This window comes from Clostridium sp. D43t1_170807_H7, assembly GCF_015555905.1.
GTDB lineage: Bacteria > Bacillota > Clostridia > Clostridiales > Clostridiaceae > Clostridium.
Map to the genome: position 1 here is coordinate 1 of NZ_JADNLK010000006.1, position 57671 is coordinate 57671.

Annotated in this window: 47 protein-coding genes and 6 pseudogenes (1 of these 53 running past the window's edge); 40 read left to right on the plus strand and 13 right to left on the minus strand. The window is 27.1% G+C overall.

Annotated features, from left to right (window positions below; genetic code table 11):
- Positions 1-129: 129 nt before the first annotated feature.
- Positions 130-264, minus strand: a pseudogene (locus I2E98_RS05025) (IS1595 family transposase); the annotation flags it as partial.
- Positions 265-443: 179 nt separating this feature from the next.
- Between I2E98_RS05025 and I2E98_RS05030 the strand changes: the two are divergent.
- From I2E98_RS05030 to I2E98_RS05065, 8 genes are read left to right on the plus strand one after another with little or no spacing between them, the layout of a single operon-like run.
- Positions 444-2837: a hypothetical protein gene (locus tag I2E98_RS05030; RefSeq protein WP_195467876.1), complete on the plus strand. Its 2394-nt coding sequence runs from the start codon at positions 444-446 to the stop codon at positions 2835-2837.
- Positions 2837-3772 carry an ABC transporter ATP-binding protein gene (locus tag I2E98_RS05035; protein ID WP_195467877.1) on the plus strand — a complete coding sequence of 312 codons (936 nt, stop codon included), beginning with the start codon at positions 2837-2839 and terminating at the stop codon, positions 3770-3772. Before I2E98_RS05030 ends, I2E98_RS05035 begins: the two co-directional genes overlap by 1 nt.
- A 2-nt stretch (positions 3773-3774) precedes the next feature.
- On the plus strand, positions 3775-4659 hold the full coding sequence (locus tag I2E98_RS05040; RefSeq protein ID WP_195467878.1) for an ABC transporter permease subunit: 885 nt from the start codon (positions 3775-3777) through the stop codon (positions 4657-4659).
- Between the two features lie 4 nt (positions 4660-4663).
- Positions 4664-6247, plus strand: a complete 1584-nt coding sequence (locus I2E98_RS05045) for a pectinesterase (protein WP_195467879.1) — start codon at positions 4664-4666, stop codon at positions 6245-6247.
- Positions 6248-6293: 46 nt separating this feature from the next.
- A complete protein-coding gene (locus I2E98_RS05050; protein WP_195467880.1) occupies positions 6294-7277 on the plus strand; it encodes a MoxR family ATPase in 984 nt (327 codons plus the stop codon).
- Between the two features lie 4 nt (positions 7278-7281).
- Positions 7282-8166 carry a DUF58 domain-containing protein gene (locus tag I2E98_RS05055; protein ID WP_195467881.1) on the plus strand — a complete coding sequence of 295 codons (885 nt, stop codon included), beginning with the start codon at positions 7282-7284 and terminating at the stop codon, positions 8164-8166.
- Between the two features lie 11 nt (positions 8167-8177).
- Entirely contained in the window at positions 8178-9968 is a 1791-nt protein-coding gene (locus I2E98_RS05060) for a BatA and WFA domain-containing protein (RefSeq protein ID WP_195467882.1), read from the plus strand.
- Positions 9969-9981: 13 nt separating this feature from the next.
- Positions 9982-12780 (plus strand): VWA domain-containing protein, encoded by a 2799-nt coding sequence (locus I2E98_RS05065; protein WP_195467883.1) that lies wholly within the window; start codon positions 9982-9984, stop codon positions 12778-12780.
- A 75-nt stretch (positions 12781-12855) separates the two neighbouring features.
- On the opposite strand, the gene I2E98_RS05070 is transcribed toward I2E98_RS05065, so the two are convergent.
- A complete protein-coding gene (locus I2E98_RS05070; protein WP_195467884.1) occupies positions 12856-13083 on the minus strand; it encodes a hypothetical protein in 228 nt (75 codons plus the stop codon).
- A gap of 421 nt (positions 13084-13504) precedes the next feature.
- Between I2E98_RS05070 and I2E98_RS05075 the strand changes: the two genes are divergently transcribed.
- The 3 genes from I2E98_RS05075 (at position 13505) to I2E98_RS05085 (ending at position 17291) form a co-directional block, all read left to right on the plus strand.
- Positions 13505-14131: a hypothetical protein gene (locus I2E98_RS05075; protein WP_195467885.1), complete on the plus strand. Its 627-nt coding sequence runs from the start codon at positions 13505-13507 to the stop codon at positions 14129-14131.
- Positions 14132-14273: 142 nt separating this feature from the next.
- Positions 14274-15431, plus strand: a complete 1158-nt coding sequence (gene fliB / locus I2E98_RS05080) for a flagellin lysine-N-methylase (protein ID WP_195467886.1) — start codon at positions 14274-14276, stop codon at positions 15429-15431.
- Positions 15432-15722: 291 nt separating this feature from the next.
- The gene (locus tag I2E98_RS05085) at positions 15723-17291 is read left to right on the plus strand and encodes an AbgT family transporter (protein ID WP_195467887.1); all 1569 of its coding nucleotides are present in this window, start codon (positions 15723-15725) and stop codon (positions 17289-17291) included.
- 52 nt (positions 17292-17343) lie between these two features.
- Here the strand turns inward: I2E98_RS05085 and I2E98_RS05090 are convergent, their stop codons facing one another.
- The 4 genes from I2E98_RS05090 to I2E98_RS05105 form a co-directional block, all read right to left on the minus strand.
- Complete coding sequence (locus I2E98_RS05090; protein ID WP_195467888.1) at positions 17344-17859, minus strand: ECF transporter S component; 516 nt, start codon at positions 17857-17859, stop codon at positions 17344-17346.
- A gap of 103 nt (positions 17860-17962) precedes the next feature.
- Positions 17963-18616, minus strand: a complete 654-nt coding sequence (locus I2E98_RS05095) for an ABC-2 transporter permease (RefSeq protein WP_195467889.1) — start codon at positions 18614-18616, stop codon at positions 17963-17965.
- 4 nt (positions 18617-18620) lie between these two features.
- Positions 18621-19472 carry an ABC transporter ATP-binding protein gene (locus I2E98_RS05100; RefSeq protein ID WP_195467890.1) on the minus strand — a complete coding sequence of 284 codons (852 nt, stop codon included), beginning with the start codon at positions 19470-19472 and terminating at the stop codon, positions 18621-18623.
- Between the two features lie 12 nt (positions 19473-19484).
- A complete protein-coding gene (locus tag I2E98_RS05105) occupies positions 19485-19859 on the minus strand; it encodes a GntR family transcriptional regulator (RefSeq protein ID WP_195467891.1) in 375 nt (124 codons plus the stop codon).
- 229 nt (positions 19860-20088) lie between these two features.
- Here I2E98_RS05105 and I2E98_RS05110 point away from each other — a divergent pair, with 229 nt between their 5' ends.
- From I2E98_RS05110 to I2E98_RS05120, 3 genes are all read left to right on the plus strand, one after another.
- On the plus strand, positions 20089-20250 hold the full coding sequence (locus I2E98_RS05110; protein ID WP_195467892.1) for a hypothetical protein: 162 nt from the start codon (positions 20089-20091) through the stop codon (positions 20248-20250).
- 231 nt (positions 20251-20481) lie between these two features.
- Positions 20482-22209, plus strand: coding sequence for an ABC transporter ATP-binding protein (locus I2E98_RS05115; protein ID WP_195467893.1), 1728 nt, complete (start codon positions 20482-20484; stop codon positions 22207-22209).
- The gene (locus I2E98_RS05120; protein ID WP_195467894.1) at positions 22209-23981 is read left to right on the plus strand and encodes an ABC transporter ATP-binding protein; all 1773 of its coding nucleotides are present in this window, start codon (positions 22209-22211) and stop codon (positions 23979-23981) included. Before I2E98_RS05115 ends, I2E98_RS05120 begins: the two co-directional genes overlap by 1 nt.
- A gap of 76 nt (positions 23982-24057) precedes the next feature.
- On the opposite strand, the pseudogene I2E98_RS05125 reads toward I2E98_RS05120, so the two are convergent.
- Positions 24058-24402: pseudogene (locus I2E98_RS05125) on the minus strand (nitroreductase family protein); the annotation flags it as partial.
- Positions 24402-24575, minus strand: a pseudogene (locus tag I2E98_RS05130) (nitroreductase family protein); the annotation flags it as partial. The pseudogenes I2E98_RS05130 and I2E98_RS05125, both read right to left, overlap by 1 nt.
- A gap of 79 nt (positions 24576-24654) precedes the next feature.
- Here I2E98_RS05130 and I2E98_RS05135 point away from each other — a divergent pair.
- Positions 24655-25306, plus strand: a pseudogene (locus tag I2E98_RS05135) (LysR family transcriptional regulator).
- An 82-nt stretch (positions 25307-25388) separates the two neighbouring features.
- Positions 25389-25607: pseudogene (locus I2E98_RS05140) on the plus strand (arsenate reductase ArsC); the annotation flags it as partial.
- Positions 25608-25687: 80 nt separating this feature from the next.
- On the opposite strand, the gene feoB reads toward I2E98_RS05140, so the two are convergent.
- Positions 25688-28051 (minus strand): ferrous iron transport protein B, encoded by a 2364-nt coding sequence (feoB, locus tag I2E98_RS05145; RefSeq protein ID WP_195467896.1) that lies wholly within the window; start codon positions 28049-28051, stop codon positions 25688-25690.
- 221 nt (positions 28052-28272) lie between these two features.
- Between feoB and I2E98_RS05150 the strand changes: the two genes are divergently transcribed.
- Together I2E98_RS05150 and I2E98_RS05155 are read left to right on the plus strand one after the other, a co-directional pair.
- Entirely contained in the window at positions 28273-29199 is a 927-nt protein-coding gene (locus I2E98_RS05150) for a hypothetical protein (protein ID WP_195467897.1), read from the plus strand.
- A gap of 260 nt (positions 29200-29459) precedes the next feature.
- Positions 29460-30230: an HD domain-containing protein gene (locus I2E98_RS05155; RefSeq protein ID WP_195467898.1), complete on the plus strand. Its 771-nt coding sequence runs from the start codon at positions 29460-29462 to the stop codon at positions 30228-30230.
- Positions 30231-30341: 111 nt separating this feature from the next.
- Here I2E98_RS05155 and I2E98_RS05160 read toward each other — a convergent pair whose 3' ends face one another.
- Entirely contained in the window at positions 30342-31487 is a 1146-nt protein-coding gene (locus tag I2E98_RS05160; RefSeq protein WP_195467899.1) for an Mbeg1-like protein, read from the minus strand.
- 297 nt (positions 31488-31784) lie between these two features.
- Here I2E98_RS05160 and I2E98_RS05165 point away from each other — a divergent pair, with 297 nt between their 5' ends.
- The 9 genes and pseudogenes from I2E98_RS05165 (at position 31785) to I2E98_RS05210 (ending at position 42636) form a co-directional block, all read left to right on the plus strand.
- Complete coding sequence (locus tag I2E98_RS05165; protein ID WP_195467900.1) at positions 31785-32423, plus strand: nitroreductase family protein; 639 nt, start codon at positions 31785-31787, stop codon at positions 32421-32423.
- A 305-nt stretch (positions 32424-32728) separates the two neighbouring features.
- Positions 32729-34120 (plus strand): annotated as a pseudogene (locus I2E98_RS05175) (alkaline phosphatase).
- Positions 34120-35244 (plus strand): alkaline phosphatase, encoded by a 1125-nt coding sequence (locus I2E98_RS05180; RefSeq protein ID WP_195467903.1) that lies wholly within the window; start codon positions 34120-34122, stop codon positions 35242-35244. The pseudogene I2E98_RS05175 and the gene I2E98_RS05180 overlap by 1 nt, the downstream one beginning before the upstream one ends.
- Complete coding sequence (locus I2E98_RS05185) at positions 35204-35347, plus strand: LPXTG cell wall anchor domain-containing protein (protein ID WP_195467904.1); 144 nt, start codon at positions 35204-35206, stop codon at positions 35345-35347. The genes I2E98_RS05180 and I2E98_RS05185 overlap by 41 nt, the downstream gene beginning before the upstream one ends.
- 223 nt (positions 35348-35570) lie before the next feature.
- Positions 35571-36167, plus strand: coding sequence for a hypothetical protein (locus I2E98_RS05190; RefSeq protein WP_195467905.1), 597 nt, complete (start codon positions 35571-35573; stop codon positions 36165-36167).
- 202 nt (positions 36168-36369) lie between these two features.
- On the plus strand, positions 36370-38721 hold the full coding sequence (locus I2E98_RS05195) for a metallophosphoesterase (protein ID WP_195467906.1): 2352 nt from the start codon (positions 36370-36372) through the stop codon (positions 38719-38721).
- Between the two features lie 204 nt (positions 38722-38925).
- Positions 38926-39555 (plus strand): hypothetical protein, encoded by a 630-nt coding sequence (locus I2E98_RS05200; RefSeq protein WP_195467907.1) that lies wholly within the window; start codon positions 38926-38928, stop codon positions 39553-39555.
- A gap of 71 nt (positions 39556-39626) precedes the next feature.
- Complete coding sequence (locus tag I2E98_RS05205) at positions 39627-40844, plus strand: YibE/F family protein (protein ID WP_195467908.1); 1218 nt, start codon at positions 39627-39629, stop codon at positions 40842-40844.
- 112 nt (positions 40845-40956) lie between these two features.
- On the plus strand, positions 40957-42636 hold the full coding sequence (locus I2E98_RS05210; RefSeq protein WP_195467909.1) for a UvrD-helicase domain-containing protein: 1680 nt from the start codon (positions 40957-40959) through the stop codon (positions 42634-42636).
- A gap of 101 nt (positions 42637-42737) precedes the next feature.
- On the opposite strand, the gene I2E98_RS05215 is transcribed toward I2E98_RS05210, so the two are convergent.
- Positions 42738-43217 (minus strand): Uma2 family endonuclease, encoded by a 480-nt coding sequence (locus I2E98_RS05215; RefSeq protein ID WP_195467910.1) that lies wholly within the window; start codon positions 43215-43217, stop codon positions 42738-42740.
- Between the two features lie 168 nt (positions 43218-43385).
- On the opposite strand from I2E98_RS05215, the gene I2E98_RS05220 reads away from it, so the two are divergent.
- From I2E98_RS05220 to I2E98_RS05230, 3 genes are all read left to right on the plus strand, one after another.
- Complete coding sequence (locus tag I2E98_RS05220) at positions 43386-46133, plus strand: DEAD/DEAH box helicase (protein WP_195467911.1); 2748 nt, start codon at positions 43386-43388, stop codon at positions 46131-46133.
- A 143-nt stretch (positions 46134-46276) separates the two neighbouring features.
- The gene (locus I2E98_RS05225) at positions 46277-46549 is read left to right on the plus strand and encodes a hypothetical protein (RefSeq protein ID WP_195467912.1); all 273 of its coding nucleotides are present in this window, start codon (positions 46277-46279) and stop codon (positions 46547-46549) included.
- Positions 46550-46675: 126 nt separating this feature from the next.
- Complete coding sequence (locus I2E98_RS05230; protein ID WP_195467913.1) at positions 46676-47092, plus strand: hypothetical protein; 417 nt, start codon at positions 46676-46678, stop codon at positions 47090-47092.
- Positions 47093-47108: 16 nt separating this feature from the next.
- On the opposite strand, the gene I2E98_RS05235 is transcribed toward I2E98_RS05230, so the two are convergent.
- The gene (locus I2E98_RS05235) at positions 47109-47447 is read right to left on the minus strand and encodes an alpha/beta hydrolase (protein ID WP_195467914.1); all 339 of its coding nucleotides are present in this window, start codon (positions 47445-47447) and stop codon (positions 47109-47111) included.
- Between the two features lie 192 nt (positions 47448-47639).
- On the opposite strand from I2E98_RS05235, the gene I2E98_RS05240 reads away from it, so the two are divergent.
- Entirely contained in the window at positions 47640-48188 is a 549-nt protein-coding gene (locus tag I2E98_RS05240; protein WP_195467915.1) for a Uma2 family endonuclease, read from the plus strand.
- Between the two features lie 52 nt (positions 48189-48240).
- On the opposite strand, the gene I2E98_RS05245 is transcribed toward I2E98_RS05240, so the two are convergent.
- Positions 48241-48987, minus strand: a complete 747-nt coding sequence (locus tag I2E98_RS05245) for an alpha/beta hydrolase (protein WP_195467916.1) — start codon at positions 48985-48987, stop codon at positions 48241-48243.
- 454 nt (positions 48988-49441) lie between these two features.
- Here I2E98_RS05245 and I2E98_RS05250 point away from each other — a divergent pair, with 454 nt between their 5' ends.
- The 9 genes from I2E98_RS05250 to I2E98_RS05290 form a co-directional block, all read left to right on the plus strand.
- A complete protein-coding gene (locus tag I2E98_RS05250) occupies positions 49442-49675 on the plus strand; it encodes a hypothetical protein (RefSeq protein ID WP_195467917.1) in 234 nt (77 codons plus the stop codon).
- Positions 49676-50090: 415 nt separating this feature from the next.
- Positions 50091-50324, plus strand: a complete 234-nt coding sequence (locus I2E98_RS05255; protein WP_195467918.1) for a hypothetical protein — start codon at positions 50091-50093, stop codon at positions 50322-50324.
- A 174-nt stretch (positions 50325-50498) separates the two neighbouring features.
- Positions 50499-51380 carry a hypothetical protein gene (locus I2E98_RS05260; protein WP_195467919.1) on the plus strand — a complete coding sequence of 294 codons (882 nt, stop codon included), beginning with the start codon at positions 50499-50501 and terminating at the stop codon, positions 51378-51380.
- 270 nt (positions 51381-51650) lie between these two features.
- A complete protein-coding gene (locus tag I2E98_RS05265) occupies positions 51651-52727 on the plus strand; it encodes a winged helix-turn-helix domain-containing protein (RefSeq protein ID WP_195467920.1) in 1077 nt (358 codons plus the stop codon).
- A gap of 18 nt (positions 52728-52745) precedes the next feature.
- Complete coding sequence (locus I2E98_RS05270) at positions 52746-53636, plus strand: ABC transporter ATP-binding protein (protein WP_195467921.1); 891 nt, start codon at positions 52746-52748, stop codon at positions 53634-53636.
- Between the two features lie 228 nt (positions 53637-53864).
- Positions 53865-54704, plus strand: a complete 840-nt coding sequence (locus tag I2E98_RS05275; protein WP_195467922.1) for a transglutaminase-like domain-containing protein — start codon at positions 53865-53867, stop codon at positions 54702-54704.
- 294 nt (positions 54705-54998) lie between these two features.
- Positions 54999-56498, plus strand: coding sequence for a TIGR02677 family protein (locus I2E98_RS05280; protein ID WP_195467923.1), 1500 nt, complete (start codon positions 54999-55001; stop codon positions 56496-56498).
- 3 nt (positions 56499-56501) lie between these two features.
- Positions 56502-57635: a TIGR02678 family protein gene (locus tag I2E98_RS05285; protein WP_195467924.1), complete on the plus strand. Its 1134-nt coding sequence runs from the start codon at positions 56502-56504 to the stop codon at positions 57633-57635.
- Positions 57628-57671, plus strand: the 5' end (the start) of a protein-coding gene (locus I2E98_RS05290; RefSeq protein ID WP_195467925.1) for a TIGR02680 family protein. Its footprint extends 4030 nt past the window's final position; the window shows 44 of its 4074 coding nt (coding positions 1-44); it begins with the start codon at positions 57628-57630; the stop codon falls past the right edge of the window. The genes I2E98_RS05285 and I2E98_RS05290 overlap by 8 nt, the downstream gene beginning before the upstream one ends.

Genomic DNA, 57671 nt, shown 5'->3' on the forward strand with positions numbered 1-57671 from the left:
TACTTACTTTATTCATATTTCATCTCCTAGCATAATTTTATTATTTACATTGTATTATAATACAATTGTTCATCAATTATTATATTAATTGTACACTAAAAATAGTAAGATTAAAACAAATTTTACCTTTTATACATATATTAGTCTTCTAATCTTAAAATCCTTTATTAAAGATAAAGAATGTGTTGAGTTAGCATAAATAAAAAATTTCTTAGGCTTATTTCTTTCCACTTCTGTTTTAAATAATTGGGTCCATTTATAAAAATTTAATATGGTAAATAATTTTATGTAATTCAGTTATAAGTTTATTTTTATACAATATAAAATACTTAAGAAATTTGTAAGAAATTATTAAGGTAAAATATAAGAAATTTGAGAATAAATAGTATAAAATATGATAGTATAGTATATAGGGAAAATAATGTAAAATAGGGGGAAGATTAATGAAAAAAATAATGAATAAAAAAATATTTACTGTAATTTTAAGTATTTTTATTTTGATTTTAGTTATACCAAATATAAAAGTAAATGCAAGTAAAAATGATGCTGAGTATGACTTAACTATAAGTTATGGTATAGATGGTAAGTATAAAGCTCAAAAATATATACCAGTTACTGCACAAATCAATAATTTAGAAAAAGATTTTAATGGAGAAGTAGAAGTAAGGGTTCCAAGTGATTTTATTGGTGGTTATGATGCTTATTCAAAGGAAGTAAGTGCAAGTGCTGGAGAAAACATAAGTGTAACTATACCAGTAAAATTTTTAGAAGGAAATAATACGGGGACTGTTTGTATAATAGAAAATGGAAAAGTATTATGTGAAGAAAAATTACTGATTTCTTCAGGAAGAATTAGTGATGGGAATGCCTTTACTGGTTTATTAAGCGATGATCCTACCGCATTAGGATACCTAGGAAATATAACATATTTTGATTCTAATTATTCAAATACAGGAAAAATGACATGTGTTAATTTAACTGAAGGATTATTAGGTGAAAATGGTCTAAATATAGATGGCTTAGATGTAATAATAATCAATAATTATAACATGGCAAATTTAAGTGATAATCAATATAATTCATTAAACAATTGGGTTAATTCTGGTGGAACATTATTAATAGGTGCAGGTGGTAATGAAAGTAAAACAATTAATAATATAAATAAAAGTTTTTTAAATATAACTTCAAATGGAACTAGTGAGCAAAATGTTAAAACTGGTTCAGAAAGTTTAAATTTAATATTATCACAAATTACTTTAGAGGATTCAGTAGTTACAGTTAATAGTAATGAAAATGAATTAGTATATTCTTTAGATAGAGGAACAGGGAAAATTCTAATAACTACCTTTGATTTAGGGTTGGAGCCATTTATTTCATCTAATGATGCAGTCATTATGCTACAAAATATGTTATTAGAAACTTTTGATAAAATATACGAACAAAATTATCAAGGTGGATATTACTCAGGGAACTATGAAATAAATAATATATTAGATAATATTCCAGTAGAGAATACTGTAGGAACATTAACTTTAGGAATAATACTTGGAATTTATGCAATTTTAGTTGGAATAGTTTTATATCTTATATTAAAGAAAATGAAAAAAAGAGATTTAACATGGGTGCTTATACCTACAACTGCAGTTGTGTTTACAATATTGATTTATGTATTAGGAAGTAGAATGAAAATAAAAGATGTTGTAGTAAATAGTGCAAATATTATATCTGTTGATGAAGATGGAAGAGGTCAAATAAATAGCTATATAGGTGTAGCAAGCAAAAATAAAGGAAATATAAAAATAGAAAAAGAAGAAGATTTAAAAATGCAATATATGTCTGATGATTACTACTATTATGGTGATACAGATTACAACGCTAAAACTTTAAGAGTTAAAACAACATATACAAATGATAATTCTTATTTTACAGTTGCTAATAATAATGTGGCAGAAGTGAATAAATTTGAAGTATCAGGAAAAGAAATTGTAATGCCTAAATTAGAAAATACTTTAAAAATTAAGAATGGAAATTTAGAAGGTACTATTAAAAATAACCTAGATGCAGATATTAAAAAACTTGTAATAGTTTCAGGAAAAACAGTTTGGGATTTAGGACAAGTAGCTAAAGGTGAAGAGATTTCAATTAATGATTTAGAAAGTAAGGGCTCTTTTGGAATTCAAGGTTATGCAGGCTTATTAAATGATGAATATTATCAATCAAGATGGGATGATGAAATAGATTCAAAAGATCCTAAGTTTAAAAATATACAAAGATATACATCTTTGCTTACTTTATTAGGAGATACAGATTATTTAGGAACTACAACAAAAATTATTGCAATTACAGATTTGCCAGTAGATTATAGTTTGAATTTAGAAAGCAAATCAATTTCAAATTATAATTTAACAGCAGTAATACAAGAAGCAAATATAGATTTTAAAGATGAAAGTGGAAATATTAGTTTCCCAGAAGGATATTTTAGCTATACAGTAAGTGAATTAGACAATAGAGTAGATTACGACTATTATGATGGTTATATTTATGGTGAAGGTGAAATTGTATTAGATTATAAAATTGATGATAATGTAGATGTAAAAGAAATAACCATTAATGTTTATACAGATAGATGGGGTTATCAATATGGACTTAATGGAGAGTACTATATTTACAATTATAATACTAATGAATATGAAGAATTTAAATTAACATCAGGAAGCTATAAAGTAATAAATGATGGAAGTTATAGTCTAAACAACATAATAAAAATAAAAGTTGTAGCTAGCGAAAATAGAGATACTGCAGCTCCAAAATTAGTTATAAAAGGGGTGGAGAAATAATGTTAGTTATAAAAAATCTTGAAAAATCATATGGAAATTTTAAAGCGGTAAAGGGATTAAATTTAGAAATAAAAAAAGGTGAAATATTTGGATTTATAGGTCCAAATGGTGCCGGAAAAAGTACAACAATGAAAATTATTTCTGGACTTTTATCACCAGATAGTGGAGAAGTTTATGTAGATGGAATAGATGCTATAAAAAATAATAGGGCATTAAAAGATAAAATTGGATATATGCCAGACTTCTTTGGTGTTTATGATAACTTAAAAGCAATTGAATATTTAGAATTTTATGCTTCTATATATGGAATTGTAGGAAAAGAAGCTAGAGATTTATCTATGGATTTACTTAGATTAGTTAATTTAGAAGACAAATATGATGCATATGTTGATGGTTTATCAAGGGGGATGAAACAAAGATTATGTTTAGCAAGATGTCTAGTTCATAATCCGGATCTTTTAATTTTAGATGAGCCAGCTTCAGGAATGGACCCTAGAGCTAGATATGAGATGAAGGGAATACTAAGAAACTTAAAAGAAATGGGAAAAACAATTATAGTTTCTTCACATATATTACCTGAGCTTGGAGAAGTATGTACTAATATAGGAATTATTAAAAATGGAGTAGTTGTGTGCCAAGGAACTGTAGAGGAAATAATGACAAGGGCTGCAGGGGCATCACCTATAGTATTTACAGTATTAACAAAGGAAGAAGAAGCAATTAAATTGTTAAAAGAATTACCATATGTAGATAATATAAAAATTGATGGAAATAAAATTACAGCTAATGTTATAGGTAATGATGAGGATGTAGCCAATCTTTTAAAATATTTAGTATTAAAAGATATTCCAGTATTAAATTACAGCAGGGCAGTTGGAAACTTAGAAGATGTATTTATTCAAATTACAGCAGATAGTGATGAAGAGGAGGCGTAAAAATGAGAGTGAATCCAGTTTTAAGAAATGAAAGCAAGATAGCAGTTAGAAGTATTAAATTTACTTTAATGATATTTGCTTATATAGCAGTTTTATCAATAGCAGTAATGATTTACTATAGTTCAGTAAATCAACAAGTCTTTTCCAATGGATTATATTTACAATCATCAAAATTATTTTATGTTGTAATGGCAATAGGTCAAGCGGTATTATTGCTTTTCATAGTTCCAGCATTAAGTTCAACGTCAATATGCTCAGAAAGAGAAAAGCAAACTTTAGATATATTATTATCATCAAAGTTAACTCCCCTTCAAATAATTATAGGAAAAGTTTCCGCTTCATCACTTAGAGTAATTATACTTATAATTTCCACAATGCCTCTTTATGCAATTGGATCTTTAACTGGTGTAATTAAGATAAGTAATATTTTAGAACTTATAGTATTTTTCATTGTTAACACAATATTTGTAAGCTCTATAGGTGTTTTTATATCAACATGTGCTAAAACTTCAAAAGTATCAACTACACTTTCTTATGCATTAGTACTAGCTATTTATATGGGTATAATTGTTATTACCTGGGTAATTCTTATTATAACTATTTATAACAAAGATATGAGTGGTACTGCCTTAACAACAATGCCTAAGGCATTACCTATAGTTTACTTAAGTCCAGTAGTAGGGTTTGTAAGCTTATTATTAAATCAAGTTGGGTTAGGTTCAGAGTTTAGTGGTATATTTTCAGAGTTTGGAATAAGCATGTATTCTGAATATATTTCAATAGTAGTACAATTAGTGCTTTCAGGATTATTTATATATTTAGCTTCAGTCAAACTTAATCCATTAAATAAGAAAAGTAGGTTTAAATCTAAAAAGGTAAAGGAGTAGAGAGATGAATTCTTTAGATAAAGCTATATTAATATTTTTAAATAAAGCTTCTAAAAGAATTAAGGCAAACTTCTTATTAAATTTAAGCATAGTAGGATTAAAGCTTCTGCTATGCTTAATATTTAGTTTGCTATTAATATCACTTTTTATAACAATTCCTTATATTGAGGAAGTTTGTATAGGAATATTAGTAATAGGATTAATAATTATTTTAATTTATGGTTTTATAAAAGCTCCTAAAAAAGATAAAGTTGCTCTTATGGTAGATTCTAAAGGTTTAGATGAAAGGCTTATTACATCATTAGAACTTATAGGATGTGAGGATAATATATCAATAGCTCAAAAGAAAGATACAGTAGAACGTATTAAAAGTTTTGATGTTAAAAAGATTAAAATTAATATAGATAAGAGGCAAAGTTTATTATCTTTAGGTTTAATAATAATGTGTATTTTAATAATGTTTGTACCTAGTGCAGCAAGAAAAGAAGCACAAAAAATAAGAGAATTTGATAAATATCAAAAATCAGTAATAGAACAGGTTCAAAAAGAAAAGAAGGAAATAGAAAAGTCAGAAGATTTATCAGATGATGAAAAGGAAGAAGTTAAAAAGCTTTTAGAAGATGCAGTAAAAGAGTTAAAGGAAAGTGAAAAAAAATCTGAAATAAATAAAACTTTAGAGCGTTTAGAAAAAAAGTTAGAGGACAAAAAGGAAAAGTTATCATCAGAGAAATCTAAAGAAGCATTAGAAAAATCTAAAAAGAAATTATTAGATGACTTTAATAAAGAAAAAGAAGCTGCTGCTAAAAAGGATGTAAATAAGTTAGTAAATGAGTTAATGAAGAAGGAAGAAAGTAAACCTTTAGCAGAAGCTATGTTAAGTGGAGATCAAGAAGTTATAAACAAAGAGTTATCAGAGATTCAAAATAAGTTAGGAAGTATGAGTAGCTCAGAATTAAGTGAGTTATCAGAAGCCTTAAAGAATGCTGCTTTAGAAATGAGTGATGAAGAATTAGCAGAAGCCTTAAAAAATGCATCAAATTCAGTATTAGATAAAAAACTTGATGCTGCAAGCTTATCATCAGCAATTTCAAAATCAGTAAATACTAGCAATGGACAAAATACTAGTAGTTCAAGTCAACAATCATCAGGTTCTGGACAAAGCCAAAGCCAGGGACAAGGTAATGGACAAGGTTCTGGTAGTGGACAGGGTTCTGGTTCTGGAAGTGGTCAAGGGCAAGGAGGTTCAGGTGGAACAGGAGGATCAGGTTCAGGTTCTGGTTCAGGAGCTGGATGGAATACTGGTAGCACTGTAGGTAAAGAAAATGATTTAGAAAATTCTCCAGGGGAACCAATATATATTCCAGGAAGAAATGAAGGTACTGATGGAAATCTTACTGGTAATAAAAATGATAATGGAAATTCACAAGAAATAGAAAGTCAAAATGGACTTAACATAGGTGGAGAAAAGGTAGATTATGATAAGGTAATTGGAGATTATAGCAATAGTGCATTAGAAGGTGCTAATAATAGCAATTTACCACAAAGTTTAAAAGATCTTATAAAAAACTATTTTGAAGGATTAAATTAAAAAAAGCATTGAAGAAATTACTGAAAAAAATTATGAGGTGATAAAGATGGAAATTAATGAACAATCAATTATAGAAGTTTCAAAGAAGATAAAAAGATGTGAAGAAGAAATAAGCAAAGGCATAATTGGTCAAAAAGATACAATTAGAAATGTTTTAATAGCTATTTTTGCAGAAGGAAACGTACTTTTAGAAGGTATGCCAGGTATGGGGAAAACTCAATTAGTTAAAACAATAGGAAAGGTATTAGATTTAAATTTTTCTAGAATTCAATTTACTCCTGATTTAATGCCTGCAGATGTTGTAGGAACTAATATTGTAGTAAAGGAAAATGATAATACAGTATTTAAATTTGAAAAAGGACCTGTATTTACAAATCTTTTATTAGCAGATGAAATTAATAGAGCTACTCCAAAAACGCAATCTGCACTTTTAGAAGCAATGGGAGAGAAAACAGTAACTGTAGGTAAAACAACATATGAAATGCCAAAGCCATTTATGGTACTAGCAACTCAAAACCCTATAGAACAAGAAGGAACATATCCATTACCAGAAGCACAACTTGATAGATTTCTATTTAAGCTTAATGTAGAATTTCCTACTTTAGATGAATTAAAAGAAATCATGGATTTAACATTAACTAATAAAAGTCTTGAGCTTACTAATGTTTTAGAAGGAAATGAAATATTAGAACTTAGAAATATTATTAAGGAAATTAAAATTGCAGAACCAGTAAAAGAATATGCCTTAAAGTTAATACTTGCAACACATCCAGAACTAGAAAATGGAGCAGATATTGCTAAAAGGTATGTAGAAGCAGGAGCAGGTCCAAGAGCTGCACAAGGTATTATTGCTGGGGCAAAGGTAAGAGCAGTTATGGAAGGAAGATTAAATGTATCTTTTGAAGATATAAAAGAGCTTGCATACCCAGTATTAAGACATAGAATTATTTTAAACTTTGATGCTATAACTGAAGGATTAAATGAAGAAGCTATAATTTCTAAAATTTTAGAAGACTTAAAGGTAGTGTAAAAAAATGAGTGAAAAGATGTTTAATGAGGATTTCTTTAAAAAGCTAAATAAAATTAATATGTATATAAATTTTAAGCTTACTGGAGGAACTCAAGGAGGAAGAAAATCAAAAGCAAAAGGTGTATCAGTAGAGTTCTCAGACTATAGAGAATATGCACCAGGTGATGATTTTAGAAGAATAGATTGGAATGCCTATGGAAGATTCGATAAATTTTTTATAAAAGTATTTATGGAAGAAAGAGAAGGTGTATTTAACTTTTTTATTGATAAAAGCAAATCTATGGATTATGGAAAAGATAATAAAAAAGATACAGCTTTAAAAATAGTAGCAGCTTTAAGTTATATTGCTTTAAATAATTTAGATAGAGTAAATATAAGTACAATGAATAATGGAGTAATAGAAAATTTAAAGACTGGTACTGGTAATAGGGGCTTTCAAAAAATATTAAGAGATTTAGAAAATATAACTTTTGATGGAACAACTGATTTAAGTGAAAGTATAAAGAAAAGACCTTTAAATTTAAGAGGAATATCTATTGTAGTATCAGATTTTTTAAATAATTCAGGATTAGAAAGTTTAGAAGCTGGGTTAAAATATTTGGCTTATAAAAAGCAAGAAATAATTTTAGTACAAGTATTATGTGAAGAGGAAATAAATCCAGAGTTTAATAATGAAATAACTTTAATTGATAGTGAAACTGGGGAAAATATAAAGCTTAGTGTTACACCATCATTAATAAAAGATTATAAAGAAACATTAAAAAAATATAATGACAGTATTGAAGTTTTAGCAAGAAAGTATGGTGGAAAGCTTATAACTGTTAATTCATCTATGAATATAGAAGAAATAATATTAAATGAATTTAGTAAAAGAAAAGTATTGTATTAGGGGGAAAGAATATGGGCTTTACTAATTTATGGCCGTTATTTTTACTATTAACTATTCCTCCAGTAATAATGCTTTACATATTAAAGCGTAAATATAAAGAAGAAGTTATATCTTCATCTTTATTATGGAAGGAAGTATATAAAAATACTAGAGCCAATACACCGTGGGAAAAGTTTAAAAAGAATATAATGCTGTTACTACAGATTATAATTATTTTAAGTGTTATTTTAGCTCTTATGAGTCCTTTTATTAGCATGGGAGGAAAGAGTTATAAAAATATAATAATGGTAATAGATAATACAGCTAGTATGAATACTATATATGATGGTAGCAATAGTAGATTAGAGCAAGGGAAAGCACTTGCTAAAGAGTATTTAAATAGTACTAAGGAAGGTACGAACACTTATATTATTTCTTATGATGGAACTTCAAATTTACTTTTAAATGGAGATTTTAATAAGTCTAATGCAGCCTCTATTATTGATAAAATAAGTACAAGTTATGGTAGTGGTGATATAAGTGATGTAGTGTCATTTGTTAAAGCTATAGGTGATGGAATTGGAGAAGAGTATGAAGCATTAATTTTTACAGATAAACAAGCTGCTATTTCAGATATAAATGGAAGAATAGTTTATTTAGGTAATAGTGGATTAAATGGTTCTGTAGATAATGTTTCTCATAAATTTGTAGATGATAAAGTTAAAGTTATAGCTAATGTAACTAATAATGGAGATAGCTTATATGAAGGAGATTTTTCTTTATATAATGGTGAGGAATTAGTAGCAGTAGAAGGATTAACACTACAAGTTGGAGAAAGTAAAACTTTATCTTTTGAATTAGATTCTTTAAATTCTGATTATTTAAAAGGTGAATTATCAAGAAAAGATATATTAATGGAAGATAATACTTATTATCATGTTGTTAACGAAAATAAAGTAAAGAAAATATTATTAGTTACAGATGAAAATATATTTTTAGAAAAGGCTTTTGGAAGTATTGAAAATACAGAAGTTTATAAAACTAATGATGTATCTAATATAACAGATAATGATGATTATGATCTTTATGTATTTGATAATAAAATGCCAGAAGTTATGCCAAGAAAGGGTAATATATTATTTATAAATCCTAATTCAAATGAATTTTTTAATGTATTGCAAGGGGGAGAAATAGGTCAGGCTACAGCTGTTAAAGGATCAGTTTCTAGTTATTTAGAAAATACTCAATTTACATTATCAGAATATAACATAATAGAAACTCCATACTATGGTACTAATATACTTACTATAGATGATAATTCTATTGGATTTAAAGGTGAAATAAATGATAGAAAAATAGCAGCATTATCTTTTGATTTACATGCAACTGATTTTGCGCTTAAAAAGGAGTTCCCAATTCTTATATATGAACTTGGGGAAGAATTAATTTCTACTGGAATGGTATATAGTAATAACTTTAAAGCTGGAGAAAAAATAGTAGTTAAATCTTCAGACTTTGAAAGTGAAATAAATGTAACTTATCCTAATGGAGATATTAAAGATTTAAAATCAGGTGAAGAAGTAAAAGGGGAATTAGCTTTAGGTATATATAAAATAAATCAAAATGATAATAATGAAAGTTTTTCGGTAAACTTCCCAACTTCAAGTGAAAGTGATACTTCAGTAGAAACAATTGGAGAAAATGATAATATAGTTCATGGTAAAAGCAATTTAAAAAGTGGATTTAATTTAACACCAATATTTATATTATTAGCTATGTTAGTAGTTGCTTTTGAATGGATATTATACAAGAAAGGTAATTAGGAGGAGATAATAAATGAAATTAGATATAGGAAATTTATACTTTTTAATATTAATTCCAATACTTATCTTCTTTATTTACTATAGTGTGAAAAAGTTTAGAAGTAACAGTAAAAATGATACTTTAATATTAATAAATAGAATAGTGATTTTTACCTTATTATTACTATCATTTGCAAATATAACAATAAGTATTAAGGGAAAAAATATTTCAACAGTATTTTTATTAGATGTATCAGAAAGTATTAGTTCTTTTAAAGATAGTGGGGAAAGTTTTATAAATAGTGCATTAGAGATAATGCCTAAAGGAAATAAAGCTGGAGTAATATTATTTGGTGATAATGCAAAAGTAGATAAAATTATAGATAACAAAGCTTCCTATAAGAGCTTAAATTCAAGTCCAGTTTCTACGGCAACCAATATTCAGAGTGCAGTAGAAACAGCAATAACATTATTTGAGGATGGTACATCTAAAAGGATAGTTCTTATAACTGATGGAGAAGAAAATAAAGGTGATATATTAAAATCAATTCCATTAATTAATGCAGAAAATATAGATTTAAAAGTATATAAGGTTAGTGGAGAAAGTGGTAATGAAATTTATGTAGACAATGTAACTATTCCAGATAATATTGCCATTGGAGAAGAGTTCTCTGTACAAATAGATTTACAATCTAATTATTCTACATCAGCAAAACTTACTCTTTTTAGTGGAAGAGAAAAGGTTGGAGAACAATTAGTTGAAGTAAAGAAAGGTAGCAATTCATTTGTATTTAGAGATGTTCAAAATAGCGGAGGTTTTAAAAGTTATAGAGTTACAGTAGAATCAGAAGATGATACTAATAAGGTAAATAACGAATATAGTGCTTATACTAATGTAGTTGATAAACCTAATATTTTAATAATAAATGGAGTAAAAGGTGATGCAACAGCTCTAGAAGAAATATTAAAAAATGGTGGAGCTAATATAAAAACTATTTCTCCAAATTCATCACCAAGTACATTAAATGAACTTTTAGAATATAAAGCAATAGTTTTAAATAATGTTTATAAAGATGATTTAACTAATGGATTTATGGACAATATAGAAAGTTATGTTAAAGACTATGGTGGTGGAGTTGTAACCTTTGGGGGAGAAGATTCTTATGCTCTTGGAGGATATAAAGATACAGCATTAGAAACTATACTTCCTGTAAATATGGATAAGAAGGGCAAAAATGAAGTACCTTCTATAAGTATTAATTTAATTATAGATAAGTCTGGAAGTATGAGTGCAGAAGGTGGAGGGGTTAGTAAATTAACTCTTGCAAAGGAAGCTGCAATGAAGGCTATAGATAATTTAAGAGAAATAGATTATATATCTGTAATAGCTTTTGATGATACTTTTGATGTTGTAGTTCCAACCCAAAAGGTTACTGATAAGGATTATATAAAGGAACTTATATCAGGAATACAAATAAGAGGTGGAACATCAATATATCCAGCACTGGAAAAAGGATATAATCTTCAATTAGAAAGTGATGCAAAAATAAAGCATACTATTTTACTAACTGATGGACAGGATTCAATTCCTTATTCAACATATGAAGAACTTTTAAGTAAATTTAATAATGAAAATATAACATTATCAACAGTTGCAGTAGGAAATGATTCTAATTCAAATCTTTTAAGTGACTTAGCAACAGCTGGAAATGGTAGAAGCTATTATACTGATATTTATACAGATATTCCAAGAATATTTGCTCAAGAAGTTTTAATGTCTGTAGGAACTTATATAATAAACGAAGAATTTACTCCAAGTATAGTAAGTAATCATGAAATATTATCAGGGGTACAAACTTCAGCAGGAATTCCATCATTGCTTGGATATATAGGGACATCTTTAAAGGATGATGCAATTGAAATATTAAGTTCTAATAGAGATGAGCCAATACTTGCAGTAAGACAATATGGAATAGGGAAAACTGTAAGCTTTACAAGTGATATTGATGGAAGCTTTAGTAAAAATTATTTAATTTGGGAATATGGACCTCAATTAATTAAAAATATAGTTTATTATGCAATACCATCTTATGGTGAAGAGGGACATTTATCTATAACTCAGGATGGAAATGAAGCCAAGGTTGAGTACTATAATGATAATGTTGATTCTAACACTAAAGTAACAGGTATTTATAATGGAGAGGATGGTACACAAGGAGAGTTTACATTAACTCAAAGTGAACCAGGGAAATTTGAAGCTAATATTCCATTAGGTGAGCTAGGATTTTATAATTTTAACATTAGACAACAAGATGGAGAAAATATAACTAGTACTTATAAAGGGGCCTTTGCACTTAAATATTCTGATGAATATAAGTTTAATACTAATTCAGTTAAGTTAGATTCTCTTGTAAGTGAAACTGATGGATCTTTTATAAATAAGCCTGAAGAAGTTTTTGAAGGAAAACTTGAAAAGGAATATAAGAAGATTAATTTAACTAATTTACTTCTTATATTAGCATTAATATTATTCTTATTTGATATAGCTTATAGAAGATTGAATTTAGATTTTTCTAAGTATATTAAGATTGGTATTAGAAATAAGAAAAAGAAAACTAATGAAAAGAATTTTGTGAAGAAAGAATTAGCAGTAGAAAAAGAAGTTGATAATGCAAGAACTACTGAGAAATCTAGCGATTCTTTAAAAGGTGAAGTTAAGAAAAAAGAGAAAAAGCGTAAGCTTAAAAAAGAGAAGAGGGTAGAGAAATCAAGATCTCAAACTCTTGACACTAATGCATTGCTTAAAAAGAAAAAGGATAGAAATGGGATATAGAAAACTGCCGCAAATTTTTATTATTTGCGGCAGTTCTTTTATTGATTTATTATTTATGCTTTGCATGATTTTTTATTAGCTAACTTTTTTGTGAGCAGCTTTAGCAGCTTCTTCTCTATGCTTTCTAGAATACCAATCTTCACAAATATTATCAAATTCTTCTTCACTTAAATCAGGTTTAGAAAGCATTGAAGTATAAGGTGCATATTTTTTAGTAGTATCATAATATTTATCAACTAAGACATGATCCTTTTTATATTCAAATTTATAGTCCTCATGTTTATCATAATTATAGATTGTCATAAAATCACTCTCTTTCATTAATTAAAAATTTAATATAATAAATTATTTTAATTATTATAAGGACTTACTGCTTTTAACTAGTATGAGTAGTGAGTTCTTTTTATTTCTTGTACATCTCTTATCTCTTTGTACAAGTACATTATAAAACTATAATCAGATAAGGTCAAAAAAGTATGAGTGATAATAAAGCCATGAGAGTGAGAAAATGGAAGTGGTATTTTATCATTAATTAAATTTGAAAAAGTTTTACAATATTTAAGAAAAGATAGGAGTGTTCAATAAAATTTATATAAAAAAACATTTGTAAGTATTTATTTGAAAATATAATTATATTTTTTATAAAATTCAATAGCTAAAAATAAGTGGAATAGAGTGATAAAAAATCATAGGATAATATAAAGCGATTATGGAGGAAAATTGAATGAAGAAAAAAAGAAAGAAGAAATGTAAAAATAACTGTAATTGCAATCCTTTAGAAGATTTTGAACTTCCTCCATGTGCTGAATTTTTAGGAAGCCATAATCCATTAATAAGAGATGGTGAAATTATATATATGAATCTTAATAGATTATATTTCTTTTTAAGCTATAACTATGTAAGATTTAACAACCAAAATTATAACCCTATAAATCCAGCAACCTTTAATGTAAATACAAATGCAAATTTACAAATAGATTTATACTGTTTTATTATAGGATTATATATTAATGAAGTAGAAAAAGGAAATATAAAGTTTGACAGTAGTGTAAAGATTCATGATGATGAAAATGCAGATGAGTTTATAAAAAAAGTTATGGGCAATAATTATAATTTAGATAGTTCCTTTGTTCCATCTTTAACGTATATAATTTCAAATTCTAATGCAGTAATTCCATTTTTTACAGGAATTATAGATATAAGTATTACTAATTTTTATATTATTCTTATGCTTAGTAGATTTAATACTGATTATGGATTATTATTTTCTGATAATTCTTATGTTACAAATGATTTTATTAATAGAACTCTTGCAAATATTTATGTGGAATTTAATAAATGTAGAAAATAAATATATAAATTAATTATTAGTTAGGCATCTATAGCAATGTAGGTGTCTTTTTTTTATAGAAAACTTGATACTGAGATTAATAAATATTAAAATGAAATCTGAAAGCTATTTAGGTTTAATAACGCAAGATGTGAGGTAGAAAATGAAAATAAGAGTACCAGAATATTTTAAAGACTTTAAATGTATAGCATCAGAATGTGAAGATACATGTTGTGCAGGTTGGGGAATAGTAATCGATGATGAAACTTATGATAAGTATCAAAAGGTAGATGGAGCATTTGGTGATAGATTAAAAAGTGAAATAGTAAATGATGCTGGAGAAAATATATTTGTACTAAAAGGAAATGATTGTCCATTTCTAAATGAGAATAAGTTATGTGATATATATAATGAGCTTGGAGAAGGTGGACTTTGTTATACATGTAGGCAATATCCAAGATATTTAGAAGAGTTTGGAAGCTTACGTGAAATGGGAATTTCTTTATCATGTCCAGAAGCAGCTAGAATAATATTAAGAGATTCTAAAAAAGCAACTTTTGAATTAAGTGAAAATAATGAGGAAGTTACTGGATATAATGATATTAATGCAAGACTTTATATAGAGCTTATGCAATGTAGAAAAATAGTTTTTGATATTCTTCAAGATAGAAGTATTGAATTAAATAGTAGAGCAGCAATAGTTATTTCTTTTGTTAAAGAAATTCAAGATAAGATAGATGAAAATGAAATAGGTGATATTAAAGATATCAGAGAAAAGTATAATAATGAAAGTTTTATAAAAGAACTTTTATGTAGTTTAGAACAATATAAGAATAAGAAAAATGATAAATATAACAATATGCATGAGTACTTTAATGTATTTAAAAATTTAAAGCATATAAATCCAAATGATCCTTTAGGATTAGATGATGCAATAAGATATTTTTGGCAAAGTGAAGATGATAAAGAGATATATTTATCTAAGAATGATTCTTTTAATAAATATTATGAAGAATCAATGTATAAATTTGAGCATATTTTAGTCTACTTTATATTTAGATATTTTATGAAAGCAGTTTTTGATTATGATGTATCTGCAAAGGTAAAAATGGCAATAGTAAGTTACTTAATGATTAAAGAATTATCTGTAGTAAGATTTACTGAAGATGGAGATTTTACAGAGGAAGATATAGTTGATATAGCTCATACTTATTCAAAGGATATAGAGCATTTAGAAGAAAATATTGAAAGTTTAGCAGAAATATTTGAAACTAATGAAGTTTTTTCTGTAGAAAAAATGATAATAACTTTAATAAATTAAAAAATATAATTAATTAATTAGAGATTTATGTAAAAAACTGGGTGTTCCTCCGGGGAACACCCAGTTTTTTACATTGGATAAATAATTTTAATAGTTCAGTTGCAATGGTTATAAAAACTGAAAGAAATATTTCAAAACATTAATAATTTATTATTAATATTTTAAAATAAAAATGTTTTTATAAATAAATTTGCAATTTTATAAGGAAAAAGGTTGATAAATTGATAATGGTGTAGTAAAATAATAGTAAATTAGCTACAGTTTTGTAGATATATAACGTGGGGGGATAAAATGGAACAGAGAAAGAAAGAAAATGTAATTGAATTACAACAAGAGAAAAAAATGTCTTTAATTGAGAAAATAGGAAAGAAAATACCAGATCCAGTTATAATATTTGCTATTTTCTATGTAGTAGTTTTATTTGCTACATTATTCCTAGGGGGAAAAACATTTGATGTTATGAATGGTGATGGAAGTTATACTACACACACTATTTTAAACATGTTTGAAGCAGAAAATATTCGTTGGATATTTTCAAATGCATTACTTACTAACTGGTTAGCATACGGTGGAGGAGTTTTAGGAACAATCCTTATTGTTATGCTTGGGGTTGGACTTGCAGAAGAATCAGGTTTATTATCAACAATAATAAAAAAGGTTGGATTAAAAGTTTCTGATAAAATGCTTCCTGTAGTATTAGTATTCTTAGGAATTATGAGTAGTATTGCTACAGATGCAGGATATGTAATTTTAATACCATTAGCTGGTCTTTTATATGTTGGATTAAAGAAAAATCCACTTATTGGTATGGCTGCTGCTTTTGCAGGGGTATCTGCAGGATTTAGTGCTAACTTAATACCATCAACACCAATAGATATAATTATCGGTAATAATGCTAAGATATTTGCTGAAGGACAAGGTGTGCCATTTGTTAATGCAGCTGGACAAGCTTTAAATGCACCTACAATGAACTACTTCTTTATATTAGCTTCTACATTCTTATTAGCAACAGTTGGAGCATTTGTTACTATTAAAATAATAAAACCAAGATTAGAAAAAGAAAGTTATGTTGTCCCAGAAGATATGAACTTAGATGACTTTACTGTTAAGCCTATAGAAAACAAAGGTCTTAAGTTTGCTGGATTAGGATTTTTAATTGCTGTTTTATGTTGCGTAGGATTATACTTTGGACCATTAAAAACATTTATTGATCCAGAAACAGGTTCAAAAGTAACTCCATTTATGGATAACATAATTATTTTAATTACATTCTTATTCTTCTTACCTGGTGTATTCTACGGATTAAAGGTTGGAAAATTCAAATCTGCTAATGATGTAGTAAAAGGTATGGGGAAACAAATGGGAACAATGGGATCAGTACTTGTTTTAACATTCTTCTCATATAACTTCTTAGCATTATTAAGTAAGAGTGGACTTGGAACTTATATTACTTACTTAGGTGGAAGTGCATTAAAATCTATAAATTTATCAGAGTATCCAATACTTTTAATAATAGGATTTATAGTAATAACAGGGTTAATTAACTTATTTGTTGGTGGATTAACTTCAAAATGGATGTTACTTGGACCAATATTCTTACCAATGTTATACCAAGTAAATTCAAATATGACACCAGAAGTTGTTGCTGCAGCTTACAGAGTTGCTGACTCATCAACTAATATAATAACTCCATTAATGTCTTATGCAGGTATTATCTTAGTATTTATGAGAAAGTACAAGCCAGAATATACAATTGGAGATATGATTAGATTAATGATGCCATATTCAATATGCTTCATAATCAGTTGGACAATATTATTATTAGCATTCTTTGCATTCGGAATACCATTTGGATTCTAGAAGATATATAGAACAAAAAAACTCTCTCAAAGTAATTTTGAGAGAGTTTTTTTTATGCATTTTTAAGTTTCTTTAAAACATTTGATTTTTCAAGAACTGTTACTAATATCATTGATATAACTAGTCCAACAGTAGATTGAATAATATTACCTACAACAGAAGCCATTGCGCCTGCAAAGCCATACATGAATGTTTCTACTAAAGCATATGCAAATACTTGGAATATACATCCTATAATAGCTCCAATAACCCAAGCAAATTTAGTTTTAGCTATTAAATTCTCTGCAATAGAAACAGTAATTAATACTATAAGGGCTTTAATTAAAAATGTAGGAACTATATATTGCATGTATCCACTTAATAAATCACATAATGCAGCCCCTAATCCTGCAGCTAAAGCTCCTTTTTTCTTTCCTAAGATTATAGCAGATGTAATTACCATAGAATCACCTATATGCGTATAACCATTTAAGGAAGGAACTTTAATTAAATATGTTGCTGCAAAAACTAATGCAGCCATAATTGATATTTTAGTTAGATCTTTTGTATTAACATGTTTTTCTCTCATTACAATACCCCCCAAGTAAATTCTATAATAATAAGATACGATATTGAAAGATAATATACAAATGTATTAATACAATTTAAAAGTCTCACTTGTAAATATTAATTTAAGCTTCTTTAATTTCTTTATTTTTGTATAGATTTATACTTATAGCTATAGATATTAATAATATTATAACACTTGTAACAACTGTAATTACTGGAATACCTAAAGCATTAATGGCATTCATAATAGTTTCTAGTGTTTTAGGATCTTCGCTTATTTCTGACATTATTGATACTGGTATTGTAGATACTACAATACCTATCATAGTCATAAACAATCTTCCTTTATTTATACCAAACTTTAAAACTAAAGGAATTATTACAGACATAGATAATATAGCTGATATTATACTTGTAGGTAATAATATATCTAATGACATTACTTGTGATGGATTTATTTTTGTTGATACAAAATATACTATACATAATAGTATAGAAGCTAATAATATACTCACAATACCTAATAAGTATCTAGATAGCACATATTCTTTTCTTTTAACTGGTAGATATGATATTAAATAGTTTATGTTATTATGGTCTTCATAAGCCATTACTTGATATACTGTTAATAATACACTCATTCCTAATAATATATTTAAAAAGGAAGGATTATATATGGCGATTCCTATCCATATTATCCATATATACCAGATTTGTTTGTATACTGATTTTAAGTTGGTAAAACTCATTTTTGTAAGATTTATAATATTATTCATATGTCTACCCCCTAGTATAATACATTAGTATATCTTCTAGATTTGCTTTATCATATACTACTTCTTCTCCAAACACTTCAAAGGCTTCTTTATAATTAGAAGTTAATCCAGCAAATCCAAAAGAGTTTTCGTTATATGATATAAGGTACTTTTTTGTATCGTCATCTAATAACTCTTTTCTACCTCTTATTATTCTATGTTTTTCTAATATGGTTTCTTTATCTGAATTTAGTATTATTTTTCCTTTGTAGATAAATACTAAATAATCCCCAACTCTATCTAAGTCAGAAGTGATATGAGTTGAATAAAAAACTGTTACTCCATCTTTTGCAATATGATCTTGTAAAACTTCCATAAATTCATTTCTAACTAGCGGATCTAAGTTAGCAGTTGGTTCATCCATTATTATTAGTTTTGGATGATGAGCAAGTGTTATTATAAGTTCAAACTTTTTTTGTTGTCCTTTAGATGATTCTTTATAGACTTTGTTTTCATTTATATCAAATTTCTTTAAGTAATGATTATATAAATTTTCGTCCCAATTTTTATAAAATGGAGCTATGCTTTTTTTGATTTCCTTGAATTTTACTTCTTTCATATATCCAGGAATATCTCCCACATATCCTATCATTTCTTTGACAGATGTATCATCTAGTTTGTATTCATTATCAAAGATTTTTATAGTTCCACTATCTTTATTTAACATATTCATTATAAGTTTTATAGTGGTTGTCTTACCGCTACCATTAGGACCTATAAATCCAGTTATAAATCCTTTTTTAATATCTAGTTTATCTATATTTAAAGTAAAGTTATCTAAGTTTTTAGTTAAATTCCTAATTTCAATAGCATTCATAATTATCTCCTTTTATAAATCTTCGTAGATACTTTTAAAGATTTCAAGTCCTTCTTCTAAGGTAATACCTGCAGACTTTGCTTGTTTTATAATTTCTTCTAATTTATTTTCTAAATTATATAATGTTATTTCTTTTAATCTTTCTGTATTCTGATTTGATACGAAGGTACCTTTTCCAATTACGGTTTCTATAAAGCCATCCTTTTCTAATTCTTCATAGGCTCTTTTTGTTGTTATTATGCTTACCTTTAACTCTTTTGCTAAATTTCTAATAGATGGTAGGCCATCTCCTGCCTGTAGACTTCCATTTAGTATTTGACTTTTTATTTGTGTTTGTATTTGTTCATATAGTGGTATAGTTGAAGTATTACTTATATTTATATTCAATTTTTCACCTCATTTTCTTATGTGCATAGTGTATATATACATTATACACGCTATAATAACACTAAGTATATTTTATGTCTATATTTTTTTATTAAAAATACCCATACCTTAATAATTCAATGGTTTGAATATATGGTATGGGTATTTATTTAATTTTATAATTTATAGTATTATAAATTATAAAATTAATGTATAATTAAGAAAATTATACTTAAAAAGGAGAAGCAAGATGAGATTAGGATTAATTGAATTATACAAGAATAAAATAAGATATATAGGTTTTACACAAAAAGATTTAGATGAAAAATATGAGAGTAAGTTTTTATCACAAGAAGAGTATGATACATTAACTAATTTTTATAATGAATATTTAAAGGATAATACTAAATAATAAAGTATTAACCATAAAAAGTACCCTTTTTAATGTAAGGGTACTTTTACTTTTTATTAAAAAGATTATTATTAAATAATGAATAAATATAGATAATGATTAAAAAATTATAGTTAACATAAAATACTAGAAGCACTATAATTTAAAGTTTTAATATGATAAAATAAGAAAGCTAAAAGGTAATTTTTATGTAAAAGTATATTAAAAACTAACAAGGGGAGGGATTAAATCATGAAATTAATATTAAAATACTTAAAGAATTATAAAGGTTTTATTTTATTAAATCTATTAGGTGTATTAGGATTTGCATTAGTTGAACTTGGTATTCCAACTATAATGGCAGATGTTATAGACAAAGGTATAGCTTACAATGATTTAGACTATATTAAGAAAATGGGATTAATAATTGTAACTATATCTATAGTTGGAGCTATGGGAACTATATTACTTGGATATACATCAGCTTTAATATCTACAAGAGTAGTAAGAGATATAAGAAATGATATATTTAAAAAAGCTCAACAATTTTCACATAGTGAATATGATAAATTTGGTGTTTCTTCAATGATTACAAGAACTACTAATGATGCATTCCAAGTTATGCAATTTACTAATACAATTCTTAGAATGGCAATGATATGTCCAGTAATGTTTATAATAAGCTTATTTATGATATTAAACACTAGTGTTAAATTATCAGGAATATTAGTAGTTACATTACCACTTATTGTTTTAGGTGTAGTTTTAATTGCAAAACAGTCACATCCGTGGTCACAAACTCAACAAAAAAACTTGGATAAGCTAAATAGAATATCTAGAGAAAATCTAACAGGAATAAGAGTTATAAGAGCTTTTGGAAAAGACAAGTATGAAAGTGAAAGATTTGATATAGCAAATAATAAATATACTGATATATCAAAAAATTTATTTAAGTTAATGGCAATTGCTCAACCTGCATTCTTCTTTTTATTAAACTTAGCAATAATAGTATTATTCTGGGTAGCAAGTAAAATGATTAATATAGGAACAATTCAAATAGGGCAAGTAGTAGCATTTATAGAATATTTATTCCATGCTATGTTTTCATTAATGTTATTCTCAAATGTATTTGTAATGTATCCAAAAGCACAAGTTTCTGCTGAAAGAATTCAAGAAATACTAGATTCTGAAACCTTAATTAAAGAGCCAGTAGATGGAGTTACAGAAACTAATAATGAAGGTACTTTAGAATTTAACAATGTTACTTTTACATATCCAGATGGAGAAGAGCCTGTAATAAAAAATGTTTCCTTTACAGCTAAAAAAGGAGAGACTATAGCATTTATAGGAAGTACAGGTAGTGGTAAATCTACACTTATTAATCTTATACCAAGATTTTATGATGTTACAGAAGGAAGTATAAAAATAGATGGTATAGACGTAAGAGACTTTAATATTAAAGCTTTACGTAAAAAGATAGGATTTATAAGACAAAAAACATTATTATTTAAAGGAAGTATAAAGAGCAATATTAAATTTGGTAAAGGTGAAGCGAGTCATGAAGAAGTAGTACACAGCTCTAAAGTAGCTCAAGCTTATGATTTTATTACTAAAAAGGAAAAGGATTTTGATGAACCAATAGGTGAAGGTGGATCAAATGTTTCTGGAGGACAAAAGCAAAGATTATCAATAGCGAGAGCTCTTGTAAGAAAGCCAGAAATATATATATTTGATGACAGTTTCTCAGCACTAGATTTTAAAACAGATGCTATATTAAGAGCAGAGCTTAAGAAAGAAACAACACATGCAATAGTACTAATAGTAGCTCAAAGAATAGGTTCTATTATGGATGCAGATAAAATTATAGTATTAGATGAAGGGAATGTAGTAGGAATAGGAAAGCATAAAGAATTACTAAAAGAATGCTCAGTATATAAAGAAATAGCATTATCACAACTTACAGAGGAGGAGTTAGCATAATGAAAAAAATTACAGATTCAATAAAAAAAATAACTCCTTTTATTAAACCATATAAAATGGGATTCTTATTAGCTATTTTACTTATAATAGTTGCAGCAGTATTTACAGCACTTGCACCAAAAACAGAAGGACTTATTATAACTCAGCTTACTAATGATTCCTTTGATTTAATAAAAGGTGTTGAGGGAGCAAGCGTAAACTTTAAATATATTACAAGAGTACTAATATTATTACTTTGTGTATATTTAGGAAATGTACTAGCAACTTATGGAGCAAGTTTCTTATTAACAAATGCTATTCAAAATAGTATGAGAGATTTAAGAGGAGCTGTTCAAGACAAAATAAGAAGATTACCAGTAAGTTATTTTGATAAAAATAGTTATGGTGATGTATTAAGTAGAATTACAAATGATATAGATACTATTTCAAATGCACTTCAACAAAGTTTAAGTCAAGTTGTAAATTCAATATTAGCAGTTGTTTTAGCACTTATTATGATGTTCTCTATAAATGTTAAAATGGCATTAATAGCAACACTTATAATTCCACTTAGCTACATAGTTTCAAGAGTAGTAGTAGGTAAGTCACAAGGATACTTTAAAACTCAACAAGATGCTTTAGGTAAATTAAATGGTACAGTTCAAGAAATGTATACAGGATTTAATGAAATAAAGCTATATGGTAAGGAAGAGGATGCAATAGAAGAGTTTGTTGCTATAAATGGTGAACTTCAAGTTGCAGGATTTAAAGCACAATTTATATCAAGTACTATGGGTCCTTTAGTTTCTTTAGTTTGTTACTTAGGAATAGCTGCAATAGGAATACTTGGAGCTATTATATCAATTGCAGGAGGAATAACAGTTGGTAACCTTCAAGCATTTATAAGATATATATGGCAAATAAATCAACCATTATCACAAGTAACTCAATTATCATCTGCAATTCAATCAGCATTTGCAGCAGTAGAGAGAGTATTTGAATTCTTAAATGAAGCAGAACAAGTAGAAGATAAGAAAACTTCTATAAAATTAGATAATCCAAGAGGAAATGTTTCTTTTGAACATGTGAAATTTGGATATAGTGATGATAAGATTTTAATACATGATTTAAATGTAGAAGTTAAAGCAGGGCAAATGGTAGCCATAGTTGGACCTACTGGAGCAGGTAAAACTACATTAATTAATTTACTTATGAGATTTTATGAGCTTAAAGGTGGAGCAATTAAAATTGATGGAGTAGATACTAGGGACATGAAACGTGAGGATTTACGTAGTATGTTTGGTATGGTACTTCAAGATACTTGGTTATTTAATGGTACTATAGAAGATAATATAAAGTATGGTAGATTTGATGCTACAAAAGAGGATGTTATTTTAGCAGCTAAAATAGCTAATGTGCATCATTTTATTAAAACACTTCCTGATGGATATAATATGTTCTTAAATGAAGAGGCATCTAATATATCACAAGGTGAAAAACAATTATTAACTATAGCAAGAGCAATAATTTCTGATCCAAAGATTCTTATATTAGATGAAGCCACAAGTTCAGTTGATACTAGAGTAGAGCTTATGCTTCAACAGGCTATGCAAAATGTAATGAAGGGAAGAACAAGCTTTGTTATAGCTCATAGATTATCTACTATAAGAAGTGCGGATCTGATATTAGTAATTAAAGATGGAAATATAATTGAGCAAGGAAATCATGAAGAGCTTATGGCTAAAGGTGGTTTCTATGAGGAATTATATAATAGTCAATTTGCAGAGAATTAAAAATTAATTTTAAAATCAAAAACTACGGCAAAAATGTCGTAGTTTTTTTTTGAAAGTTAACATAAGTAATATAAAATTAAAGCCAGTTTATATTAGCTTCCTTTCTTGGAACAGTTCTTTGATATTTAACATCAGGATATCCAATTACTAAACATGAAATTATTTGTTTACCATCCTTTATTCCAAGTAAATTTAAAATTTCTTTATTGTCTTGTGAAGCAACTAATAAGAAGCCACTAAAGAAAGTACCAAGACCTAAAGCATCTGTCATAAGCTCCATATTAGAAGAAGCTAATCCACCATTAATTTGTGAAGGAGAAGTAACAAAAATTACTGCTGGAGCATTAAAGAATAATCTATCATTTTTTATAGGATCATCTTTAAACTGAGAATAGCTATGCAGCCACATATTAGCATATCTGATTTTTTACCACCTTCATATCCTACAGGAGCGACTATAGGTAATATTTCTTTTTCACTAAGATTTATAGCTTTAGCAAAACCACTTTTATTAAATGTACCACCTAACCATACAGTACCTAAGCCTAAAGAGGTACAATATAAAATAACTTTCTCTAAAGTATATCCTAAAGCTATTAAATAATGTATAACTAAAAGTTATATATTTGATTTAGGATTTTACTTATAAAATTTATTAACAGGAGACCTTAATATGAATTTACAACAATTAGAATATTTTAAAGTTATAGCAGAAACAAAAAACTTTACTACAGCATCAAATATTTTATTAGTAACTCAGCCAGCATTAAGTAAAGCAATTTCAAAATTAGAAGAAGAGTTAAATGTTCCACTTTTTGAAAGAGAAGGACGTAACATAAAAATAACTAAATATGGAGATGTATTTTTAAAGTATGCTGAATCAGCACTTAATGATATTGAAAGAGGCATAGAAAAAATACAAGATATGAAGAAGAATAATGATGGAGTTATTAGTTCCTAAAAATCATTATTTATCTAATAAGGAAGAGGTATATTTAAAAGATTTAAAAGAAGAAAATTTTATAGTTTATAATACAAGAGATAATGAAAAAAAGATATCTTATTCAGAACTTATAGGTTATACACCTAAAATATCGGTGGAACCTACTGAGGCTGGTATGCTTGCAAGCTTAGTTTCTGCAGGAGCTGGTATTTCAATAGTTGTAAATACACCTATGATTAATACAAATAAAATTTCTAAAATAAGAATAAAAGATGATATTGGATATAAGAAAATTTATATGGGATGGAACAAGGAAGCTTATATCTCAAAAATTGCAGAACAATTTAGAGAGTATGTTATAAAAAATATAAACCAATGGTAATTTTAAAAACTAATTATATTATAAATATAAAATATTGACTAAATATAGATAATCATCTATATTTAAAGTGTTTAATAGTATATCTCAAAGGTCGAAATTGTTAAGTGATATACCAAAGGTTGATATTGTTATAAAAATGGGATGTAATGTTGTATGTCCATATTTACCAGCAAAGCATATAGAGGATTGGGGATTAGAAGATCCAACTGGAAAGTCTGATGAAGAGTTTATTAAGATAGCAAAAACTATAGAAATAAAAGTTAAAGAGTTAGCAGAAAGAATTAAAAATAATAAGTTATAAAATTTGACAAAAATAATAGACTGTAATTTTAACATACAGTCTATTGCTTTATTAAAGAAAATATACTTGATAGATAAATATTAAGCAAATCCAAGTAATGCTCCTATAGTGTGGATTATAAATGATATAAGCCAGGCTATACCACATTGCATCAAAGCTATACCAAATGCAGCTTTTTTAGAACCAAGCTCCCTTTTTATACAGGCTATTGCAGCAACACAAGGAGTATATAATAATGTAAATATTAAAAAGACAAATGCAGTAAAAGGTGTAAATAAAGTAGATAAGGTAGAAGTATTTCCACCTAACAACACAGTTAATGTACTTACTACACTTTCCTTTGCCATAAATCCTGTAATTAAAGCTGTTGATATTCTCCAATCTCCAAAGCCTAATGGAATAAATAAAGGAGATATTAAACCACCTATTATAGCTAATAAACTAAATCTAGAATCACTTACTACATTAAGTCTTGCATCAAATGTTTGCATAAACCAAATAATAATAGTTGCTACAAAGATAATAGTAAATGCCCTTGTTATAAAGTCTTTAGCTTTGTTCCAAATTAATTGCCAAACACTTTTAGGACTAGGAAATCTATAATTAGGTAATTCCATTACAAAAGGTATTGGCTCACCCTTAAAAGCACTATTTTTTAGAAATAAAGAAAATAATATTCCAACAATAATTCCAGAGAAGTATAAAATCACCATAACTAATGCGCGATATTTTGGGAAAAAAGCATAAGTGAATAATGCATAAATTGGTAGTTTAGCTGAACAACTCATAAAGGGAATTAATAGCATTGTCATTTTACGATCTCTTTCTGATGAAAGTGTTCTAGTTGACATAATTGCAGGAACAGAACAACCAAAACCAATTAAAAGAGGAACAAAACTTCTACCGGAAAGTCCAATTTTTCTAAGTATCTTATCCATAACAAAAGCAATTCTTGCCATATATCCACTATCCTCTAACACAGATAAAAAGAAAAATAATACTACTATGATGGGCAAAAAGCTAAGTACACTTCCCACACCACCAAAAATACCATCAATTACAAGGGATTTTACTATTGGATTAATATCATAAGCAGTTAATCCCTTATCACAAATACCTGTGAACCAAGATATAGCTATTGATAACCAATCAGATAACGTAGCACCAATAACATTAAATGTTAACCAAAATACAAGAGCCATAATAGCTACAAAAGAAGGAATAGCAGTATACTTTCCAGTGAGTATATTATCAATTTTTACACTGCGTATATGTGATTTGCTTTCTAATGGTTTTATAACTGTATTATTACAGACATTGCTAATGAAAGTAAATCTCATATCAGCAAGAGAAGCTTGTCTGTCTTTTCCGGTTTCATTTTCCATTTCTATTATAATATGTTCTAGTAATTGTTTTTCATTTTCATCTAATTTAAGTTTATTTAAAATAATAGAATCACCTTCAACAAGTTTTGTAGCTGCAAATCTTGCTGGAATTTTTGCGTTATTAGCATGGTCTTCAATTAAATGTAGTATTGCATGAATGCATCTGTGGATGGCAGCTTGCTCAGCAGAAGCATTTTCATCACAAAAATCTAATCTTCCAGGGCATTCGTTAAATCTAGCAACATGAATAGCATGTTCAATAAGCTCATTAATTCCCATATTTTTAGATGCTGATATTGGTACCACAGGGATACCAAGTAATTCTTCTAATAAATTAACTTTAATAGTGCCACCATTTTCTTGAACTTCATCCATCATATTTAGGGCAAGAACTATAGGAAGATCCATTTCTATAAGTTGCATTGTTAAGTATAGATTACGTTCAATATTAGTTGCATCAACAATATTTATTATTCCTCTAGGATGTGAATCCATAATAAAGTCTCTAGTTACTATTTCTTCATTAGTATATGGTGAAAGAGAGTATATTCCAGGGAGATCTGTAACTGTAACTTCAGGATGATTTTTAATTATTCCCTCTTTTCTATCAACTGTTACACCAGGAAAGTTTCCTACATGCTGATTGCTACCAGTTAATTGATTAAATAGCGTGGTTTTCCCACTGTTTTGATTTCCGATTAAACCAAATGTTAAAGGAGCACCAGCAGATAATTCATCACCTTTTTTATGAACGTGATAAATTCCCATTTCCCCTACTTGTGGATGTGGTATGTCATGAATTCTTTCTTTATAATTTTTAACACATTTTGTGTCAGTGACATCTTTAATTTCTATTTTTGCAGCATCTTCAAGTCTTAATGTAAGTTCATATCCCCGCACACATAACTCAATTGGATCACCCATAGGGGCAACTTTAATAAGGGTAACTTGTGTATTAGGGGTAAGGCCCATGTCCAGAAAGTGATTTCTTAATGCACCAGCACCACCTACACTTACAATTGTTGCACTTTTTCCTACCTCTAATTCATCTAATGTCATTTAAATTCACCATCCTTTTTTATTGTTTTACTATTACAATATTTATTCATAAAATATAAATAACTTGCTAAAAATTTTAAATAGCCATATAAGGAAACAATTAACTTTCCACAGTTTAAATTTATTGATATAATTTTAGTAAGAATGTATATTGATTAAATTCATATGACTTGAGGGAGATAGTAAAGTAAATAACATAATAAAAAAGGAGTACTATTAGAATGGGATTGTTTGATATTTTTAATAAAAATAAAGGTAAAAAAGAACCTAGAGTAGAAGAATGTTTTAGCGAAACTGGAGATTTATTAGGTGAAATAATTGATCTAGCATCAAGATATTCTATTGAGGATAATTTATTAGATAAATATAGTAAAGATGGTACGGAAACAATTATTATTAATAAAGTAAGAGGAGAGCTAGAATCCGTATTATTAGCTTTAGGAAAATCATTAGAGGAATATTATAATAATGAATATACTACTGTCAAAGATACAAAAAAAGAGAATAATAATTTTTCATATTCTTTAGATGCACTAGTGGTACTTTTCAATAATTCTCTTGATTTATATTCAGAAAATGAAGAAGTAAGAGATGAGTTGAATTCTTGTTATAAACTATGTAATAGTGAATTAATTAAGGTAAAAGAAATTTTGAGTGATGATAAAGCTATTCAGGACTTTACTGGAATTAAGCCAATAGTTGAAGAAGTTGAAGAAATAATAGATGAAACTTCAAATAGTGAAGAGATAGCTATTGAAGAAGTCTCTAAAGAAGAAAATACTACATTAATTGAAGATGATGTTAATAGTGATGTTGATGGAGACATAATAGTAAATACAGATAAAATGAAAGTTTATTTTATTAGAATAAGCCGTAATGAAGAGGATGAAATAAATTTAAACTTATGTATTGAAAATAAGTTAGATAAAGATGTTATAGTTCAAAGTAAGGATGTATCTGTAGATGAAACCATAACAGAGCCAACTTTTAGTTGTAGTATTTCAGCAAAATCTAGGGTTTATGACAAGATGGTGTTTGAAAACAATATACAACAATTGGTAAACTTTAAAGGAACTTTTTGCATGGTAGATAGTGATTCAAGTGAAGTTATTGATAAATGTACAGTATCTATGTTTGAAGAAGATTAATTTTAAATAAAATTTTGCTAAAGTATTCACTTTAAATTCAAAGTGAATACTTTTTTATGTCCAATATTATTGAAAAAAGAAATAAAGTATTAATAGATCAATTGGCAAATAGTGGACATGTGTATATAGTGAATGTATAATATAAAAAATAATAATTAAAATAAGGAAAATAAGTAATGAATTGAAAATTAATAATTTTATCAAAAAGAATATTTGAAGAAAGTTGATTTAGAAACAAAATATTAGAGGGGTGATTTGGAATGAAAATAGATAGAGTTAAAGCTAAAAAGGTATTTGATGATTATGTAAAAAATTATAATAGCAATGATGAAAAAATAAAATTAAAAATAGATCATACTTATCGTGTAAGTGATTTATGCGAAAAAATAGCATTAAGTTTAGGGATGAATAATGAAGATGTTGATATAGCGTGGCTTACAGGACTTCTTCATGATATAGGTAGATTTGAGCAAGTAAAAAGGTATGGAACATTTAATGATCCTAAATCTGTTGATCATGCTAAATTAGGTTCTAGTATTTTATTTAGTGAAGGAAAAATAAAAGAGTTTATCGTTGATAATAGTGAATATGATTTAATTAAAAGTGTTATAGAAAATCATAATGAATATAGATTACCAGAAAATATTTCTAATAGATGTAAGACTTTTAGTAATATATTGAGAGATGCTGATAAAATAGATATATTTAAAGTTAATGTTATTGTACCAGCTGAGGAGATTTATAATATTACAAGTGAAGAACTTTATACTTCAGAGATTACAAAGGAAGTCTTAGAGAATTTTAAAAAGAAAGATACAATTTTAAGAGCCTTAAAAAAAAGTGCAGTAGATAATATAGTAGGACATATTTCTTTGCTATTTGGACTTGTTTATGATGAAAGTATAAAAATAGTAAAAGAGCAGAAGTATTTAAATCAAATTTTAGAATTTAAATCTAAAAATGATAATACTAATAAGCAATTTGAAGCGGTTAGAGAAGTTGTTGAGAAATACATGAAAGATAGAACTTAATATAAGTATTAATACAAGTAATTGTAAATAAATGTATGCACCTCGGAGGTGCAACCAATATATGTAAATTAAGAGGGTGCATAATAACATCCTCTTAATTTTTTTGTTATTTCATAAATCTGATAAATTTGATGTAAAGTTTTTATTAAAGGAAGACATATTTTCTTTATCATTATGAGTAAGGTTTTTAATATAAAATATTGAAAGCTCCTTAATTAATTCAATAACCATGGACTTTACTTCTGAATCCATATTTTTTATTGAATCTAAGATAATAGGAATATTTTTTTTCCAGTTTTCAGATATTTCAATAAAATTTTCAGACTGAGTAGAATCAAAAATATCAAAGATAGTGTCTATAAATAACTTGCGTTTTTCATCACATACTTCACTTAGCCATCTATGTAAGGTATCACTAGTATATTGGGAGCTATGAGAAATTTTTTCTAAATAATTAAAGTCAGAATTTATTATTTCCCATGAAAAGGGGTCATGTTGTTTTATGCCACCAAGCTTATTACTTTTTACTACATGATAATCTTCATGATTTTCGAGAAGCATTCCTATAAGGGAGGAGTGAGGTAATGTCTTATGTATTTTATTTTTTATTTTAGCAAAAGCATTACTTTTTATTATTTCTTCTCTAAAACCAGGACCATCATGGCTAAATATTTTTATTATACGAGGAGCAACTCTATAATTACAGTTCATAGCTGCATAAACAGCAATATTTCCACCTTTAGAATGACCTCCAACATAAAGATTGTGGGGAATCAATTTTGCAATAGTATTTAAATATTTAACTCCTTCTATTTGAGAAGGAACAGGTGTAGTAAATGCCATATTAAAATCTTCTTTCCATCCTACAACACTGTAATCTGTTCCACGAAATGCTATATATGCAGATGTATTATTTAAAATAAATGTTGTTGCAGAAAACTGCTTTTCTGAAATAGGATCAGTTTTTGAAATATGATAATTAATCCGTATATCTCTAAATCTAGGACTTGCAGCGAGATAAAAAAGTAATTGTTTAGTAGGTTCATGATAAGGAACTTTATCAAACATTTTAGAAAACAATTCTGATTTTAATAAATCTTTAAATTTTACTGGTTCTCTATTTGAATTTATACATCCAACCAAGTTATCAAGTATTATATTACTAATTTGGGATAGTATTAATGAATCTACAGCATTAAATTCTTTTTCGTTTAAAGTAGCAAGTTCTTTTTCTGCATAATTAATGATATTTTCCATAGTAAACTCCAATTATAAATATATTATATAAAATAAAAATCTTATTAATTATTGTTTTCTCTCAAATAATAAGAAAGATACATTAAATTTAGTATATAATTAAGTTTATACATATTTATATCTGAAATTTTTAATAAGAAATGAGGGGAAGTTGTGAAGATAACATTAGAAAAGAAAGAAAATTATAAACATAACAGGTATAGATATAGTAAATATAGCTATAGCAAATATAGATATAGTTAAAAGAAGAAAATAAAAATAGCTTCGTAATGATGAGAGCTTTAAGGAAGGTAACAGATGAAAAATTTAGATTTTATTTATAATAGAAAAAGTGTTAGAAAGTTTAAAGATAGTGAAGTTCCAAGGGAAGATATTATAAAAATGCTTGATGCCGCAATACATGCACCATCTCCAAAGAATCAGCAAACATGGCATTTTGTTGTAATTCAAAATAAGGAATTAATAAACAAAATTTCTGATATAGTAGAAAAAAATCATATTAATTTAGCGGAAATGGCTAAAGTAGAAAAGCAAAAAAAATTAATGATGACTTTATTACCTTATTATACATGTTTTAAAAATGCACCTGTGCTAGTTGTAGTATATTCAAAAGAGTATTATATGATAGAAGAAACAATACTTAGAGATAATAATGCTAGTGATGAGGTAATAAATGAATTAAGATTTCCTAATTCAGCAGCTCAAGGGATAGGGGCTGCTATAGAAAACTTCTTATTAGCAGCAACAGAATTAGGGTATGGAACTTGTTATATGACAGGACCTACTCACTCTAAGGTTGAAATTGAAGAGCTTATTAATTTTAAAAAAGACGAATATAAGTTAATGGCAATGATTTCTCTTGGAGTTGCAGAAGAGGATACTCCAAACTCAGCACCTCGTAAGCCTTTAGATGAGGTAGTTACTTTTATTGATTAAATTATCAGCATAAAGCTTCTGTAAAAAAATGGGTGTTCCTCCGGGGAACATCCTTTTTATGGATGTTCCCCGGAGGAACACCCATATATTGTTAACAAAAGATAAATAGGGAGAATGAATTAATGAGTAAAAGAATAAGAGGGATAATTGCTGCTTTTTTAGTAGTTGCAGGAGTTACCACTAATATACATGCATCAAGAAGTAGTGTAGCTTATGCAAATAAAAGAGGTAAAGTTAAAAATGTAATTATGCTTATAGCTGATGGTATGAGTACTGAAGGTATTACATTAGCAAGACATACAACAATGGCTAGTATTTTAGAAGGAGCAGAAAGTGTTGGAAAAGCTACAGGTATAATAGCAACTAGTGAAATAACTCATGCAACACCAGCAGACTTTACGGCTCATACTAATAATAGAAAATATTATAATCAAATATTACAACAACAAATAAATCAAGATATGGAAGTTGTTTTAGGTGGTGGATTTAATAAGCCAAGTGATTTTACATCAGAAGTATCAACTGATGAATTTACTGCTTATTATGAGGATCAAGTAAATAATATTTAAGAAGCGGGTTTCGATTTTATCACTACTAAAGAAGAGTTGGAAAACTATGATGGTAATAAATTATGGGGAAGCTTTGCAGATGCAGATTTAAAATATGACCTTGATAGACAAAGTGATAATGATAATGTTCAGCCTTCATTAGCAGAAATGACTGATAAAGCTATTGAAGTATTAAATAAATATGAAGATGGATTCTTCTTAATGGTAGAAGGTAGTAAGGTTGACTGGGCAGCTCATGCTAATAATACTGTAGGAATAGTATCAGATATATTAGCCTTTGATGAAGCTGTTAAAGCAGCAGTTGAGTTTGCAAAAGCTGATGGAAATACAGTTGTAGTAGTAACAACAGACCATGGTAATAGTGGTATAACTATTGGAAGTAGATACTATAACGAGAATGTTGGATCATATGATAAAGCAACATATGAAGATACTACTGACTTATTAAAAAATGCAAGAATTACTGAAGAGAGATTTAATGAAATAGCATCAGGTAAAAGTAATGAAGAAATAAAAGCATTAGCTAAAAAATACTATGCAATAGACTTAAATGATCAAGAATTAGCTATAGTAAAAGGAGAACAAGGCGAAGGACGAAAAGTAGGCATAAGAGAAGTTATAGCAAGAAGAGTTGGGATTGGCTATACAACTGGTGGTCATACAGGAGAGCAAATTTATCTTGGAGTATATGCACCATCTGATGTAGAACTTTTAGAAGGTGTTGTTGACAATACAGAAGTAAATAAATACATGCAAAGAGTTTTATTTGGAGAAGAATTATTAAGTTCTTATACAAAGGAAATTTATCAAGATGGTGAAGTTATACTAAATAAAATAGAAGGAACTAAAACTTCTGTAGATGAAACTATTAAGTATTCACCAAAGCTTACTATAGAAAGATTAGGGAATGTTATTGAAGTAGATTTATATACTAATAACTACAGAATTAATGGGGAAGAAAAGGAATTGAAAACTGTAGTTCCATATATAAATGGTAAATACTTTATACCAGAGGAATTAATAGATATAGTTTCACATTTAAAAGAAAATACTAATTATAAGAATTCTGAGGAAAAAGTAGAAGAAAACATAGTAGATGTAATAGAAGAAGTAGGAGGGGTAAACTAATGATTTCAAAGAAAACGAGAAATACATTAATTTCAAAAGTAGGAGTATTATTATTAGGATGTACACTTATATTTGGATTAATTAATCCTCTTACTACTAAGGCAGATGAGAAAAAGGTTAAAAATGTTATTTATTTAATTGCAGATGGGATGAGCGATGGAATACTTACTGCAGCAAAATATTATAATGATATTCAAGATGGTACTTTAGGTAATGATAAATTAGCTATGGAGAGCATTAGAAGTGGATTTGTTAAAACTGCATGGGCAAATGGACCAATTACAGATTCAGCGCCAGCAGCTTTCTCAGCCCATATTGAAAGTAGGCAAGATTACAATTCTATTATGAAGCAGCAAGTATATAAAGATATGGAAGTTGTATTAGGGGGAGGAAGTTTATTCTTTGAATCTACTGGTGGTGGAAAAAGAAATGATGGTAAAGATTTAACTGAAGATATAAAAGCTTTAGGTTATGATTATGTTACAACTAAGTCAGAAATGAATGAAAGCACTTCAGATAAGCTTTGGGGATTATTTGCTTCTTTAGCAGAAGGAAAGTCAGATGAGGAAATTAAAGAGTTGATAAAAAAATACTATGGTTATACAGATATTACTTCTGAAGAGCTTGAATATGCAAAGAATGGTCAAATAAATGAAGTAATGAAGATTAGTGCTAAGCTTGGATATACTACTGGAGGACATACAGGTGGAGATGTTTACTTAGGTGTTTATGCTCCTGCTGGTGTTGAAAAATTAAGAGGTACAGTTGATAATACAGAATTGCCTAAGTATATAGCAAGTAATCTAGGGTTAAATTTAGATTCTGCAAGTGAAACTTTATATCAAGATATAAAATGTAAAATAGAAGCAGATGGTGCAACATTTACAGTTAATACTGATGATTCAGAAAATCCATACTTCTTAATTGAAAAAGAAGGTAAAACTTTAAAAGTAATTGCCAATAGTAATATAGTAGAAGTATCTATGGATGGTGAAAAGATTGAAGATAAAAAATTATCATCAGTATCTATATTAATAGGAGAAAATGCATATGGTAATGCTGATGAAATAGTAGAAATATTAAATGAAGAAGTTTCTCACCTCAAAGCAGCCATCAAGTTCTAAGTTACCTCAAACTGGTGTCGTTGTAGGAAGTGGATTAATAGCACTATTAGGGGCTACATCTGTTGCAACATGGATGGTTGCTTCTAGAAAGAAGAAAAAATAAGTTTTAATTAAAAAGGTAAATAGTAGATAGATATGGATAAATTAAATCTATCTACTATTTTTTATTTAAAATTATAAATTATTAGAAAAAACATATATACATATATTTATTAAGATTAATTATAAAAAGATAAAGAAAATATTTTTTTATGATACAAAATATACAAATTTTTGACAAAATTTTTACGTTGTGATAAAATGCTCCAGTAAATGGAGGGACGAGCATGGAAAGAAAAGTAGATATTGAAAAACTAAGGAGGAAAAATAAAAAGAGAAAAGCTATAAAAAAATTACCATCACCTGAAATAACAAAAGCGAATCTTGATATTTGGAGTACAGTAAATATCAAGATAAATTTGTTTCTTAAGATGGCAGCTATAGCAATAACAATTGCAATTATTATTTTTATTTGGATTGATAATAAAATAATAAATTATAATGTAAAAAAATATATTGATAGTTTTAATGAATGTTATGTAGAGGCAATAAATGCACAAGATATTACTTTGCTAAAAGATTATATTGAAGAAAATACAAGTTTTTATGAAGATATAAAAGCTGCATTACCAACTTATGATTATGAAAATGCTGTGTATAAAGAGATAAAAATGCCTATTATAGAATATAATGAGGGAGCAGCTATTTCAAAAGTGGGAAAAATTATAAAGATAAATAATGATGGAGAAAAAGTAGTTGAAACTTTACCGGCAAGAAAATATATAATCGAGTATAAAAATGACGGATTTAAAATAATTGAACAAGAGAAAAACTTTCAAGTAAAAAATGACACATTTATAAAAATACTTAGAAGTTTAAAATAATATATAAATAAGCGTAATCAATCCTTAAATTTGATTACGCTTATTTTATTAAATAGAATTTCTGGTTCAATTAAAAGAGGTAGCAAAAAATAAGAAACTATATTTAACAATTACTAACATTTACTTAATAAAGCTCTAACGAAGACAGAGTAATATTTATATTGTAAATAAAAAACTTAAGTGTTAATAAAGGGGAATGAATATGGTTAGAAGAAACAAAACTATTACCTTATCAATAGCTATGGCAATAGCTATAACTATGTCAAGTGGAGTAATTGAAGCAGGGGCAGTAAAATTAACAGCCAATAATGAAGTAGCAATCGAAAGCTCAGAAGAAGAAAGTGAAGCTTATGCAACAGCAGTTACTGAAGAAGAATACTCAATGCCAAAGCAAGTAAATGTTCATATGGGGGATGATCCATCAACACAAGTAAATATCACTTATACAACAATAAATTCAGGATTAGAAACTAAAGTTGTATTAAATAAAGTTGGAGATAGTGAAAAAATAACTGTAGTTGGTGAAAATTCAATAGGTAATGCAGATAAGTATTTCCACAAAATAGCTGTAAGTGATTTAGAGCCTGGTACACAATATGAGTACACTGTAGGTTCAGGCGAAAATACTTTTAGTGGTAAATTCAAAACTGCTCCAGCAGCTGGAAGTAAAGAAACTATTAAGTTTGCTTATATTGCAGATACACAAGTATCAAATGCCACAAATGCTAAGGCCTTAGGAGCTACATTAAATGAAGTTAACAACATTGAAGGTTTAGATTTTGTTTACCTTGCAGGAGATACAACTGATACTGCAGCAAATGAAACACAATGGGAATTATTATTTAATAATGAAGGTCTATTCCCAAATGGTGGACAAGATATGTTTGCAAATAACTTAGTTTCTGTAGTACAAGGTAATCATGATAATAATATATTAACTAGACATATTAATGCACCAGCAGAATCAGGAAATATAGTATATTCATATGATTATGGCCCAGTAACATTTATAATGTTAAATTTAGAAACAGCAAGATATGATGCTGATGCAAGATTACAACAAAAAGAGTATTTAGAAGCAGTAGTTAAAGATGCAAAAGAAAGAGGACAATGGACATTTGTTGGTTTCCATAAGTCAATTTATACAGGAGCTTCTCATATTACAGATTCAGATATAATAGAGGCAAGAAAATATTGGGCTCCAGTATTTACAGATTTAGATGTTGATGTAGTAATGCAAGGACATGACCATGTTTACTCTAGAGGATTTGTTGATGAAAATGGATATAAGGCAGAAGTAACAACATATGAAGATGGTACAGTAGAAGATCCAGAAAATGTACCATTATATATGGTTGGAGGACATGCTGGTGGATTAAAGTGGTATTCTAAAAAGAATTACACAGTAGGTGATGGAGATTTACTTGCACCAGGATATTCATTCTTAGATGTAAACTCAACTGATACTGGTAGTGATGTTAAGAAAGAACAAGTAATTGTCGAAATGGAAGTTTCAGAAAATGAATTTACATTAAACACATATATGTTTAAATATGATACTACAACAGATACTATAACAACAGATAAATATCTATATGATACTTTAACAGTTGTTAGAAATTCAGAAGAAAGCCCATATACAGTTAGTATGTCAAATGTTGAAAATGTTGAAGGTAAAGCTGGAGTTGAATTTAAGGTTCCAGTTACAGTTAATGAATTACCAACAGATTCTGTAGTAAGAGCTTCAGAAATGACATTTGATATTCCATCTGACTTAGAAGTAAAAGCTGTTGAATTAAATAATAAAGTTATTAAAGCTAACAATTGGGATTACAATGTTGATGAAGGCAAATTACGTGTTGCCCTTGCAAACTTAGATGATGAACCTATTTTTGTTAATAACACTTCAGGAGATAAAAATGTAGTTACATTAACACTTGCTTTAAAGGAAGATAAATCCCCAGAAGATAGTACTTCTATTAAAATGTCAGATTTAGTTTTAAGATGTGAAAATGATGTTGATATAGAATATGATACTAAAAATGCTAAGAGCACTATTACTTTTGTAGAAAAAGAAATTGCTCAAGTAAATGCAAGAGAGCTTTATGTATCAGAAGGAGTTGACGTAATTCCAGAAAATATGAAGGCTGTAGCATCAGAATTTACATTAGTAGAAGACACAACTGATGTTAAATTTGGTGAAACTAATTTCTATTATAGTCCAGAGTTTACAGAAAAAACAGGTAAAGTAACTTATGTTGCATTAGTACCAGAAGAAACTACTTTAGATAGCTTATCTAATATAAGCAATTATACTTTAACAGAAACAGAGGAACAATCTGAATCAGTATTATTTGGTGATATTAATGGTGATGGAATAGATGCACAAGATGCTTTAGCAGCAGTAAGTTCTTGGTTAAGAAAAACAACTTTAGATAATAAAGATATGATAAGTATTAATGTAACTGCTGATGGAAGAATTAATACAAGAGATGCTATAGATATAGTTGATAACTATGTATCAGGAAAGGAATTTAAAGTACTAAGTAAATAATATATTAGAATACACTATAAACACATTTAAATTTATAAATACTAAAAGGGGGCACTCGCTCCCTTTTTTAATATTAATAAATTATTTATATAATGTTAAATTTTTATTACCTATATTTAACATAAATCTGAAGGAAAATATCTAGGTAAATACTGTATTATATGTATATAATTTAAATAAAGTTTTGCGGGGTGGAATAAATTTATGAAAATAAAAGGAAAGAAAAAGTTTCTTATAGGTGGAGCAATTATATTTGTAGTTTTAGTAGTATGTATATTTATTTTTAAGGATATAAAAACACCTACATTGAAATTAGAAGTTCCAACTGAAAAAATAACAGCAAACTATAAAGATGAAATAATTGTACCAGCAGTATTAAGCAATTTGCCAGATAATGAGTATCCTGCAGCAAGTGTGTCAATAAAGTTTGATAATAATAAGTTAGAGTTTGTTGGAATTAATATAGGCACAATGGAAACATACAATGATTATGATCCAGAAAGAGATGAAGAGCCATCTTATAAGATTCCACAATGGACTTATAATGAGGAAGTGGCAAATGAAGAAGGTGAAATAAAAGCTATGTATTTAGATACAACAGCTGGAAAAAATGCATATGTTATCAGTGGATTTGAAAAGGATAAAAAAGATATACCTTTTCAATTAGTATTTAAACTTAAAGATTCTGTTATAAAAAATGATGAGCTTGCTATTGAAATTGAAGAGGCTGTTTTTGCAACAGTTAATGGAGATGTTGATAAAACTACTTTATCTACTAAAGATAGCTATGGAAAGTTAAAGGTTAAGGATGGAGTTCTTAAAATAACTGGCTAATTTAAAGTTAGTTATAATTATTAGAAAGTAATAATGAGTAAATAAAATTAAGAGTAAAGAGGAATTTACTTATGGTTAAATTAAAAAATAATAACTTAAAAATTAATAAGAAAAACATAGTTTGGACAATATCAATGTTAGGACTTTTAGTATTTTTAATTATATTTAATAAAACATTAAGTTATAACAAACCAGAAGATAGACCAGTAGGTATCGAATATGCAAAAGCAGAGGTTATAAACATAGTTTCAGAAGAATTAGAACCAGATCCAGATTTTCCTTATATAAACATAGGTAAGCAACAATTAGAACTTAAGATTTTAACTGGAGATAGAAAAGGTGAAATAGTTTCTGCAAATAATTTTATTGGTAGAGTTGACAATAAACCAGCAAAAGTTGGAACAAAGTTTATAATTTCAAGCTATGATGATTTTATTACAACTGTTATTGTGAATTATAGTAGAGAAACAGCAATTTACGTATTAGTATTATTATTTATGTTTATTGTAATATTTATTGGTAAAATAAAGGGGATAAAATCATTATTTGCATTAGCAGTTACTATGGTATGTGTAATATTTTTATTTATTCCATTAATAATAAGAGGGGTTAATCCAATAGTAGCATCAATAATTTTTGTAATATTATCAACGGCTGTAACTATGTTATCACTTAATGGAGTTAGTAAGAAAACAATGGTTGCATGTTTTAGTTGTGTTTTATGTACAGCTATTGCAGGAATATTATCTTATTTATTTGGAGTTATAACTAATATTTCAAGTTTTAATACTGCTGAAGCTCAGGATTTATTATTTGTTGCACAAAACACATCCTTAAGAGTAAAGGAACTTTTATTTGCTGGAATAATAATTGCTTCATTAGGAGCAATTATGGACACTACTATGTCTATAACATCATCTGTATTTGAAATGTTTGAGGTAAATAATAATTTAACTAGCTCTCAGCTTTTTACTTCTGGAATGAATATAGGAAAAGATGTAATGGGAACTATGACCAATACATTAATATTAGCATTTACCGGAAGTAGTATTAATATAGTTGTTATTTATTTTATGTACAATCTTCCTTATATGCAATTAATAAATATTGATAGTATAGTAATTGAAATTATTCAAGGTATATCAGGAGGAATAGCTCTTGTTTTATCAATACCAATATCAGCATTTGCTTCTTCAAAATTAGCGGTATCACCCATAAGAATAGGTAGTAGTAATAAAAAGAGTAAAATATTAAAAGAAGGTGTTGTTACACATACAAAGCTATCTTAACTTTTTTAGTTAAGGTAGCTTTAGTTATTTTAGAAGTATTAAAATGAAAAAATATCCAAAATATGGTATAATTATGCTGTAGAGAAAATAAAAGGGGAAATGAGAAAATATAATGAGGTTGAATGTTGAACAAAGAAGAATAATTGAAAATAAACCAAATGGACATGTACTAGTTAAAGGAGTTGCAGGATCGGGAAAAACTACAGTAGCAGTGCATAAAATACCATTATTATTAAAAGATTATTGCTATGAAAAAGATGATAAAGTACTTGTTATTACATATAACAAGTCATTAATTAATTATGTTAAATATATATATGAAGAAATAGAAAGGAATAAAGAAGAGGAACAATTATCATTAGGAATATATGAAAGCGGAAATAAAGATAAGCTACATATAGAAACTATTGATAACATGATGTTTAGATATTTTGTTTCATATATTAAAAATGAAAGATTAAGAATTGCTTCTGATAAGCAAATTACAAAGGCTCTGAAAGATGCAATTATATCAGGAAAAGAAAAATATGAAAAAGTAAATGTATTAGATCAAAAGAATTTAACATTTATTAAAGAAGAAATTGGATGGATGAAGTCCTGTAATTATACAGATATTGAGGAATATCAAACTATTGATAGAATAGGAAGAGTATCAAATAATAATATAGAATCACCACATAAGTTAAGAAAGAATTCTCAGATAAGACAGGCTATCTTTGAAGTTATGCTTCAATATAATGAAAATCTTAAGAAAGATAGGATGGGAGATTCACAGGATATTGCATTAATAGCATTAAAACAAGCTCAAAATCAAGTAGAAGAGAAATATACTCATATTATAGTTGATGAAACACAGGATTTAACAAGAGTACAATTAGAATTTATTAAAATATTATATATGAATAGAAATTACTCTAGTATGTTATTTGTTTCAGATACAGCACAAAGTATTTATCCAGAGGCTTGGTTAGTAAAGGGAAGAAGTTTTACAAGTATAGGTCTTGATATGACAGGTAAATCCACATCATTATCTAAGAGTTATAGAACAACACTTCAAATAGCATATGCAGCATATAGTCTAATTGCAGATGATAAAAATATTATTGAGGAAGATAATTTTGTAAAGCCATCATTAATTGATAAGCAAGGGGTTTATCCTGTATATAGAGGATTTAAAAATAGGATATTAGAAGCTGAATATGTTACTGGAATAATAAAGAATGAATTAAAAGATAGATATAATTATAAAGATATTGCAATTATAAGTAGGTTTAAAAATCAATTAAAAGAAATAAAAATTTGCTTAGAGAAAAATGATATACCTTATAAAGAAATTGAAAATGATGATGAGTTAGACTTTAATGATAACTCTATTAAATTACTTACCATGCATTTGATTAAAGGGCTAGAGTTTAAAGTTGTTATGATAGTAGGGCTTAATGATAAATATATGCCTTTAAAATCCTTTGTAAATGAATTTGAAGATAGTGACTTTGCTGAATCTATGGATAGAAAATTATTGTACGTAGGAATGACTAGAGCTACAGAGCAATTATTTTTGACTAGTGATGGAAATCCTTCTAAGTTTATTAAAGATATAAGCTGCAAATATTTAAGAATTAATTCAAAAAGTAACTTTAGAAAGTTACATAGGATTAATATTGACGAGTATTTATTTACTTATAAAATTGAGGACATATATAGAAATGAAGAAATTACAAGACAATGGATTATTATTAATAATGATTTGGAGGAGATTGACGATATTCCATGCTTTAGGAGTGTGTTGTAAAGGAACTTTTTATTGAAAAAAGGGAAGAGTAGATAGATTTGTTTTTTACACGAATCTATCTACTCTTCCCATATCTACTCTCACATTATACTGCAAATTTTTTAATTAAATTTATTTTTAACTAATGTAAATATTTTATCAAAATCTAATGTTATATTTAAATAATTGCTTTTAAAAATATTATCAATTTTAATATAATCTCTATAATTAGCACTTTCTAGGTTATATAACTCTACACTTCCATCTTGAGAAACTAGGATATATTCTTTTACTCCTATAGATTTATATAAATCCATTTTTTCAGTTCTATCATATTTAGCTGTAGTAAAGCTCAAAACTTCAACAACTAATTCTGGAGCAGAAACTAATATTTCACCTTTCCATAATAAATCCCCACCGGCAAAAACATCAGGTTCTAAATATTTATATTTTTTATTAGGGTTTTTAAGAATATAATTAACATCAATTCTAGTTGCTTCAGAACCAACATTATTTGCAGAATCAGTTTGATCTAACAATTCATTAAATATATAATGTACTATAATTCGGTGTAAATTAGAAGCAGGACACATCATCATCATAAAAAATCACATCCTATAGTTAGTTTATTATTATAATTATAATATGTAAATATAGTTTTATCTAGTATTATTAATAATGTAAGAAAGTTTAAATATGTTATAATGAGACAAGAAAAAAGTTAAAATATAAGAACTAATGTAAGTTAAAACCATAAAGGAAGTGATGGGATGGGTTCAATTAAGTGTACCTTAAGAAAAGAAACAAAAAATGAAATAGCTAAATACATAGATAATGAATTTATTAATGAAAGCATTAAAGAAATTGTTAAATACATAAAAGAAGTTAATAAAGTTCAAATAGATGATTCAAATTACAATAAGTATGATGTAAATTCTAAAGTTGATTTAAAAGATAATGGATCATTTAATATTTATGATTATACTTATGTGAAAGATTTTATATATGAATTATCATGGGAAGGTTCATATATTGAAGACTTAGAAGATGATGAAAATATTAATAATGATAAGCCTGTATTTAAGTATGCGCCAAAGGATATTGCAACTGTTTTATATGAAAAAGTAGAAAACATAATGGAGCAAAAAAAGGGCGAATTATATAAAAGGTTCAAAAGTAGATATAATGAAGAATTCCTATGGAATAGTGTTAGATGGTATAAGAGAACTAGAGATGGTAAAGTATATTATGATTTAGATTTAGAAGAGTTAAGTGATGATAAGAAAAGAAGTATAGAAGAAAAAATAAAAGTAGAAATAGGGAATGGATTTAAAAGTAGATGGGGATCTTCAGTTGCAGCTAAGGTGGTTTCATTAGAAGAAAAGCTTCTATTAGATATTTACGATAAGGGGTGTGCCTTATTAGGAATTGCTAATGATTATTATACAGAAATTGTAGAAGCAGATAACAGCAATTATGAAGAAAAACTAGCGCAACTTATGATTAAAAATTGTGAAGAAGCAAGCTCATCTACCAAAGGAATAAATAGACTTAAAGTTAAGGTTGTTAATTCAATTGATAAAAGGTTAGATAATCTTATTAATGTGAATATTTATAAAACAAAAGAACATATGAATTTATTCTTAGAAGATGCTAGAAATATGGTCTTTGGATATTATAAAAGTGTTAATTTACCAGGCTTTAGAAGAAATCTTATATCTAAAGAAGATAAAATAAATGAAATAATAAAAAGAATTGCTGTAGTTGAAAATATTCTTTATAAGGAATATTTAAAAGAAAATAAAAAAGCACCATCTATTGATGAAATTCTAGATTTTAAAGAATGTATTCCTTGGATATGCATAAAAGGTTTAGTATGGACATCAGAAAATATATATATTAAAAATAAAGCAAAAGATGAAATTCAAGAGATAATTTTAGATAATCCAATATATGAATATAAAGAAACAAGAGATATGAAAAGACATTTCTATCTTCATGTTGGTGAAACTAACACAGGAAAGACATATGAAAGTATTGAAAGACTTATGGAAGCAGATTCTGGTGTTTATTTAGCTCCATTAAGATTATTAGCACTTGAAATTCAAGATAAGCTTAATTCTCAAAATATACCTTGTTCATTATTAACTGGAGAAGAAGAGGATATTATTACATATGCAGGTCATGTTTCATCAACTATTGAAAAATTACAGCTTGGAACTCCTTATGATATATGTGTTATAGATGAAGCTCAAATGATTGCTGATAAACAAAGAGGATGGGCATGGACAAGAGCCATAATAGGAGTAATGGCACCTGAAGTTCATATATGTATGGCACCAGAAGCAAAGGATGTCATAATTAAGTTAATAAAAGATTGTAATGATACATATGAAGTTATAGAACATAAAAGAGATACAAAATTAATATTTGAAGATAAAAAGTTTGATTTAAATAAAGATGTTAAACCAGGAGATGCATTAGTTGTATTTGGTAAAAAGAAGGCACTAGCAGTTTCAGCACAGCTTCTTAATAACAATATAAAAACAAGTATAATTTATGGATCACTTCCATATTCAACAAGAAAGAAGCAGTTTGAAAGATTTTTAGATGGTGAAACAGAAGTAATAGTATGTACAGATGCCATTGGAATGGGAGTTAATCTTCCTATAAAACGTATTGTATTTTTAGAGACAAGAAAATATGATGGTGTATCTTTAAGAAAATTAAATGTTTCTGAAATAAAACAAATAGCAGGAAGAGCTGGACGTAAGGGTATTTATAATAAAGGATATGTTGCAACTATGAGTGATAACAACTTAATAAAGAATGCCTTAACTGCTGAAACAAAGAAAATTGAGAAATGCTTTATAGGAGTGCCTGATTCACTACTTGATATAAATATAGATATTATAGATGCATTAAAAACATGGAGTGTAATGTCTGTTAAGGGATATTATGAAAAAACAGATGTTACAAGAATAATTTATCTTTTAAACAGATTAAAAAGGCTTAATATAAATGCATCTAAAGAAGATATTATGAAAATGGCTACAATTCCTTTTGAAGAAAATAATAAGGCTGTAGAAGAACTATGGGAAGAATATTGTAAGATGTATAGTGCAGGTGCAGTAAATTTAAAGAAGCCTGTTCTTAAGAAAAATATAAGTTCAAAGAAGGAACTTGATGAACTTGAAAGTTATTATAAGTCATTAGAATTAAATTATTCTTTTGGGAAGAATTTTAATATGATGATAAATAATAGATATATAGCAGATGAAAAGGAAGCTACAGCAAATAAAATAAATGAACTTCTTTTAACCAACCTCTTAGATCATGAAAGAGTTTGTATAAATTGCGGGAAAAAGTTATCATGGGATTATCCGAGTGATAGGTGTAGAGTTTGTAAGGAAATGTTACATGAAGCTAGAAGCGAAAGGTATAAACCAGTATTTAGAGGAAATAGGAGAAGAAGTGGTTTTAGTAGCTCTGCAAGAAAAAGAAGAAGTAGGTATTAAAAAGCTTGATTTTAAATTACAACTGTCAATCTGTAATTAGAAGAGTCTCTTTTTTATATAATATTTTAAGTTATTAATAGAAAAAATAAAAGTGCTATAAAGTTTGAAAATATCAAGCTTTATAGCACTTTTACTATACTCGTATGGATGATGAAAAGTTAAGAGAATTAATAGATGAAATAAGATCTTGTAGATTTACTAAAGATAAGATTACTATAATTCATAATGAAGTTAAAAGCTTAGATGATTTAGTACAGATTTTAAATAATTGTATTTGGGAAGATGAACTAGGGGAGTTAGTTAATAATCTTACTAAATATGAGATTGAAGTATTGAAATATTATTTAGTTAATAGAAATGATGATAATCTTTCTAATACAGGTTGGGAAGAAAGGTTTATATTGCATATAAGGTAAATAATAAAAAAATATATTCTAAGACTGATTTCGACAAATAAAACAAGAAAAAATTATTATAATTTATAAGAACAGATAAAATAAAGCAAATTATAATTATAAATAAGAGGGGGAAGAGGAAGTAAAATGAATAGGTTAGAAAAACTAATGAAATTAGCAAATGAAGCAGTAGAATTAATTAAGGAATTTAGAGAAGAAGCTGAAATATTAGGAACAAATCCTTTAAGAGCAATAAGTATAAAAGCTGATGGAGAGATAATTGAAGTAGATGATGACTTTGAAGGTATAAAGGAGTATTCAATTAATAAAATAAGTTCAATATTTGAACTTGAAATGAGGGGATATGGGCCTTGTACAGCTGGATTTTATGAAGCTGTTAGTTTAGCAGAGGCAGATTTAGAATATGATTTTAAAAGATATTCTAAGAAAGAGTTTAAAGAATATGTTGGAAATTTAAAATATGCAGAATATAGATGTGAAGCTATATATGAAAGATTAGAAGAGATTGAAAAAGAAGCAGAAGAATTAAAAGTGGAAATATAGTTAAAAAACAAAACAGTTACACACCTTGGGGATATGAAGCATAAAAAATAACACCTTTAATATTACTATTTTCACTGGCGTATTTGGCAGCCATTACTCCACCTAATGAATGTCCAGAAATTGCCCAGTTTTTAATATTAGGGTATTTTGATATTACTTCATCAGCGGCATTATAATCAAAAATAGCAAAGTTAAGTGGCATAGGAGTTATAATGACTTCATAGCCAGCTTGAGCGATTTTATTAGCAAGTGGTGCATAGGCTTCAGGCTCTACTTTAGCTCCAGGATATATTATTAATCCTGTTGTTGCAGTTATATTCTTTGGAGTAAATGTTATAAAGTTATCTATTTTCACCTCAAGTTTTTTCTTAAATAACTATCATATGTTTTTATTTATATAATGTCAATAGTTTATTAAGTGGTAATTCTAAGATGAATATTTAGATTTAATTAAGAAATTAAGTATGGAAATTTTATAAATTGTTTAAGAAAATAGAGCTTTAGGTTATAATAAAAGAAATGAAGAAAGGTAGTAAGGAGAGGTAAAATGGATATTATTAAGGATTATATATACTCTGAAGAAGACTTTGAAGAAATTCAAAAAAACTTCAATGGTAAAGCAGAATTTGATAATGGTTCAATATTTCTAACTTCAAGTACATCTATTGAACATAATAGAATAAAGAGAAAAATATTAGCTAAATTAGATAGCTTCTTTAATGGATCAAAATGTGAACCTTTTGATGAACAAATAGAAGTAATATTTCAAAATAAAGATGAATTATATAAATATAAACCAGATATTTTTGTTATGTGTGAGAATGCTACTAGAAAAGGTGAAAGTTTTACTTCAGTTCCCAAAATTATATTTGAAGTAGTTTCTAAGAGTACTGCATCTCATGATTATATAACTAAACTTGCAGTATATCAAAAGTTTAAGGTAGAAGAATATAATATTGTAGAGCAAAGTGGTAAGATTATACAATATTCGTTGGTAGATAACCAATATGTTATTGCAGATGTATATAAAAATGATGATGAGTATGTAAGTACTGTTTTTAGTGATTTAAAAATAGGTCTAAAAAAAATATATTAATGTTAAAAAACAAACCAGTTGCAAAGAAATATTTCACAACTGGTTTATTATATTACTTAGAAATTTTATCTAATAATTTAATTGAAGCATCAGCAGCAATATTTGTTTGTTCATCTGCAGATATTTCAGCAGGGTTGTCCCCAGATTGTTCACCATAGCTACCAAATTGTGCATGATTTCCACCAGTTATTTCAACAAAGGTCGTAGAAGTTGGTAAAAGATCTTTAGAGCCAATAATTTTTTCTAAATCTGCAACACCATCTAAAGAGCCATAAATTGAAGTAACTTCAATATTAGAATCTTTAAGGTCATCACCTTGAGGATATGAAGCATAGAAAATAACACCATCAATATTATCATGTTCACTAGCATATTTAGCAGCCATTACACCACCTAAAGAGTGACCAGCAATAGCCCAATTTTTAATGTTAGGAAATTTTGATATTACTTCATCAGCAGCATTTGCATCAAAAATAGCAAAGTTAAGAGGCATAGGAGTTATAATAACTTCATAGCCAGCTTGGGCAATTTTATTAGCAAGTGGTGCATAGCTTTCAGGTTCAACTTTAGCTCCAGGATAGATTATTAATCCTGTTGTTGCCTCTTTATTTTGTGGAGTAAATGTTATAAAGTTATCTTCAGTTACATCTACTAATGCAGAATCTTTTAAATTAGCCATAGCTTCAGTGCTTGGCTCATAAGAGCTCATAAAGAAAGAAGCAATAAATAAAATTACAACAGCTAGTACACCTAGTATTGTAAAAGAAATTATCTTCAAAGTTTTATTTTTCCTTTTCATAATTCATCTCACCTCAAATTTTTAATAAGTATATAATATGTTTTTATTACAGTGATGTCAAAGTAGAATTTATTCAATTATTAATATAGAAAATGATTAGATTACTTTTATTTACAATAAGGTGGAATTATATTACATAAATAGTGTATAATAAGAATTAGGGATGTTAATCCTCCGTTAGTGTAACTAATTAGTTTGTGTATATAATATTAGTTTTATCCAAAGAGGTAAAAATGATACTGAAAAATTTGAGTGATATAAAAAATCATGGTCTTAAAGACCTTAACATATAAGGGTTAAGAAATATGATTAACCCTTATATATAGGATATGTATTAAAAAATTATTGTAGAAAATTAGGGGCTAAAACAGTAGCTAAAACAATATCTTGGTATACAGGATGGTCATTTGAATCTGTTTTGGCTGTAGTTAAATTGCTATAAAGGGGATAAGTTATGATGAAAAAATCTAAAGATATAAAAGAGATACAAGATAGAATAACTAGAGGAGTTTGTGGTGTTATGGCTATTTTTGTACTTTCTTTGTTTTTAATTTCAGGAGAAAAAACTATAATGTATTATGCTGGGATTATACTTTGTATTACAAGTATAATTGATTTTCTTATAGATATTTTATTTACTATAAAAAATAAAAGTAAAAAAAATATTAGTAGGGACGAGCATAATTGATCTTTTAAAAAGTGAATATTGATATTAATAAAGTGAACTAAAAAAGGACAGGCTATCTCTATGAGGATAATAAAATGTAAAATATTAGGTCATTAAAGAACTAACTAGCTCGTTTAAGCTCGTTTAGAGAACAAATCTTATCTTCCTTTTTATTAACAATTACAGCAATAGCAACTGTGATTTCATTATTCTAAAATGTTACAGTTCATAACAATAAACGCTCTAGTAAGAGCGTGGTGTGAATAGCCTTTTGGTCCACGTTTTGATTCAATGAATTCAGGTATAAATGATAAATCTAAATTATCAAATATGCTTTCATAAAATTTAATTGTTGATTGTGAAGTAAATAGATCAACTATGTTAAATCTCTCTTACCTTTAAAGGTGAAAAGAAACTAGGCTTAATAACATTTTCAATGGTAAGCTATAAGGGAGTTAATAGATCTGGAAATAGAGTTGAATCTGAGCCACAAATATTAATTAAGGCTAATAAAACACAACTTCATTATTTTGATATAAATAATGAATTTAGTAGATTAGTTAATTATATTTATGATAATAAACAAAAATTAATGGATTTAGGAAGCGCATTATATTGGGCTGGTAATGAAGCTTATCATAGATATGAAAAAAGCTTAATAACAAGATAGTTTTATTTATACATAATAAGTATATTTATGGATAAATATTTATAATTCAAAAGGTTAATAAGAACTATATATTATAAGATAATTTATAAAAAGATACCTATGTAAAATAATTACTTAATAAGAAAACATATACATATAAATGGGGAGTGTTATAATTTTATATGGGGTGATGGTATGAGTATAAATAGTATAGTAGACATTAATAAATCATATGTTTACAGAAAGCATTTAAGAGAGTCATTTTTTAGTTTATTTAAGGGAGTTCTATTTTTAATTTCAATTATGGTATTAATGCTAATAGGTTTACTAAGTACTGAGAAAAATATTATTATTAGTGAAGTACTTATTTTTATAGCAATTTTTACAGCAATATTATTTGTTGTTCTTACTGTAGAGTTAGCAGTAATGTATTTTGCTTTTATAAGAAGATTTAAAAAAATTAATGTTACTTTAAAAGAGGATTGTATAATATATAATAATGCAAAAAAGAAAATTATAATCCCTTATGATGACATTGAAAAAATAGCATGTCCATCAATTAAGTATACTGGAGGATGGGTAAAGATAGTATATAAAGGTGGTAATATAAGATTAACAGTAGTTCTTGAGAATATAGGGGATTTCTTATATAATTTGAAAGCTATATTAGATAGTAAAGGTAAGAATGATATTTATAATGAAAAGAAAATGTTTAGTTTCTTTAAAACAGCCTCATTTTCAGATGAAAGTTGGCAAAGACTATACGATAATGAAAAATTCCAGATATTAATGTATTATGTAAGTTGTATTTTAACAATAATTATTTTATTCTTTAGTGATAGAACACAAAGCAATGGTATATTTATTATGGGAGGAGTACTTATTCCTGTTATAGGGTATTTATTAGCAGAAATAATAATAGGGGCTAAAGTAAAGAAAAGGATAATTGAAAATGAGTGTAAGATAAAGCCAAGAGATGTTGAGTGGGAAAATAAAATTTTGAGAATATTTATGATAGCTAGTACATCTATATATATTTTAGCAGTTTTGATATTTAAGTTTGTTTTTCGTATATAGATAATTAAGAATTTAATATTGTAGATAAAAGTGAGAGCATTATGCTCTCATTTTTTTGTATAAATATTTAAAAGAAATAAAGCTATTTACATTTGTGTTGAATTAGATAAATGTAAAATAATGGTTGACAAATATTAGATGAATGTTTAATATTATATATGATGAATATCAAATATATAGTTATTATATAAATATATGTTAATAAGGGCGATGAATATCTAATATATAAAAAATAAATATATCTGATATGAACATAGGGAGAAATGAGATTTGAAAAGAGGTATAAGAGTGGAACAGTTAAATGAGAAGATAAGTTTTGGTGTTAAGCCGGTAAATGAGTTTGGGATAATAGCAACGCAGTATTTTGAAGGGGAGGAACACTTTAAATTAATAAAAGAACATAATATTTCTATCGAACCAAGAATTTTTGAAATAATAAATATAATTGATAGTAAATTAAGCCCTTTTATGAAAAGTGAAAAAGAATTTTTCAAAAGAACAAAAAGTATACGTGTAGCTATCTGGGGATTTATTGATGATTATGAAGAAGTAAATACTGTAGAAGATTATTTTAAAGTATTTGATAATTCACCTGATGAAGAGCTTTTTAATTTTATTGGAGGAGCTTTCATTGCACAATATAATAAAGAAGACAACTCAGCATGGGGAAAAGTAAAACATAGCATGACATTGATGAGAGAGTATATTAATAACCTTGAAGATATTGAAAAATCTTTAGTAGATGATATTCTTAGTCTTTTTGATTCACCACAGGAAACTAGAATGAGATTAAGATATTTAATTCACACATTTTATAGTATTTATAAAGATTTTGAACAAGAAGTTATGGAGAGAGTTATCCTAGAAACAAAAATTCTTCAAAAAAAGTTTGAAGAAGATCCAAAGAAATTTTATGAAGAGCATTTCTTTAAAGGACTTATAGATATAACAAAAACAAAAGTTCAAATAATAGTATCCTATACATTTGTTGTTGGATGGAGTGTTAATAATAATAATCCAGAAAAATTAATATTAACCTATGGATATAAAGGAAGCGAATATCTTAAATCTAAAAATCTTACAGAACATCTTGATAAGTTTCTTAAATTAGTTAGTGATAAAACAAGACAGAAGATATTAGTAATATTATCACAGGAAGAGAGATATGCTCAATCTTTAGCAAAGGAATTGGGCTTAACCCCTGCAACAATAAATTACCATCTTCAAAACTTTTTAATAATAGGGTTGGTGGATGTTAATGAAAGAGATAACAAAACTTATTATAAGTTAAATAAAGATATAGCAGATAAATATATAGAGTTATTGAGAACAAAATTAAATTTATAATAAAGGAGTATTGAATTTATGAGGAAGTATATTTTAAAACATAAATTGTGGCTTATAACAACAGTATTTTTTAGGAGTTTTGGAGCATTAATGCAGGTTTTTGTTTCATTATTGATTCAACAAGTAATAGATAAAGCTACAAACAAGGATATGAATGGATTTGTTAAAGTAATTATATTTGGAATGGTCTATTTTTGTATTATGGGGATAAATGATTACTTAAATAAAACAACTCAATTTATTTACGTTAAGAAAACTTTATCCAATTTAAAAGAGGATGTGTTTAGAGGTATTTTAAGAAAAGGCTATAAAGACTTTAATAGTGAAAATACTGCAGAATATATTTCAAGCTTAACAAACGATATAAATATGCTAGAAACTAAATATATAATACCTTATCTTGAGATGATAGGTGATGTAATTATTTTTGTAACTACTGTTACAGTAATGTTATGGATAAATTTATGGATTACATTATTTGTATTTTTAACAGGTATAGTATTATTTTTAGTACCAGTTATTTGGGGGAAGAAAATAGAGAAAAGACAAAGGGCAGTTAGTGAGGAGTTAAGCAAATTTACTAGTAAAATAAAAGATATATTTTTAGGGTATGAGGTTATTAAGTCTTATAATATTGAAGATAATATGACAAATGAATTTTTAGCTTCAAATAATAAAGTAGAAAATTTAAAGTTTAGATCAAATCATCTTCAAGGAATTTCAGAAGCTTTATCAGTATTTATAGGAACAACAACACAGGTTTGTGCAATAGTTATAGGTGGATATTTTTTAATTAAAGGAAGATTAACAGTTGGTACTTTATTTGCAATAGTAAATCTTGCAAATGGAATCTGTGGTCCTATTATGTGGATAGTAAAAAAATTGACAATGATTAGACTACTTTATTAAAGATTTTACTTGGATATTATAATGACTATAAGGGAGATATTTTCTTTGATGGAGAACATTATAATGATTTAGATAACAACTCAATTTTAAATCAAATGTCAGTTATTCATCAAAATGTATATATGTTTGATTTTACATTTATTACCTTAAAGTGATATAATAAAATTTACAATATTTAGGAGAATAAAGTGGTAAATAATAAATTCTTAATTTATGGAGGAGATTCTTATGAGGAAAAAAGGAGCTATATTATTGTGCATTTTACTTATGTTAAGCTTATACGCATGTAGAACGAATGATAGCGCAAATATTAATGAGGTTGCAACTGATATTATATTGGAAGAGACTGAAGTCATGAATTCTTTTGTAAGTTGGTGTCCATATCCAGATGATTATCTTAAAGAACTTTGTGACACATATGAGTTAGAAAAGTTGACAGAAAATTGTCAGTCTGATTATGAGAAAGTCAAAACTATTACTAATTGGGTGTCTGGGTTGTGGAACCATGATGGAATGAATCAGCCAGAACAAGGTGATCCAATGTATATACTTGATCAAGTAATTAATCATGGACAACGATATAGATGTGTAGAGTATGGAACTGTTATTAGTGGATGCCTTAATGCATTAGGATTTGAATGCCGTCAGTTGGGTCTAAAGACAAAAGATGTAGAAACCCGAGAAGTCGGAGCTGGTCATGTTGGAGCTGAAGTATATTTAGAGGATTTGAAAAAATGGGTTTTCATTGACGGACAATGGGGTGCAATTCCAATGCTTGAGGATACACCACTAAGTGCTTACGAATTTGGTGTGGCAATTAGAGAAAAAGACTCAAACTTGAGGATTAATTGGGCAAACAATGTTTATCAAGCACCGGATTCAGAGTATTTTGAGTGGATTGAACCATACCTGTATTATATGGATTCTCAGTTCAAAAATGTAGATGGGGGCTACACAGATGTTATGTTTGTTCCTGATGATGGAAAAAATGTGACTGTATTTCAAAGGAATTATGATATCGATATAGATTACTATTTGAGAGATGTGAGCGTATTCTATTATAGGTAAGGTATGGACTGATTAATTGAATATGGAGCTATTCTGTGGATTGTAAGAACAAAAAAACTGATAATAATATTTCAGATAAGATAAAAGAGTATAAAAAGCCTCTAGAGTTAAGTTAATTAATTCTAGAGGATTTTTTTACCCTTTATTGCGATAGCTCCTTTTTTATGTAAAATTATAATATAGAAATAAATGTAGGATATCTTAATAAAGAAAAATATTTGGAATAATTAATAAAATATACTATGGTAAAATAATAAAATATATTAATAAAAGTAAAAATGGTAGGCGATAAATATGTTAAATATTACTTCAAAAACAACTAAGAAGATTACTGAGGCATCATATCTATGTATGGAAAATACATTTAGATATAGAGTAATAATAAGAATTGCATATAAAAAATATGAAAAAATGAAGTATTCACTGTACAAAGAAGAAATTTTTGATGATATTAAAAAAGTTAATGGATTTGAGGAATATACATTAGATAACTTAAAGCAAGATTTAGATTCTCTAGAGTATTGGGGTAATTTTATTACCATACAAGATACAGCAAAAACTAAAACTTTAGAGGAATTTAAGAATAGAAAATTTAGATATCAATTATCTTCAACAACAATTGAGTTAGAAAGAACCTTAATAAAAATTGAAAGTACTAAAGAAACAGCTAGAGGATCATTAGAAATTTCATTAATTGAAAGATTTAAAGAAACATTAGAGCAAATAAAAGTTCTCGAAGAGTTTGACAGTAGCAAAATATATTCATGGTGGGAAATGTTAAATAGAGATTTTAAGCATTTAAATGAAAATTATCAAGATTATATTAGCAAATTTTATTCTCCAAAAACAGAGGAGTTACTAAAAACTAATGAATTTTTAATATTTAAAGAAAGTTTTATAAAATACTTAAGAGAGTTTATCAAGGGGTTACAAATAAATGTACCTAATATAAAGTATTTATTAAATCATATTAATGATGAAGAAGCTAAAATTAGGTGGATTGTTCAGAATATTATAAAGTATGAAAAAGAAAATATAACTTTAGATATTAATTATGATGAAAAAGAAAGTTATGAATTACATTATGGAAGATACCTAAGCATGAGAGAATGGTTTATTGGATCTTTTGGAAATATTTCTATGGCTGATAATCTTTTAGAAAGTACTAGTGAAATTATTAGAAAAATAACAAGATATGCTTTGCAAATAGTAGAAATGCAAACTTCAGGGGGAAGCAGGAAGGGAGAATATAAGGCTTTAATTGAGATGTTTAATAAATGTGCAGATATTAATGAAGCGCATAAATTATCATCAGTAGTCTTTGGAGTAATGTCATCAAAGCATATAGGTTGTGATATTGAAAGAGAAACAGAAAATATTAATAGTGGAATATATGAAGAAAAAGCTACAACTATAGTAGTACAACCAAGTAATAGATATAGAGCAAAAACAGCTAATAGAAATTCAGTTAAGGAAAAAACAGAAGCTAAAAAAGTTATGGCTAAGCAAATATTAGAAAAGAGAAAAAGAGAAAAAGAAATTATTGAAAGTAAGATTGTAAATAATAGATTATCATTTAAAGAATTAGATAATATTACTGCAGAAGAAAGAAGAATATTTTTAACTTGGCTATCTTATAGTTTAAATAAAAAAGATCAAGTTTGGGTAAGGAATGAATATGGAAGATACTATAAGGTAGTAAATAAGAATGAAACAGAAAAAATAACTTTAAAGTGTGAAGATGGAGACTTTATTATGCCTGCGTATGAGATTATTTTTAAAGAAGAGGTTTAAAGAATGAATTTTGTTGATTTATTAGAAAACTATTTGATATTAAAAGAGAGAGATAAAGAGCTATATTATGACATTAAAGATAATATAGATAAATATAAAAGTTTTATTTATGATAATATTGCTTATGACATAATTATAAAAGATGATTTTATAAAACTTGAAAAGATTCCAGGAATTCCAGAAGAATGGATGGGGATAAAAGAATTTACTGAAATTAAGGAATACATATTTTTTATTTTATTAATTACATTTTTAGAGGATAAGAATAAGGAAGAACAATTTATTTTATCTAGCATTACAGAATATATAGAGCATAATTATCCAGATGAAAAGATAGAATGGACTATATTTAAAAATAGAAAAAGTTTAATAAAGGTTATGAAATTTGCCATAGATATTGGAATAATTAAAAAAAATGATGGTAGTGAAGAAGAATTTTCAAAAAGTGAAACTGGAGATGTTTTATACGAAAGTACAGGATTATCAAGATATATAGTAAGAAGATTTAGTAAAGATATAGAAGATAGTGAAAGCTATGAAGATTTATTAAGTGATGAGTTTTCAGGCATAAGCAAGGATTTGGGAACCGTTAGAAAAAATAGAGTTTTTAGAAGATTGCTTTTATCTCCTGTTGTATATAATGATGAAAATGATAATGGAGATTATGATTATATTAAAAGCAAGAGAAGTTTTATTAGAAATACTTTTGAAGAAAATTTAGGTTGGGATATTCATATTCATAAAAATGGAGCATTAGCAGTTTTAGAAAATTCAAATGAAGTTAAAGATATTTTCCCAAATAAAAAAGGTGAAAGTGCAGCAGTTTTATTTATTAATAAGGAAGTAAGAAGAAATATTAACTCAGGCAACTTTAAAAAGGAAGATAATGACACGGTTATTATGAGTAATTCAGAATTTGAAGAATTTATTATTGAAGTAAGAAAAGCTCATGGTCATGGATTTACAAAGACATTAAGAGATGTAAGTGATCAAGTTTTTATAAACTTAATAAGAAACTTTATGAAAGATTTTTCTATGATAAGAGAAGAAAAAGATTTCACTATACTTATGCCTATTATTGGGAAAGTTTTAGGTGAATATCCAGAAGATTATAAAGGAGAGGCTAAAGATGAGTGATAGATGGATTGCAAATAAGTTTGGATTATTTGATTT

What these genes read in the sequence shown, in the direction of transcription:
- I2E98_RS05270 (WP_195467921.1), top strand. Translation starts at nt 52,746, where the DNA reads ATGAGGAAGTATATTTTAAAACATAAATTGTGGCTTATAACAACAGTA.
- I2E98_RS05195 (WP_195467906.1), top strand. Translation starts at nt 36,370, where the DNA reads ATGGTTAGAAGAAACAAAACTATTACCTTATCAATAGCTATGGCAATA.
- I2E98_RS05245 (WP_195467916.1), bottom strand. Translation starts at nt 48,987, where the DNA reads ATGAAAAGGAAAAATAAAACTTTGAAGATAATTTCTTTTACAATACTA.
- I2E98_RS05260 (WP_195467919.1), top strand. Translation starts at nt 50,499, where the DNA reads ATGAGTATAAATAGTATAGTAGACATTAATAAATCATATGTTTACAGA.
- I2E98_RS05215 (WP_195467910.1), bottom strand. Translation starts at nt 43,217, where the DNA reads ATGATGATGATGTGTCCTGCTTCTAATTTACACCGAATTATAGTACAT.
- I2E98_RS05090 (WP_195467888.1), bottom strand. Translation starts at nt 17,859, where the DNA reads ATGAGAGAAAAACATGTTAATACAAAAGATCTAACTAAAATATCAATT.
- I2E98_RS05255 (WP_195467918.1), top strand. Translation starts at nt 50,091, where the DNA reads ATGGTAAGCTATAAGGGAGTTAATAGATCTGGAAATAGAGTTGAATCT.
- feoB (WP_195467896.1), bottom strand. Translation starts at nt 28,051, where the DNA reads ATGACATTAGATGAATTAGAGGTAGGAAAAAGTGCAACAATTGTAAGT.
- fliB (WP_195467886.1), top strand. Translation starts at nt 14,274, where the DNA reads ATGAAAATAAGAGTACCAGAATATTTTAAAGACTTTAAATGTATAGCA.
- I2E98_RS05230 (WP_195467913.1), top strand. Translation starts at nt 46,676, where the DNA reads ATGAATAGGTTAGAAAAACTAATGAAATTAGCAAATGAAGCAGTAGAA.
- I2E98_RS05250 (WP_195467917.1), top strand. Translation starts at nt 49,442, where the DNA reads ATGATGAAAAAATCTAAAGATATAAAAGAGATACAAGATAGAATAACT.
- I2E98_RS05075 (WP_195467885.1), top strand. Translation starts at nt 13,505, where the DNA reads ATGAAGAAAAAAAGAAAGAAGAAATGTAAAAATAACTGTAATTGCAAT.
- I2E98_RS05085 (WP_195467887.1), top strand. Translation starts at nt 15,723, where the DNA reads ATGGAACAGAGAAAGAAAGAAAATGTAATTGAATTACAACAAGAGAAA.
- I2E98_RS05205 (WP_195467908.1), top strand. Translation starts at nt 39,627, where the DNA reads ATGGTTAAATTAAAAAATAATAACTTAAAAATTAATAAGAAAAACATA.
- I2E98_RS05035 (WP_195467877.1), top strand. Translation starts at nt 2,837, where the DNA reads ATGTTAGTTATAAAAAATCTTGAAAAATCATATGGAAATTTTAAAGCG.
- I2E98_RS05065 (WP_195467883.1), top strand. Translation starts at nt 9,982, where the DNA reads ATGAAATTAGATATAGGAAATTTATACTTTTTAATATTAATTCCAATA.
- I2E98_RS05190 (WP_195467905.1), top strand. Translation starts at nt 35,571, where the DNA reads ATGGAAAGAAAAGTAGATATTGAAAAACTAAGGAGGAAAAATAAAAAG.
- I2E98_RS05220 (WP_195467911.1), top strand. Translation starts at nt 43,386, where the DNA reads ATGGGTTCAATTAAGTGTACCTTAAGAAAAGAAACAAAAAATGAAATA.
- I2E98_RS05210 (WP_195467909.1), top strand. Translation starts at nt 40,957, where the DNA reads ATGAGGTTGAATGTTGAACAAAGAAGAATAATTGAAAATAAACCAAAT.
- I2E98_RS05110 (WP_195467892.1), top strand. Translation starts at nt 20,089, where the DNA reads ATGAGATTAGGATTAATTGAATTATACAAGAATAAAATAAGATATATA.
- I2E98_RS05280 (WP_195467923.1), top strand. Translation starts at nt 54,999, where the DNA reads ATGTTAAATATTACTTCAAAAACAACTAAGAAGATTACTGAGGCATCA.
- I2E98_RS05100 (WP_195467890.1), bottom strand. Translation starts at nt 19,472, where the DNA reads ATGAATGCTATTGAAATTAGGAATTTAACTAAAAACTTAGATAACTTT.
- I2E98_RS05185 (WP_195467904.1), top strand. Translation starts at nt 35,204, where the DNA reads ATGAAGAAGTTTCTCACCTCAAAGCAGCCATCAAGTTCTAAGTTACCT.
- I2E98_RS05160 (WP_195467899.1), bottom strand. Translation starts at nt 31,487, where the DNA reads ATGGAAAATATCATTAATTATGCAGAAAAAGAACTTGCTACTTTAAAC.
- I2E98_RS05240 (WP_195467915.1), top strand. Translation starts at nt 47,640, where the DNA reads ATGGATATTATTAAGGATTATATATACTCTGAAGAAGACTTTGAAGAA.
- I2E98_RS05115 (WP_195467893.1), top strand. Translation starts at nt 20,482, where the DNA reads ATGAAATTAATATTAAAATACTTAAAGAATTATAAAGGTTTTATTTTA.
- I2E98_RS05200 (WP_195467907.1), top strand. Translation starts at nt 38,926, where the DNA reads ATGAAAATAAAAGGAAAGAAAAAGTTTCTTATAGGTGGAGCAATTATA.
- I2E98_RS05060 (WP_195467882.1), top strand. Translation starts at nt 8,178, where the DNA reads ATGGGCTTTACTAATTTATGGCCGTTATTTTTACTATTAACTATTCCT.
- I2E98_RS05070 (WP_195467884.1), bottom strand. Translation starts at nt 13,083, where the DNA reads ATGACAATCTATAATTATGATAAACATGAGGACTATAAATTTGAATAT.
- I2E98_RS05040 (WP_195467878.1), top strand. Translation starts at nt 3,775, where the DNA reads ATGAGAGTGAATCCAGTTTTAAGAAATGAAAGCAAGATAGCAGTTAGA.
- I2E98_RS05095 (WP_195467889.1), bottom strand. Translation starts at nt 18,616, where the DNA reads ATGAATAATATTATAAATCTTACAAAAATGAGTTTTACCAACTTAAAA.
- I2E98_RS05150 (WP_195467897.1), top strand. Translation starts at nt 28,273, where the DNA reads ATGGGATTGTTTGATATTTTTAATAAAAATAAAGGTAAAAAAGAACCT.
- I2E98_RS05045 (WP_195467879.1), top strand. Translation starts at nt 4,664, where the DNA reads ATGAATTCTTTAGATAAAGCTATATTAATATTTTTAAATAAAGCTTCT.
- I2E98_RS05055 (WP_195467881.1), top strand. Translation starts at nt 7,282, where the DNA reads ATGAGTGAAAAGATGTTTAATGAGGATTTCTTTAAAAAGCTAAATAAA.
- I2E98_RS05120 (WP_195467894.1), top strand. Translation starts at nt 22,209, where the DNA reads ATGAAAAAAATTACAGATTCAATAAAAAAAATAACTCCTTTTATTAAA.
- I2E98_RS05180 (WP_195467903.1), top strand. Translation starts at nt 34,120, where the DNA reads ATGATTTCAAAGAAAACGAGAAATACATTAATTTCAAAAGTAGGAGTA.
- I2E98_RS05050 (WP_195467880.1), top strand. Translation starts at nt 6,294, where the DNA reads ATGGAAATTAATGAACAATCAATTATAGAAGTTTCAAAGAAGATAAAA.
- I2E98_RS05275 (WP_195467922.1), top strand. Translation starts at nt 53,865, where the DNA reads ATGAGGAAAAAAGGAGCTATATTATTGTGCATTTTACTTATGTTAAGC.
- I2E98_RS05165 (WP_195467900.1), top strand. Translation starts at nt 31,785, where the DNA reads ATGAAAAATTTAGATTTTATTTATAATAGAAAAAGTGTTAGAAAGTTT.
- I2E98_RS05155 (WP_195467898.1), top strand. Translation starts at nt 29,460, where the DNA reads ATGAAAATAGATAGAGTTAAAGCTAAAAAGGTATTTGATGATTATGTA.
- I2E98_RS05030 (WP_195467876.1), top strand. Translation starts at nt 444, where the DNA reads ATGAAAAAAATAATGAATAAAAAAATATTTACTGTAATTTTAAGTATT.
- I2E98_RS05225 (WP_195467912.1), top strand. Translation starts at nt 46,277, where the DNA reads ATGGATGATGAAAAGTTAAGAGAATTAATAGATGAAATAAGATCTTGT.
- I2E98_RS05285 (WP_195467924.1), top strand. Translation starts at nt 56,502, where the DNA reads ATGAATTTTGTTGATTTATTAGAAAACTATTTGATATTAAAAGAGAGA.